The sequence below is a fragment of the Hydrococcus rivularis NIES-593 genome (assembly GCF_001904635.1).
Classification (GTDB): domain Bacteria; phylum Cyanobacteriota; class Cyanobacteriia; order Cyanobacteriales; family Microcystaceae; genus Hydrococcus; species Hydrococcus rivularis.
In genome coordinates, this window is record NZ_MRCB01000028.1 from 1 (window position 1) to 56,362 (window position 56,362).

A 56,362-nucleotide genomic window follows, 5' to 3' on the forward strand; every position below is an offset into this window, starting at 1 on the left:
GCAGACGCTACATCCCACCCTTAAAAAGGGGTGGGCTTCGCTTCCTTTCCTGTAAATCTTAAGAGGCTCCCTTAATTTCTTTGCGTCTTTGCGTGAGACTATCATCCCACGATCGTACAACACCTTATTTTTTCTTCTTTTTCTTATCTAATCTGCCATTTACTAATCCATTGAATCCATAGACTTCGCGACTTCCGGCAAGGCTGACTAATTCGACTTCTTTTTCATCTCCCGGTTCAAAACGGATTGCCGTCCCTGCGGGAATATTTAAACGCATTCCTTTAGTTCTTTCTCGGTCAAATTGCAAAGCTTCGTTCACTTCATAAAAGTGAAAATGAGAACCCACTTGAATCGGGCGATCGCCTGTATTCGCTACTTGGATTCGCACGGTTTCGCGTCCTGCATTTAATTCAATTTCCCCTTCAGCCGCAATTATTTCGCCTGGAATCATAATTGTTCAATTTTGAATTTTCGAGAATACGTCAACTTTCATTAATTGTTTTATCTTTAAATAATACAATTGCTGGTTACTATCGATGCGTTTCTACAGCGAGTTTAAAAGAATCATGAACATTGTAGTGCGATCGTCCCGCTCGCGCGAGCAAGATGCTCGCACTACTTACTACTTTTTACACATCAAATAGACTTGCTCTATAAACTCAAACAAAGTTTCATCATCTATTTGGTTAAAATCAGTCGTATCTATTTCCAAAACGCGATCGCTGGCTTCTAATGCTTCATAATCGCCTTGGCTTAAAGTCATTTCAAATTCCTGGTAGTTGCTGCGATCGACATGACCGGGATGTTTTTCTCCCGACTCGGAGCGAACTTTGAATCGTTGCAAAAGTACCTCGCGATCGCAAGAGCAATGAATTTGCAACAAATATAGATGATATTTTTTCTTGAATTCTAGAAACTTAAAATTATCAAAATCAAATCTTGGTTGAAAATTGCTTTCCACTATTAATGAATTACCCGCACAAACTTGAGATTCTATAAAGTAATAAAGCAATCCGTAGCTTGCAATTCCTAATTTTTTTGACCATTCTCTGTCTTTCTAACCTAGAGAATCAAACAACGATTCTTTGATATCATCTCTACATACTAAGGGCAATTGAAGCTTCTGGGCAATTTTTCTAGCTAGCGTTGTTTTTCCAGTACAAGGTAAACCCGATATTAAAATTAGAAGCATTTTCATTATTTGTATTTTATAGCAATCATAGATAAATTCTGAGAGTTTTAATGTAGTGTGGAGCTGCAAAGCTGCGCGAATTTTTTAAAAGTAAGCAAGACGCGAAGGAGCTTTCGCACTCACCAATCAGGCAGGATTGCTATATAATACCAATTTTCAGGTTTTCGCGAGCGACATCTTTTTCCCCTCTCCCAAACTAGGAGAGGGGTTGGGGGTGAGGGCAATCGACCATCTCTGTCATTAATGAATGAAAAATGGTATAACTTAACTTACTAATTACATAAAAGTCTGTTTTAGAGGCTCTTTCTATCCGTCTACTTAGAGAAACTGAATTTTTGGGAAAATGCCTCAAACATAGAATAAAAAATATTCTGCAATTAATTGCAGGGTTGAGTTTATCTAATTAGTTCTTTAAGCTTCTCGATAATTATAAGAATTTGTAAAATACTAAAGATTATTTGATATTTACATAGCCTATTTTTTGATAAAAAATATGAGCTTTTTTACGAAGAATATTGGAACGTAAAAGAACTGCATCGCAATTTTTTTGCCTCGCCCATTTTTCTATATATTCCATTAGCTGCTTGCCAATTCCACAGCGACGACAACTTTTATCGACAACTAACCCCAAAACGATCGCTTGTGGTGGCATAATTATTAATGCGATTATTAAATCGCATTGATGCACGTGAATCCAGCCTATAACTTCATCCGTTTTCAAAGTAGCGACATAGACGGCGTGGTGTTCGCTAGATTGTAATTTATCAAAGCGTTTCTGAATTTGCGATCGCGTTACATCATACCCTAATTGTTCGCATAAACAAGCCATTCGTTCTGCATCTCGATCGCAAGCCGAACGAATAATAATTTCATCATTTTTAGTCATTTTAATCGCCGCAAGATTGAATCAATCATTCTATCTCGCGACTGGTAAAGAATAAGCGATCGCACAAACAAAAATCCCTGCAATCGCTCTTGATTCTAGTGATGGTGATGATGATTATAGTCGTGATGGTGGTGATGGCTATGAGTTTGTGCCTGCACCACTGCCAAAGTAGGATTTACTGTCAAAGCTTCCTCCGACAAAAGCTCGGAAATATGCGAATCTGCCCAATTCGCCGCCATCTGACAAAACTCTGGATTATCGTTGACGCATGGCATCTGCACGTAAGTCACGCCAGAATATTTACGGCGAACATGCTCTATGATATGCTCTACATCTAGGAGGGTTTCGTGATTTTCCGTAGCAAAGCCAATTGGCATAAAAATAATAGCTTTTGCCCCCAACTCAATTAGGTTTTTTGCCGCTAATTCTGCATTCGGTTGCGTCCATTTAATCAAAGGCGTTTGATGGTTTAGCCAACCTACAGAAATTAACGGATAGCGATGGATCAGTTTCTCGCGAACTAACTCATAGAGTACCTGACTCTCATCAATCCCCGAAGTAAAACCCTTTGCTTCGTGAGGACAACCGTGATTCATCAAAACGATGCCTATCTGGGAAGGTAAATGAGAACTGGCTAAGTCTTGGGCAATTTTTTCTTCTACCAAACGCGCCATTAAATCGATGTAGGCAGGTTGATTATAAAACGATGGGATGTAACGCAATCCTTTTACCCAGTGTTCGCTATCGTTAGCCATTTGAGCGAGCGCTTTATTGACTTGCTCGACAGCGATGCCGCTCGTGAAGATAGAATCGACTACTAACAAGGGATAAATTAAAACTTTCTCAAATCCTTGCGTTTTAATATCTTCTAAAACCTGTGCGGGAAGAAAGGGTTTGCAGAAGTTAAATGCTTTAAAAACTCTCACGCGATCGCCCCATTTCGCTTGTAAGTTCTGTTCGATCGCCGATCGCTGACGTTCAAAAATCTCGTTGTGAGGAGAAATAAAGCGATTATGCCGATGTTTCCACTCGTGAAGGTCAAAAATTGCCAAAAGTTTCGCTAAAGAGGGATAAATCCATGTCGGTACGGGAGCGAATTTAGCCGTTAGCAGGTTCAACGCCTGTTCGTTGTAGTTGGCGAAATCGTCGTAACTCTCGACCTCTCCATAGCCCATGAGCAAGACGGCAACCTTGTCTGCTGGCGAAGTTGTTGCTCTTGCTTGTTGTTGTCGTTTTTCTGGAGTAGCAACCACTGTGTCTGCCTCAATGTTTAAAGTCGAGCCAAGAAAAGAAATTTTTCTAATTTAATGGGTTAATTTTCTTTTGCTCTTATATTAATACTTTAAGATACTATCCCCTGGGATGGGATAAGGTTAAGAGAATAATAAATTCTGGCATTAGATACCAAAAAGCGATAGGTACTATATCAATTACTTATTCTCTCTTTACTCTATGTGGATGCAAAGGCTCTCTGGTAAGGAGCGATGACTTTTTGCCAGATCCCATTCCAAAGGATTTCAGCTCAACGTGCGTGCGATGCTTAACATTTCTTAATGCTAAAATCGATTAGCGTACAAAACAGTAAGGAAATGACAGCAGTCGTGTTTGGGAGCCTACCATTTCCAGGACAAAGCGGAGATCGCGTCGTTAGCAAGGCAGTTAGTGCTGCCATTGCAGCCTTGTTCAAACGAACGGGCAAAATTGAAGCGAACTTGCGAGCCGAACCCCTTGCCAAGTTATTGCAAGGCAGTGTCGATGGCTTCGACTTTATTGGCAACGGCATGTTGATGTACAATGGCTTACGGATTGAAGCGATGGAGCTTTACGTACAAGCTGTTTCGCTTGACTTTAGCGCTATCTTTAGCGGTCAAGTAAAACTCCGACAGCCCACCCAAGCGAGCATGCGCGTCGTCCTTACCGAAGAAGACTTGACGACTTCCTTTAACACGCCGTTTGTAGTAGAAAAGCTGCAACAATTGCAGTATCAGGAACAGCCTCTTTATTTTCAAAATACCCAGATGATTCTCAACGAGGATAAATCACTGCGGATTAAAACTCAGATTCGGGTTGGGGAGGCGAGCGATCCGATAGAAATCGATGTAACATCGTATTTGCAGGTCGAGGAGCGACGCAAGCTACAATTTGTCAATGTCACCCATCAAGGAGATAAAGACGCGATCGCGTTAGGGCAAGCTTTAATCGATCACGTTAACAATCTTCTCGACCTCGATAAATTTGCCCTAGACGGCACTCAACTGCGGGTCGATCGCGTGCGCGTTCAAAACAAACAAATAATCTTCTACGGGATCGCTCAAATCGATCGTTTTCCCCAATCTAAGAGAAGATAAGGAAAGGGAAGAGTTAAGAGTGTGGGGAGTGTGGGGAGTGTGGGGATACAAATTACTAACCACTAACCACTAACAAATAACTAATGACTCATGACAACGGACCAATTCCCAACAACAAATGAATGCTATTGAAATATGCAATAGATTAAGAAGTCATCCGAAGAAGATAGAATTTGTATCCTAGAAAAATAAGAAGAGTCGCTCTTCGTTCGCAGATCGAACGAGATAAATTGGATGAACAAGGTAGACTATCTTCGCATCAGCCTAATCGATCGCTGTAATTTCCGGTGCCAGTACTGTATGCCTGAAGGCGCAGAACTCGAATATATTCTGCGACAAGAACTGCTCGCTAATGAGGAATTAATAGCACTATTGAAAGAAGTTTTCATTCCGGTTGGGTTTAGAAAATTTCGCCTGACGGGAGGCGAACCGCTGATCCGTCCTGGCGTAGTAGGTTTAGTGCGAGATATTGCCTCTTTTGCGCAAACCGAAGACCTCGCCATGACTACCAACGGCTTTTTACTCGCTGACATGGCACAAGACCTTTATGATGCTGGTTTGCGACGGATTAACATCAGTCTCGATTCGCTCGACCCACAGACCTTTGATAAAATTATCGGCAATCGCGGTCGCAGTCGTTGGGAGCAAACCTGGGCAGGCATTCAAGCAGCCCATCGAGTGGGATTCGATCCGCTGAAATTAAATGTAGTAGTCATCCCAGGAGTTAACGACAAAGAAGTAGAAGATTTAGCCGCGTTGACGATTGACCGCAACTGGCACGTGCGCTTTATTGAATTCATGCCGATTGGCAATGCCGCTTTATTTAGCGATCGCGCTTGGATTCCGTCCGAAGAACTCAGACAGCGCATCAGAAGCCAATGGGGATTAGTCGAATCCGACGTGCGAGGAAATGGACCAGCAGATGTATTCCAAATTCCAGGCGCTAAAGGGACTTTGGGATTTATTAGCCAGATGTCAGAATGTTTTTGCGATCGCTGTAACCGGATGCGCCTGTCTGCCGATGGGTGGTTGCGTCCCTGTCTGTTAAACGAAACGGGTCAAATTGACCTCAAAACTGCCCTTCGTCGCGGCATCGATCTCGCCGAATTACGCGACAAGGTTCGTTATCTTTTGCAAATCAAGCCAGAAATTAATTTCCAACAACGAGACTCCGGTACAAAAACTGGTGTTTATAGCCGTACCATGTCTCAGATTGGCGGGTAAACTGTCAATCCAATTCGCAATTGCGAATTGGCAATTGTTTTAACCGGTATTGCGCATTCCGGCGGCGATTCCATTAATAGTTAACAAGGCGCCGCGCAGTAACTCTTCCTTCGAGTAACGGAAATAGATGGCGTTTGATGAAGCGCGATCGCTGTACTGGCGAAGCCGTTTGAGTAAAGAAACTTGCAGGAAGCCTAATGGCACGATCGTACCATTGCGCAACTGCACCGATCGTTGCAGGCTGGGATCGCCGTCTAGAAGTCGATTGTGCTCTGTAATTGTCAGGATTAAATCGCAACTGAGGTGATATTCCTGAGCGATCTGCTCGAAAAGCCGCTCGAAACGTTCCCTATCTTCAGGTTTTGATAGTTCCTTAACATAATGATGCGCAATCTGCAAATCTACCTTAGCTAATGTCATTTCCGCTTTGGAAATGACCATTTTAAAGAAGGGCCATTTTAAGTAAAAATAACGCAGCAACTTGAGATTTTCCTCAGGCTCGCGAGCGAGAAATTCTTGTAAAGCCGTCCCAATACCGTACCAAGCGGGCAACAGGAAACGGCTTTGCGTCCAGCTAAAGACCCAAGGGATAGCCCTTAAAGTGCTGAGGTCTTTTTGACCGCTCTTGCGTCTGGCGGGACGAGAACTAATTTGTAGTTGGCTGATTTCTGGAATAGGAGTGACCGAGAGAAAGAAATCGATAAAATCTGGCTGTTCGTAAATCAGAGCGCGATAGGCTTTCCGCGCGCAGGTTGCCAATTCCTCCATAATTGCGTTCCATGGCTCGATATCATCGAATCCGCTTCCCAACACGCTCGATTGGATGACGGCAGTAGCTAGCGTCTCTAGATTATAGAGGGCTAGTTCGGGCAAGGAATACTTAGAGGCAAGGACTTCTCCTTGTTCGGTAATCTTGATTCGTCCGTTAATAGTCGAGGAGGGCTGTGCCAAGATAGCCGCATAAGCAGGTCCGCCACCACGACCGACCGACCCGCCGCGTCCGTGAAACAGTCTCAGTATGACTCCATATTTCTGAGCCACTTTCTGTAGAGCTTTCTGCGCTTTATGAATTTCCCAATTGCTACTGAGAAAACCCGAATCCTTATTGCTATCTGAGTAACCGACCATGACTTCTTGAAGATTAACAGGAAACCCTGGGATTTCAATTCCGTTGTGACCTCCTGTCAGAGCAGTTCGGTAGAGAGGGATCTCAAACAATTTTTCCATGATGGTCGGCGCTCGTCTGAGGTCGTCTACCGTTTCAAATAAAGGGCAAATTCGCAACGTCGTCTGACCAGTGGCGGGATCGTAGAGTCCGGCTTCTTTTGCCAGCAGCATTACTTCTAAAACATCGCTGGCATCGTTGGTCATGCTGATAATGTAAGTTTGGCAGATGTCTAAACCGAACTCCTGCTGTAACTGCCGCAAAATTCGCAGGGTTTCGATCGCCTCACAGGTTTTGGCTGAAAATGGCATGTCTTGGGGAATCAATGGGCGGCGCGTGCGCAACTCTTGCACCAGCCAGGCAATTTTCTCGGCTTCTGTGAGTTGGCTGTAGGGTTTGGGCAGAATTTGCAGATACTCGGCGATTTCTTCGATCGCCTCAGAATGCCGGGAAGACTCTTGACGAAAATCGAGTTGGGCGAGGTTAAAGCCATAGACTTCGACCTGACAGATCAGATTGTCTAGCTCCTGACAGGATAAGCTCGTTTCAGCCAGATTACGCTGAATTAACCGTAATTCTGCCAAAAAATCGTCTCCACAACGATAGACATTGTCGTGAAACCTTTGGAAGAGAATTTTGCGCTCTTCGGGAATGGCGAGGCGCTTGTTGCGATCGCGGGTATTTTCCAGCCGTTTTTGGATGTAGGAGAGCTTGAGTCGATAGGGTTCCTGACGGAAGCGGATGGCTAAGTGCTCGTAAATTTCGGGCAGTTGCATCTTATCCCGCTCCAGCGAATCGAGCAAGTCCTGGGACACGTTACTCCAATGCAGAGACGGACTCAAAACGGCGATTAGCTCCCGCACCGATTGCAGATATTTCTCGATGACGAGATTGCGTTGATAGCAAGCGGTTTTCCAACTCACTTCGGGAGTGACCAAGGGGTTGCCGTCGCGATCGCCGCCAACCCAAGAGCCAAAACGGCAGAAATTATTGGCTGGTGGGGTTAATCTGGGAAAGGCGCTTTTGAGAGCTTGTTTGAGACGTACCGACAGTTGCGGAATGACTTCAAATAAAACTTCTTCAAAGTAATGCAGAGCGTAATCGACTTCGTCTAAAACAGTGGGTTTGAACTGGCGCAGTTCGTCGGTTCGCCACCAGAGGCGAATTTCTTCCGTCAGTTGCGCTTTAGCCTCTTCGGCTTCCCAGGAAGTACTCAATCCTATGGCTCGAAATGCTTCTTCGGCGCGATCGAGCTGGCGCAGAATGCGAGCGATTCGCCGTTGTTTTTTGCGAATGGTGTGGCGCACGATTTCGGTAGGATGAGCGGTAAAGACAAGGCGAATGTCGAGTTGGTCGAGCAATCGCTGAATTAACTGGGGCGGTACGTTTAGTTGTTTGAGATAGGGAAAAAGCCATTGAAAGGTTCCTGCTTTGGGCAGGCTAGCATTTTCGTTGAAGAAACTTTTTTCTAAGAGGTTGACTCCCAGCGCTGCGGGAGGGGTATTAATATTGTCTAATTGGCTGCCATGTTGACTGAGGTCGATCGAGTCTTGAGAAGAAGCCAGCCTCTCAAGCTGTCGATCGCGTTGCTCGTAGTGTTGTTCGACAATATTGATCAGTTGAAAATAGAGGGCAAAGGCACGAGAGGCCAGAATGGCTTCGTTGAGTTCGAGCTGTTCGATCGTTTGCGCGATCGCGGAGGCAGGAATTTCTGTTACCTGTCCTTCTGGCGAACAAATCGAGTGCAATTTTTTAAGTAAATCGACGGCTTCTTGTCCATATTCGGAGCGCAGCACTGATTCCCACAAATCTTCGACTAATTTGAGACGATGGCGCAAAAGAAGTTCTGACGTGGAGAAGATGCTAGCGTCTGGTACGGACGGGCGAAGCAGCGAACTCATAGAAACCTCAATAGCTGATAATAACTGTTAATTATAGAGACACTTGGAACGCTGCAAAATACTATTGTCATGGCAATCTAACGAACCAGCAGCACCGAGCAAGGAGCGTGGTGGACGACGTAATTGCTAACGCTACCGAGCAGCAATTCGCTCAATCCAGAACGACCGCGATGCCCAATGACAATTAGATTCACCTGCCACTCGCGAGCCACTTGACAAATAGTACGAGCCGGACTGCCAGCAATTTGCTCGTACTGAACCCTGACTCCTGCTTTCGTTGCTTTTTGCGCGAGGGATTGCAAAACTTCCATGCCTTGCCTCTCAAATTCCTGCCATTGCTGCCGCCAAGTCTCCAAGGTCAGGTCATTGCCGGCTGCTGGATACATTTCTGTCAAATTAGGAGGAATGGGCAAAGGACTATTCTCTTCTTCTGGCGAGAGCGCGTGCAATAACATTAAACTGGCGTTATTTTTTTGAGCTAGAGATAGGGCGCGCTCAAAGACATTTTTGTGGATTTCTGAGATGTCTATTGCTACTAAGATTTTGTCGAAGCTCATCTCGCCTCCATCGCGATCGCGCAAACATCAAAATTTCTCGTTGAAACAGCTTTAATTAACAATCTTTAACTGCTCCTGTAAATATCTCGTCCATTGCGCTGCTAGGGGAATTTCTGTAAAGGGAATTTGAATTAGACTCTGTGGATCGTCGAAACTCAACTCGATCGCGGGTTTGCCTTGGGTTGGTAAAGATTCTAACGTTACGGGTTGCTTATCGACCAAAAGCCGAATATCTCGAACGCGATCGAGAGACAAACTCTGCAAATCGATCGGACCGGAACGGGTGGGCTTGCCCCAGATTAGCGTTTTTCCGGTTTGACCTAAAACCGCATAAATGTCGTATTTAGCGCGATCGAATGGTTCTGCCCAACGGCGATAAGCTTCGATTTTTTGGTATTCACTCCAACCCATCCATGCCAGCCAGAAAAAAATGACGAGCAAGGGCAACCATAAAAGACCTCTTTCCATGGTTCGATGTTCCGGATATAGTATTGGATTAACAGCGAAGTCCGAGCCAAGATTGTTACGATCCAAGATAAAGACAATTTTATCGAATTGAAATAGGCAGATTTTATGACGACATCCTATGTAACTTCTTCTGCAAGAGCTGAGATGAGCGAACTTCGGCGATTGAAAGGCTTGCTGCCGCCGGAGTTGCAAAGCTGGGTGATGGTGGAAGGCACGACAGAAGTCAATCCCCCTCTAATTCGGTGCGAAGAAATCAGTCGAGACGAAGTAGAGATCCAAATCGACTTAGCCAAATGGGAAAATCTGGCAATCGACCAGCGCAATCTTATATTTTGGCACGAAGTCGCTCGGATTCAAAACGATACGATTCCCAGAGAGGGATGGGAAATGGCAGCCTTAGCCATTGGTTTGGGCGGGGCGGTTGGAGAACTTTGGGTACAAGATGGATTATTGCTGATTTTAGCGCTGGGGTTGTGCGGCATTTCCGGCTATCGACTCTGGCAGAAAAATAACGGAGAACGGGTTTATAAGGAAGCGATCGAAGCCGATGAAAAAGCGATCGCGCTGGCAACTCGTTTTGGCTATACGCTTCCCAATGCCTACAAAAGTTTGGGCAGCGCCCTCAAAACGCTCATCGAGCAAACCCCCAATCGCCGTCAGCGCAAAAAATATGAATCTCGCTTGCAAGCACTCCGTCGAAGCGCTGCCAAAGCCAAAGCCAGCATGAAGCAAGAAACTCCATGAAATGAGAAATTAAAGAAGGCAAGGTCAAACAAAGGAGGTAAAATTCAACTCAGAAATCAAAAAATAATGACTTATAATTAACCTCTGCCTTCTCGCAACCGACGTTCCCTCTCTCACAGACTAATGACTAACCGCTAATGACCCTTCATACTCCAGAAACCGATTTTCCCGTCGTTTACTACAATAATCTCCCAGTTATCCAAATGCCTCAACGCTTGACCGTCTTGGAAGCCGTCGCTTTCAAGGAGTCCTGTCATCAGCTTCTGGCTAACAATCCGACATCTCAACAGATGATCTTCGATTTTAAAAATACCGAGTTTATTGACAGCAGCGGAGTTGGGGCATTAGTCCATAATTTTAAGGCGACTAGAGAAAGAGGGATAGAGTTAATTCTCTATAATGTTCGTCCTCCGGTCATGGCGGTTTTGTCAATGACGGAACTCGATCGCGTCTTCCAGATTACGTCTCCAATACAAGACGACGAACGACCTCACAATCTAAATGTCAGCGCGCAGATCCCAGAAACGCATCCGTCGGTTCGGAGTTGGGTCAAACGGTTAATCGATATCGTCGGCAGTTTGGTCGGATTGGGAATTACGGCGATCGTATTCATTCCGATTGCGATCGCCATCCAACTCGACGATCCCGGACCAATTTTCTTTTTCCAAACACGCTGCGGTTGGCTGGGAAAACAGTTTAAAATCATTAAATTTCGTTCCATGTGCGTCGGTGCGGAAGCCCTCAAAAACCAAATTCCCAATCAGGCGCAAGGCGCTATTTTCAAAAATCAAAATGACCCGAGAGTTACCAAAGTCGGTCGTTTTTTGCGACGTACCAGTTTGGATGAATTGCCCCAATTTTGGAATGTTTTAGTTGGAGATATGAGTTTAGTCGGCACCAGACCGCCTACGCCCGATGAGGTAGAACGATACGAAGTTCCAGAATGGCAGCGACTCGATGTCAAACCGGGCATGACAGGAGAATGGCAGGTCAACGGACGCTCCCAGATTACTAATTTTGAAGACGTGATCAAATTAGATTTGCGATATCAAAAAAATTGGAGCCTTAAATACGACTTGGAATTAATTTTAAAAACAATTTTAATCCTATTTCGTAAAAATAGTGGAGCTTTTTAGTAATAAAAAACAAAACTCAGACGAACAATTGCGCGAACAATTTCGGCTCCGAGTTAAAACTCATATAGAAGCTTTGACGATAGTCTTACAGTGGTTCGATCGCAATACAGAACCGATCTTGCCAGAAAAATGTCGATGGCAATGTAAATTAGCACTAGCAGAAGGATTTACAAATACAGTTCGCTACGCTCATCAACACCTGCCAACAACAACGCCAATCGATATAGAATTAAATATATTTGGCAATTATTTAGAAATCCGCATCTGGGATTGGGGATCTCCTTTCGACATCCATGCCAAACTGAAAGCTTTACGTCAAAATCCAACCGATCCCCTAGAAAAAGAAGGCGATCGCGGGCTATTCTTTATGCAAGAACTCACCGACGATCTCCAGTACCTTCGCGCCTCAGAAACCCGCAATTGTTTAGTGATGAAAAAGAAGATTTCTGGTTAATTGTTGGTAGTTAGTAATGATTCGATAACTACTACCTTCTAATTACTAACACCTCATCAAATTTCTGCAACGGCTCGCTCGATTAACCTTCTGGCTAAGGTCTGAATTCCCGTATGCTCGTAATAATTGGTCGTCATATCGAGAAAAGCAGCTAAATAGTCTAATTTATCCTCAGAAACTTCTACGAAACTTTGAATTTTGCTAGCAATTTTTTGAGGCGTTAAATCTCTCTCGGCAACGAAATTGCCCATCCATCCTTTGACAGAATCAAAGCTAGTCGCAATAAAATCTAATTGACGGCCAACGTTGTTGCCGGGAACCAGACTTTTAATCCGATTAAAGGTAGAATTGTTGTCTAGTTCTTGGGGAGAGAGATTGCCAAGAGTTGACTGTGCTTTGAGAATAAAATCCGGTCCGAGGGGAATCAAACCGTCTATGCAGACTAAAGCTGCCATCCGCATCAACGACTCGCCGCTATAGTCGGCTAAAGAGGCAACAAAATCGCCAATGCTATCGCCGGGAATGCCGTTAATTTGACAAAAAGCGACCAACTCGACCACTAATTTAATAGCAAGGTCGATTGCCTGCGCTTTTTCTGGATTGGGGGTAATGCGGTTTAAAAACCCAAGTAGAGAAATTTTCTCGCCTATTTTATTGGCTAAAGCCGCTGTTCCAAGGGCGCTATCGGTACTATCGACAGTCTGATACAGCCAGAGGGCGCGTTGGTATCCCTGAGACTTATCATTAAAAAGGCGAACCGCACGCTCGCCGATTTGTTGAATTATAGCTTCGTCGGTTTCTCCGGTCACCTTGCGAATTGTATTTTCAAAACCGACTACGTTTTCCCACTGTCCCGGTACGACGAAATCAAGCGATCGCAGCACCATAATCGTTATATTATTCGTCGGCAGTTCGTTGACCAGTTCGTAAATTGGCTTACTCACAATTTTCTCCTTTGTCCTTTATTATCGGTTGTCAGTTGTTTGTTATGGGAGAGGGAGGTGAAAGTTCTTCCTGCTCGTCAGTCAACGATTCCTACTTAGCCGTCGCAGTTGGCTGGCTGCTGATTTTCGCTAAGCCATCTAAGTCGAATTTTTCTAACCAAGCTCGGCGATCGCTTTCTGTAAAAGAAGCATCGCGAGACAGCACTTTGACTTGGAAGCGATTGTTGACTAAAACTGCCGTTGCATTATTTCCCTGTTTGACGGCTGGATAGCCGCCAATCTTTTCGGTACTCTGCTGAAATTTCTCGACGGCACCGGGATTGTTAAGCGTATCGGAAATTGCCATCACTGCTACGTCTTTGCCGTCTTTTTTCAACTTTGCCTCGGCAAATCCCGTTTTCTCCTGAGTGTAGACGCGATCGTAGCCATCTGTACCAGCCGGAAAAAACTTGTTAAAGCTGCTACCCGATAGCGACTCTTGGACGATAGCTTTTGCCCCTCTTTGGGTACTCTCTTGTTGTACCCTCTCAAAACGAGAAGGCGCTTGGGTGGCACAAGCAGATAGTAACAGCAAAGTAACCAGCAAGCATGCAGTTAAAACTTTTCGTAATCGCAGCATAAATATTTGTATCCGTACGTAAATCTTCAAAGGCTCTTTTCTATTTTGTCCTAATCTCTGGTTCTTAAGATATTCTTGTTACATCTTTCACAACGATGCTAAAACCGATGCCGATAAAGATTGGAACTCTGATTAATCAAGTTGCATCAGATCCGCATCATAACATTAGACATATTTCATCCTTTTTTAAACCTGTTAAAATTCCAGTTGACCTATAGGTTAGGATATGCGGATCCTGCTTTACTCATATAATTATTATCCCGAACCCATTGGCATCGCCCCACTGATGACCGAACTAGCTGAAGGATTGGTTGGACGAGGCCATCAGGTTCGCGTCATTACTGCCATGCCTTGGTATCCAGTGGGGGAAATTTCTCCAGAATATCGCGGGAAGCTATACCTGACCGAAGAACGTAACGGAGTTAAGATACAGCGCTCTTATGTTTGGATTCGCCGTCATCGAAGTCTAAGCAATCGAGTCTTCTTCGAGCTTAGTTTTATGATTCTAAGCTTTTTTCAGGCACTTTGGGGTTGGCGACCCGACGCAATTATCCTAACCATACCGGGACTGCCAGTGTGCCTTCCTGCTGCCTTACTCGGATGGTTTTACCGCGCGCCAATCGTTTTGAATCTTCAAGATATCTTACCAGATGCCGCCATTCACGTCGGACTGATCGAGAACGAAAAAGTTATTTGCCTGTTTCGCAAGTTAGAGCAATTTGCCTACCGAACTGCTACCAAAATTAGCGTCATTGCCGATGGGTTCACCAAAAACCTGCTCGAAAAAGGCGTTCCAGCTGATAAACTCATCGAGATTCCCAACTGGGTCGATGTTAACTTTATCAAGCCACTTTCAAAAGAAAATAACTATTTTCGGACTGAAAATCACTTAGAAGATAAATTCGTGGTGATGTATTCTGGTAACATTGCCCTCACCCAACCCCTAGAAATCTTAATCGATGCAGCCGCACGAGTGCAACATATTCCCGATCTAGCCTTTGTTATTGTCGGTAAAAAGGAAGCTCTCAGGCGGCTAGATCGTTACTGTCAAGAACGCGGAGTCAAAAATGTTTTATTGCGACCTTTTCAGCCCAGAGAACGGCTTCCACAGATGCTAGCAGCGGCAGATGTAGCAATGGTAATGCAAAAAGACAACGTTATCTGTTTTAATATGCCCTCGAAAATTCAGGTGTTGCTGGCAAGCGGTCGCGCCATTATTGCCTCGGTTCCAGCCAAGGGAACGGCTGCTAGGGCAATCAAAAAAAGCGGTGGCGGGATCGTCGTTCCCCCCGAAGATGCCGAGGCACTTGCCCAAGCCATTTTGGAACTCTACTCAAATCCAGAAAAAGTGAAAGCTTTGGGCAAAAAAGGAAGAGAATATGCAGAACAACATTATTCCTTTGAATTGGCTTTGGATAGTTACGAGCAATTGCTTGCTTCGGTTGGGAATTGTTGAGGGCTAAATGGCTATTTTTAGCTTGTATAAAATCTGTTCCATTAATCGGAATCTGTATGTAGTGCGATCGGGACGCTCGCGCTACTGGCTATTAATACGTAACAGTCAATCGAGCATTAAATGGCTTACAGCAAACCCTCTAACCTAGTTGAGTGACAAAACTCAAATCGCCCCAACCCCTCTCCCAGAGCGGGAGAGTAGCTCTCAACTTAAGACTTTGGACTGAAGTCCCTTCGCCCCTTGTGGGAGAAAGGATTTAGGGGTGAGCAGACAAAGATTTGTCAGTCAACCAGCCCTCTAACTATGAATTCTCGGTTCTGGATACAGAGAAGATAAGATTTGACTTTCAATTGCAGCTAATTCATCCAGACGCTGCCGGACTAGCTCTCGCTCGAAATAGCTATCTGCTAAAATCCAGTAAGTTCCGTAGTGACGTGCCTCAGATGCTGTCAAACTGCGATAAAATTTGGCCAGCTCCGGTTCGGGACAATATTCGCCCAGCAATCCCAATCGTTCGTGAGAGCGTGCTTCGATCAGAGCCGATACTAGCAAGGAATCAAGCAGGCGCTGGGGTTCGTCGCGACGGATTTGAGCCTTTAGTCGAGCGCCATAGGGAGGCGAGGCTAGGGGAGCTAGAGGGATTCCGCGCCGATCTAGCCATTGGTTGACTTGCTCGAAATGGTCTAGTTCTTCTTGCGCGATCGCAGTTAATTTTCGCACTAGAGGCGCGTAAGAAGGGTAGCGAAACATTAAATTCAAGGCGACTCCCGCAGCTTTTCGCTCGCAGTGAGAATGATCGAGTAGGATAATGTCTAAATTGGCGATCGCCTGTTCGATCCAAGCCGATTGAGTGGGCTGTTTGAGGATATTAATTTTTGTGAGTGCAGACAAAGACACGCGATTTGACAGACACTATAAGGCTATACTGTGCAGTTTAACAAACTTGCCCAACCTAGGAGAGGAAGAGTTGGGGACTCGGAGACTGGGGGACTCCGAGACAAGGAGACTGGAGGGACAATTAACAACTAACCACTAACAAATGACAAATGACCAATGACCAATCTGGAATCGGCTCGATAGGGAGTGTGTCACAATAGATGTCGAAAGATGAATTTTCCCGCCAAGTTTGGGAAGCCTTATACAAATACTCCGATTCCGATAGGAAGCAATGACCCATCGCCGAATTGTTATAGGTGACGTTCACGGACATTACAACGCGCTTATCTCCTTGCTAGACGCGATCGCTCCCGCAAGCGACGACCAGGTATACTTTTTAGGAGACTTGATCGACCGAGGACCTCACAGTGCCAAGGTAGTAGACTTGGTTCTCGCCAACAAATACAAGTGTTTGCTAGGAAACCACGAGCAATTGCTACTCGATGCGGTGGGGAACGGTCAGATTGTCAAGAATGTGTTCCAAGCTTGGCTCTATAGCGGCGGCTATGCTACCTTGGTCAGCTACGACAATAACATTCCCCAAGATCATCTCGATTGGATGAAAACCCTGCCCACCTATCTGGATTTAGGAGATATTTGGTTAGTTCATGCTGGAGTTCATCCCCAGATGCCGATTGAAACCCAAACAGCCGATCATTTTTGTTGGATTCGAGATGAATTTCACAGCATGACGCAGCCTTATTTTGCCGATAAGCTCATTATTACCGGGCATACTATTACCTTTACCTTTCCAGGCGTTAAACCCGGTCAACTGGTTTCCGGTGCGGGGTGGCTGGATATCGATACAGGAGCTTACCATCCAAACAGCGGTTGGTTAACTGGCTTAGATATCACCAACAACAAAGTTTATCAAGTCAATGCCAAAAAAGGTACTCGGCGCACGCTGCCCTTAGAAAAAGTCGCTGTCCAAGTCGAACCGTCTGTGGTGTTGTCGAAGCGAGCAAAAAGCCGTTTATAAATTCCAAACGCAAAATGCATCAATGCGGCGTACACCTAATTCGTACTCATTATCCCCATTGGGGAAAATACACGGGAATCAATAGGTTTGTTGAGTATATCGATCCAGAAAAATTTAAAATAGACGATCGCGTCGTGCCGATGGGAGAAAGTAATTTTCCCATCTCTAGCCCTAGAATAAAAAAGCGTCTCAGGCGTTGGATTAAGAAAAATGGAGTTCGAGAGTACGAACTCAACGATTTGATGGCAGAAACGGTTGCGCTAGGTCAGTGGCTGCGAGGTCGTGCCGACATAGTTCATTATCTCGATGGCGAACACTCTTTACAGTATTTACCATCTTTAACGCGTCAATTAAAATTTTTAAGAAAGAAAGCATCGATTGTCGCAACTTTTCACCAACCGCCCCAAGATTTAGAGTTTCTCTTAAATGTCGATATCGTTCGCCGTCTCGATCGCGTTATTGTCATTTCTCCAGACCAAACTGCTTACTTCGAGCAATATTTGCCAAAACATAAAATCTCACTCGTCTTACATGGCGTAGATGTAGATTATTTTCATCCCGCCACTGAATCGCAAAAAACGGACAAGTTTCGCTGTCTTAGCGTTGGTTCTTGGCTTCGGGATTACGATCGTGTTTTAGCTGTGGCAGATCGGTTACAAACTCATGCAGATATCGAATTTCACATTGTCTCCCCAAAAGTTTCTGCCTTGCCCGAACAGAAAAATATTTATATCTACAAAGATATCGACGATACCCATTTGCTGAGACTCTATCAGCAGTCTGACGTATTATTCCTACCGCTACTTGGCGCGACTGCTAACAATGCTATTTTAGAGGGTATGGCTTGTGGTTTGCCGATAATCTCTACAGATTTGACTTCAATTCGAGCTTACCTTCCCGGCAAAGAAGCAATTCTCATTTCGGATAATAATGTAGAACTGTGTGTAAAAACCATCTTAGACTTGTACAATAGCCCTAACATTTGTCAAGAGATGGCAAGAGCGGCTCGGCTCAGAGCAATCGAACTATCTTGGCAGAACGTGGCGCGACAGATGGAGTTAATTTATGCTTCATTAATATGCTGAAGGTTTTACATATTAACCAATCAGATCTTTCTGGGGGCGCTGCGATCGCGAACTATTCTCTTCATCGAGGCTTACTCGATCGCGGCATTGACTCGCGCCTGCTAGTGGGAAGAAGTCAAAGTAAAAGCGATCGCGTCGCGACAATCCCTCGCAAGCATCGCCTAGAAAATCCTATCGCCTCGATTACGCGGCCTCTCGGATTCAACTATGTTCAGTACGTTGGCGCTTTTGATATTCTCAAACACGAGTTTTATCAAAATGCCGATCTCCTCAACTTTCATAACCTTCACGGAGGAACGTTTAACTACTTAGCAATTCCCTTATTGACACAAAACAAGCCCGCTGTTTTTACTCTCCACGATATGTGGAGTTTTACGGGACATTGCAGCTACAGCTACGACTGCGATCGCTGGAAAATCGGCTGCGGTCGATGTCCTTATCCCCATATCTATCCAGCCATTAAAAAAGACAATACTCGCTTGGTGTGGAAGCTAAAAGACTGGGTTTATCGTCGCTCCGATCTGACCGTCGTAACCCCCAGTCGCTGGCTTGCCGGATTAGCCAAGCTGAGTATGCTCAATCGCTTCCCCATTCATCACATCCCCAACGGAATCGACGTAGATGCTTATCAGCCTCGCGATCCGGCAATCTGTAAAGAGCTTTTAGGCATCCCAACGGGCAAAAAAGTTTTGATGTTCGGGGCTGATAGTATCAAAGATCCCCGCAAAGGCAGCAATATTTTACTGCAAGCCCTTTCTAGCTTGCCAGCCTCTGTAAAAACCGAAACCATGTTGCTTACTATCGGCAACAGCAGTGAAGCGATTTCAGAAGTTGTTGGCATGGAAACCCTCAATCTCGGCTATGTCAGTCACGCTCGCTTCAAAGCGATCGCCTATTGTGCCGCCGACTTATTTATCTTCCCAACTCGCGCCGACAATCTCCCTCTGATGTTACAAGAAAGTATGAGTTGCGGAACTCCAATGGTTTCATTTAAAATAGGCGGCGTTCCCGACTTGGTTAGACCCGGGATTACGGGGTATCTAGCCGAACCTGGAAATGCCAGCGATCTCGGCAATGGAATTTTGCAACTTTTAGAGGATAATAGTTTACGCGATCGCATGAGTCGGGAATGTCGCGCGATCGCGCTGGCAGAATATTCCCTCGATCTACAAATCAGGCGCTATATCGACTTATACGAGCAGATTCTGTTGTCAAAAGCCAAAACGTTAGCTGCCCATGATTAGCATCATCACGCCCGTTTACAACGGCGAGCGATTCATCGAATCTTGTATTAAAGCGGTCATCGACCAAAATTGCCCGGATGTCGAGCATATCATTGTCGATGGCGGATCGAGCGATCGCACCGTTGAAATTATTCAAGAATATGCCCAAAAATATCCACACATCCGTTGGATTTCTGAAAAAGATAGAGGGCAGTCGGATGCAATGAATAAGGGGATTAATTTGGCAATGGGGGAGATCGTAGGATTTTTAAATGTTGATGATTTTTATGAGCCGAACGTTCTCAACCGAGTCTTGGAAATTTTTAAAACCTTGCCAGAACCCAGCTTTCTAGCTGGTAATTGTAAGGTGATAGGAGAATCAGGCGAGTTAATAGAATTTAATCAGCCAGCTAAATTGAGTTTGTATGACCTATTAATATACCCAGATAGAAACCCCTATCCCTACAATCCAGCCGCTTATTTTTATCATGCTTCGCTCCACCAGAGAGTTGGATATTATAACGTTGACGATCATTATTCAATGGATTTAGATTTTATTCTTAGAGCCGTTCGAGTTGCCAATCTTTGCTATGTCGATGAAACTTGGGGCAATCACAGAAGATTGGAAGGAACAAAGACTTTTGAGGATTTAAAAGCTGGCAAAACCAACCAACGAATTATCAAATTATATAGATATTATCGCCGATATCTACCTTTGTCTGCCCAACTCAAGTTGTTTTTACAAGAGAATTGGATCCGAATTGTATATGTCTTAAAATATCCGCATAAATTCCCACAAGTTATGCAAAGAAAACTTGCCGATATGTTGGACTAGAAGCGATCGCTGTGATAGTTTTGGCATGAAAAGTCTGGCGAGAAATTGTTATGGGAACTACAGTCAGTGTATTGATACGAACTAAAAATGAAGCCAGAGATATTTCAAAAGCTTTAGAATTAATCCGAAACCAATCTTGGCAGCCGATTGAAATTATTGTTGTCGATTCGGGTTCTACCGATAGAACGGTTGAAATTGTCAAGCAGCACAGCGATATTAATTTAATTCAGATAGCGCCCGAAGAATTTACCTTCGGTCGTTCGTTAAATATTGGCTTTCAAGCGGCTAGAGGAGAAGTCGTTGTTTCGCTGAGCGCTCATGCCTTTCCTTGCGATCGCTATTGGTTGGAAAATTTAGTCAAGCCCTTTGACGATCCGAAAGTCGCAGGCACCTATGGAAAACAAGTGCCACAACCCGATGCTTGGCCGCCAGTTCGACGAGATTATCTAGAATTTTATGGCGATCGCCTGCGCTTGCAAACAAGACTTGACAAATGGTACGAGCATGACTTTTCTAATGCCAACTCCGCCATTCGCTATCGGTGTTGGCAGGAGCGTCCATTTGATGAAACCTTGACTGGAAGCGAAGATCGAGAGTGGGCGCGAGCCATGTTAGGACTGGGTTACCAAATTGTTTACAAACCCGAAGCCGCCGTCTATCACTCCCACAACGAGCCACTTTTCAAAGTCTATCAAAGAACTTATCGAGAGGCTCTCGCCACTAATCGGCTTTATGGGAAAAAAATGACCTTGCGCGTTGCGATCGAGACCTGGTACGGGTCTGTTGTCAAAGATGCCCATTTTATCCTAAAAAATGGCAGGGAATGGCACTGGCTCGCGCGATCGCCTATCTATCGTCTTTTTTGGACTTTTGGCTATCTTCGCCCCAATCTACCTCATGCTCTCTGGGAGCCTCTCATCAATCGCTGGAAGCGAATTAGCCATCCCCAGATCCAAAAAGAGTAAATTTCTTAGTCAAAGGCTTGTCCGATAATTGGCATCGATCCAGCAACGCGGTAAGTTTTCGCCAGAAGGAAAAACCAATCTGTCTTTAGCGATCGCTTCGGGGGGCTGTTCTTCTTGGCCAGCTTGCAGGCTTCCTTGAATCTTAGTTTCAACCGGATTGACTAAAGCCTCGATATCGAGAATTTCTACCAACTCTCCGGTTTGCTTATCTTGCAGTAGCATAGCTCTCCTCCATACTTCAATCGCGATCGTAGCAACCTAGCTAGTTTGAAGAAATCACCCCAAGGATACAATCAAAGATTTTGGCAAGAGCGATTATGGCAATACCGTTAGTTAAGATAGAATCAACATCTTTTACAATGTAATCAGCTCGACCTTAAGCTTTTCTTAAGAAACCTTGCAAGTAGCATCCGCTCATCTTTTAGTATCTCACGGCAGTCGCGATCCTCGTTCTCAGATTGCCTTAAGGCAATTGGCTTCTCGGTTGCGTCAAAGGAAACCAGCGATCGCCCAGTCAAGGGATCTTAAGCTAGAAATAGAGGGATCTGCGGCAGTCTCGAACCAACCCGCACTATCGCTAATCGATACAGCTTGTTTGGAAGCAGCACCCGCTCCCTTACACGCAACGATCGAACGAGTTGCCCAAAAAGCACGAGAAGCAGGATTGAACCGACTAGAAATCTTGCCTCTTTTTTTACTAGCTGGGGTTCACGTCAAAGAAGATATTCCCAGAGAAGTTGCGATCGCCCAACGAGCGTTAGGAGAATCGGTACGGGTAGAATTACGCCCTTATTTAGGAAGCTATCCGAGGTTAGCCAACCTACTAACACAACAACTAGAACGACTACCCGCTCAAGCGAGAATTTTATTGTCCCATGGCAGTCGTCGTCCGGGAGGAAACCAACCCTGTCAGGAAATTGCCTCTCGACTGGGTGCCATTCCTGCCTATTGGTCGGTGTCGCCGACTTTAGCCGAACGAATCGAGACTTTAGCGCGATCGGGCGAGCAAAGCATCGCTATTTTACCTTACTTTCTATTTTCTGGAGGAATTACAGACGCGATCGCCCAACAAATCCAACAACTCAAGCAAGCTTTTCCTAAGCTCAAACTACTTTTGGGAGAACCGCTAGGAGCAACGGCAGAATTGGCAGATTTAATTATTGAAGAGATCGACGAATGGCGCGAGTAGAAACGCAACAGTATTTAGGAAAAGTGTATTTAGTAGGCGCGGGACCGGGAGATCCGGGGTTGATGACCCTTAAAGGCAAGCAACTCCTAGAACACGCCGATGTAGTTGTTTATGATGCTCTCGTCAGTCCTCCCATCCTGGCAATGATTGGCGATCGAGCAGAACGCATTGACGCGGGAAAACGGCGGGGTCGTCACTCCAAATTACAGTCGGAAACGACGCGGATTTTAATTGAAAAGGCACGAACCAATGCCGTCGTAGTTAGGCTTAAAGGTGGCGATCCGTTTGTCTTCGGTCGTGGCGGCGAAGAAATGGAAGACTTGGTAAAAGCGGGAGTCCCCGTAGAAGTCGTGCCTGGGATGACTTCTGGAATTGCTGCTCCCGCCTATGCAGGCATTCCCTTAACCCATCGCGGGCACAGTTCCTCGGTGACCTTTGTTACCGGACACGAAGCGGCGGGCAAATATCGCCCTCAAGTCAATTGGGGAGCGATCGCTCAAGGGTCTGAAACAATCGTTATTTACATGGGCATTCACAACCTCGCCAACATCGTACCCAGACTAATCGAGGGCGGGTTGCGTCCGGATACGCCGATTGCTCTAGTGCGCTGGGGAACCCTACCAGAACAAGAAGAATTGGTCGGCACTTTGACAACGATTGTCCGACAAGTCGAAGAAACTCGCTTTGAAGCTCCCGCGATCGCGGTTATCGGCAAGGTAGTCAACTTGTATGCCACGCTATCGAACTGTCGTCCATCCGTGTAAAGTTAAACATCGTACCTAGGGCTACTTGCATTTAAGATAGTGAAAGTTGGTCGATCGCCGGTAGACAGGCACTATCGACTATCGACTAATACCAATTTTCAGGTTTTCGCGATCGACATTCTTCTCCCCTCTCCCAAATAGGNAGAGGGGTTGGGGGTGAGGGCGATCGACTATCTGTGTCATTAATGAATGAAAAAAGGTATAACAACTCACTATCTGAGCGGATAGGATAATAATCGTTTGGTAAGCGCGAGGGAACAAATAATGCGACTATCTCAGATGCTTTTTGTCACGCTGCGAGAAGAACCAGCAGAAGCAGAAATTCCAAGTCATAAACTTCTAGTGCGGGCGGGGTATATTCGTCGCATTGGTAGTGGGATTTATGCCTACTTACCCCTGATGTGGCGAGTTTTGCAAAAAATCTCCCAAATCGTGCGAGAAGAAATGAACGCTACGGGCGCACAGGAATGCTTGCTGCCGCAACTGCAACCCTCGGATTTGTGGAGAGAATCGGGACGCTGGGATACTTATACCAAAGCAGAAGGGATCATGTTTGCCCTCACCGACAGACAAGAACGGGAATTAGGACTGGGACCGACCCATGAAGAGGTCATTACGACCATTGCCAAAGAAATGATTCGCTCTTACCGCCAACTGCCGCTCAATCTCTACCAAATTCAAACAAAGTTTAGAGATGAAATTCGTCCTCGTTTTGGATTGATGCGAGGACGGGAATTCATTATGAAAGATGCTTACTCCTTCAGTGCGGACGAGGAAAGCTTGAGAGCGATTTATCAGGACATGGATAGGGCTTACTGCAAGATTTTCCGTCGCTGCGGGCTTGCCTTTAGAGCCGTTGAAGCGGATTCTGGCGCGATCGGCGGTTCGGCTTCTCAAGAATTTATGGTGTTGGCAGATGCGGGCGAAGATGAAGTCCTCTACACCGAAGATGGCAAGTATTCGGCAAACGTAGAAAAAGCCATTTCTCTTCCCCCAGAAGTTGAACCTTCGCCGTTCAAAAAATATGAAAAGCTGGAAACGCCGGGAACGGAGACGATTGAAAAGCTGGCTAAGTTCCTTAAGTGTTCGACTACGGCAGTTGTCAAAAACGTACTTTATGAAGCGCTTTATGACAATGGTACGCTGGTGCTGGCGTTAGTCCACATCCGAGGCGACCAGGATGTCAATGAGGTGAAGCTACAGAATGAATTAGTCCGGTTAGCGCCTCGGTATCAAGCGAAAACATTGTTGGCGCTGAGAGTTCCGGATGAGTCGGCGCAACAAAAATGGGCGGCTAAACCTTTACCGTTAGGCTATATTGCTCCCGATCTGCCCGACGATTATATTAGTTCGGTTAAGGATGTTATCTCTGAATTTCTGCGTTTGGCAGATAAAACCGTCGTCGATCTCAAAAATTTCGTCACCGGTGCCAATGAATTTGGCTATCACGTCGTCGGGGCGAACTGGGGCAAGGAATTTCAGTTACCAGAGTTGATGGTAGATATCAGAAAAGCTCGTCCGGGCGATCGCGCCATTCACGATCCTTCTCAAATTCTTCAAAGTACGAGAGGAATCGAAGTCGGACATATCTTTCAGTTGGGAACAAAATATTCTCAAGCCATGGGCGCGACTTATACTAACGAACAGGGCGAGGAATTGCCTTTAGTGATGGGATGCTATGGGATCGGCGTTTCCCGCTTGGCACAAGCTGCCGTCGAGCAATCCTACGATAAAGATGGGATTATTTGGCCCGTTGCGATCGCACCCTATCACGCGATCGTCGTTATTCCCAATATCAACGATCGCGAGCAGGTGGAAGTCGCCGAGAAACTCTATAACGAGTTAAATCTCGCTGGCATAGAGACTCTCTTGGACGATCGCGACGAACGAGCGGGCGTTAAATTTAAAGATGCCGATTTGATTGGAATTCCCTATCGTATCGTCACCGGACGCGCCATTAAACAAGGCAAAGTCGAATTGGTAGAACGTGCTAACAAGCAATCCCAAGAAATTGCGATCGAGGAAGTCGTAACCAACCTTAGAGCGCGAATTGATGAGGCTTTGAAACTCTGAGACTTATACCAATTTTCATTAGTCATGATAGACATTTTTCTCCCCTCTCCCAAATAGTTAGAGGGGTTGGGGTGAGGGCGATTTGAGTTTTGTCACTCAACCAGGTGGGCGTGACAAAAACTATATTTTGTTTTTCACGGGGTTATCACCCCGTCAGTTTCCGCTCTCATCCTACTTCAACAAGCAGATATTTTCATAAACTCCTCAGATGTATGGATAGTTTTCCACCTGCATTGCCTACATTGAAACCCAAAAATTTTGTTTTTTTCGTATTCAATAGACCTCTTGCATCAATCAAAAATTTTATTCAAATGCTTCTTAAAAGGGAAAATTAATCCCTTCCCCTTTTCCCTTTCCTCCTTCCCCAAATAAAAGCAAGAAGTCTAATCTAGACTACCTCCGAGGAATAACAATTGGGACACAATTCCTTGAGGACTATACATTCTAAATTTTTTTGTTTTGTCAACTCGGACACGAAAAAAAATCAAATTCAGGTGGCTTATAAGAGCTTCTCTAGAAATATCAAAGTCTATCGCTAAAAGCTTCTTCCCGATAGACGAGAGAACTTGTGTATAGCTAGTAACAAGTTTACTTAATATCCCGGACAGAGCGATCGTATTTTCTCTTAGATTAGACCAATAATCCATGCGAGCTCGTACTTTTAATTTTTATTTCCAAAGACGGATAGGAAAAACATTTTTTTTGAAATAAGCTGCTTTTGGTTAGGGAACAACTAGCAGAAGAAAAGAAGGTATTGTTCTTGGCTAGACAATACCTTTTTTCCTATTGTTTTAGCCGTTGCTGGGTAGCTGCTAGCTGGCGTTGGTAAAAATTATGTGGTGCTTTGAGTCATAAGTAATTTTGCCCTGTTTTTTTAACTTGCCTAACACTCTAGTAATCGTTACTCTGGTAGTGCTGCAAGCATTAGCAAGTTCCTGATGGGTAAGACGAACGCTCAAGCGATCGCCTTGTGGTACTTTTTGACCAAAATGCTGTTTCAACCACAACAGAAAATGGTAAACGCGCTCTTCAACTTGTCGCACTCCAGAAATAGCTAAAAGAGATTCTGTCAGACGCAATCGCTGGGCAATTTGAGAGAAAATAATTTCTTTGAGACGAGGAGAATTGTCTATCTCGCTTAGGGAAATAGCCACTAACTGAACTTCCTCTGAGAGGGCTATTGCTTGATAAGTAGATAGAGAGGTCATACTAGAGCCAAAAGACATATCCCGTCCTGCCAGTCCGACAATGACTTCATCGCCGCTTTCACAGGTTGTACTCAGCTTTACCCATCCCTGGCAGACTAACCAAAGCTTAGTGGGTTCTAGGGGAATAATTTCTCCTCGCTGATAAACGTGCTTGGGGCGGGACTGGCTTAAATCTTGGCTAATACCTAATTGTGGCTCGATCCCCGCATGTTTTTTGGCGATCTCGCACAAGTTCCAGTTGAGTGCGATTAGCTTGCCAGAAGCATCGCGGCTGGGAGCGACAGTCAGAGACACTGGCATGGTTTCGCCATTACGAGGCTGCAAGTCAACTCTCCATTTTTGAGCGCGATCGCATTGGCGTACCTGGCTTAGTTTAGCAGGAAATGTCTGCCGCTCTTGTGGGGTAAAGAAGATGTCTAGCGGTTTGCCTAGCAAAAACCGTAACTCAGCCTTCAGTAGATCTGCCGCTGCCTGGTTAGCTTGCAAAATCTTGCCACGGGGATCGGTTACTAAGTGAGCTTCGGACAAGAAGTCGAACAAGTTTTTGTGGTTTTGACGTTCTGTTTCCAACTGCATTTGTATCGCTGCTAACTTCTCAGTTTGTGCGATTAGTTCATCTACAGCTACCTGTAGGGCTTCCGAGGCTGTACCGAGTTCTTTGTAAACGGCTGGTAGCAATCGATCGGGTTGTTTTTGTACTGGGGCTTTGCTCTCTTGATACAGTTCGTATAAGTTCTTCTGAAAGTGTTTTAGTCTCTGAACTAGCGTGTTTACTTCCACTGCAAACCTCTAAAAAACCAACCTAAACTTTGATGGTTAGGAAACCTCTCAGTCGCTATCGTTTATAGAATGGGTACGGGCATCGCTTAGTTCGTTTCTCTACTGGTATAGAAGATAACAAACCAACTTAAGATTTGCTCATACGGCAGACAGAAGTCATAGCGAAAGCGAAAGAGTATGCTGATAAGAGCAATAAACGGAGGGCATCAACGATCGAGCGAGATTTTTTGTCTTTCTACTCGTGCTACCGAAGCGAGATCGAACCAAAACACCTGATTTTTAACGCTAACTGTGGGGAATTTTCGCAGGGGGTTGGCTATATCTGTAACCTAGAAACAGTCGGAAAAATCGCTGCCGAACAAGGCTATCAAAACATTAACATTCTTTGGAAACAATTGAGCGCTCTAAAAACCAAGTTGGAATTGGAGGGATTTGCGCACAATAAGAATTTTTTCTAAGGCGCTCTGTTGACGAGAGAAAGAGAGAAAATGTTTTTTGTCTCAAATTCAGATTGTTTTAATTTTTTTTAAAAAAGGTTTTCATTATGAACAATTTTGACAAAAAAATCAGTTTTTCTAGCAAAAATTCAGTTTTTCGGGTCAAAAGAAATTGTTCGCAGCCGAAAACTCTAAATTCAATCGATCCTCTCGATCGCGAGTTTAATTTCGAGCTTTGGGCTAGCTTAGTGCGATCGCAAATGCAAGCTGCTCTCCGTCGTTAGAAAGACAAATAGAGAGTGTGGGGAGTGTGGAGTGTGAGGAGACAGGAAGAGGAGGAGACGGGGGAACTGGGAGAGAATTAACTACTAACTACTAACAATCCTCAATCCAAAATCCGCCCTTCTCCTTGAAGAGGTTCAAGAAGCGTGCGGCGGCTTCGCCAAAATCCTTTCATCGAATGACAAATGACAAAGGACAACCGACCAATCCCCAATCTTCGTAAAACCGATCGAGCATAAACTGATAAAGATAAATTAACTGGGTCGCGATTGATTGTGCTCAAACGATTAGCTGTTATTACCTCAGTATTTGTCTGTAGCTTGACTCCAACACAAGCTATTTCTATGCCTTATCTGAGCGAAGAGTTGTATAAACAAGAAAACGCAATTTTCAGCAATTTGAGCCACGATATTTATGGGATTACTAAATCTATCTGGAGAAAGCTAGGAATAGACTCCGAAATTGACGATGGGAGTGAAAGTATATTTAGAGAATATGGAGTCTTTTTCTTACTTTTCGGCGGTCTTTTTGGCTGGATGGTCTATATGAGTTTAAGCGACCTCAAACGCTAGAACTACCAGCGATCGACGATCGCTTGTGGTTTATAAATACCCGATCGCTTTGTAAGTGCGCAAGCTCCTTCGCCCTTCACTCTTTGGGGCGCTTTGTATTTTGCTAGCTCATAGGCAGAAGCGAGCAAGATGCTCGCACTACATCAAAATCCTCATTAAACGATTGACGAGTTTTTGTACTTCTGTAAATTTTAAGAAATCCAATTTTTATGTTTTCGCGATCGACATTCTTCTCCCCTCTCCCAATTCGGGAGAGGGGTTGGGGGTGAGGGCAATCGACCATCTCTGTCATTAATGAATGAAAAATGATATATACAGCTAAAAAATAGCCTCAAAAGTGAGTATGATAAGAGGCTAAATCTTTTGATTGTTTTAATCCTTATTTTACTGAAATGTGTCTTTTGTAACAGATATAAAGAACTTAGATGGCTCGAACATAACTTCAGTTGCGATCGCTTGTGCCCGATCTATCTGAGCGTAGGAAAATATCCAAGGTAATTCTGGCGGGAGTTGAGAACGAAACCACTCCAAAATATAAGGACTGCCGTAAATAATTAGTCCTTGAATCGAACCGCCCTGGAGCAATTGCTCATAAAAACCCCTTGCTTGAGGCGTTAATCCGGCAATTCCTCGGAAGGGATTAGCGCGAATAAAGACTTGTAGCAGCGTTTTTCTAGGATCGTCGCCAACCAAATTTAGAGAGGTTTGGTCTAGTAATTGCAACTCGTAACCGAGTTGTTTGGGGATGGTAACTGCTGGCGTATGGCGATCTAAAAAATCGCAATTGAGCAGATCGTCAACTACGATTAAATTTCTTCCCTTCTCCTCGCTAGAAGGTTTTAGCGGCAGGGAACCGCCCATTTGCATCGACTCTCGTAGAATGCGATCGACTGTTTGAATTGCCGCAGGTTGTTCTAATTGTGAAATAAAGAATAAAGCCTCTTTTTCTGTCTTATTGCGTAGAATTTTCCGTTTCGCTTGCCAAATCCTTTCGATAGATTCGTGAATTCTTGCTTCGCTCAAACGTCTCGATCGCACTGCGCGATCGACGGCTTCAATTGCAACTTCAGGATCTCCAGGCATTAACAGAATATCTGCCCCCGCTTCGACTGCCATCACGGCAACGTCTTCTGGCGAGGCATAGTTAGCAACGCCGCCCATAATCAAGGCATCGGTGACGATTAATCCGGCAAACCCTAGCTGTTGCCGCAATTGACCTGTAAGAATGGGTTGAGAAAGGGTTGCCGGGCGATCTGAGTCCCAAGCAGGGATGAGTAAGTGAGCGCTCATAATGCTATCTACCCCTGCCGCGATCGCGCTTTGAAAGGGGAGTAACTCCACTTCTGCCAGTCGGGAAGCAGCATGAGGCAGGACGGGTAAATCCAGATGGGAATCGGTGGCAGTGTCCCCATGTCCTGGAAAATGTTTAGCAGTGGTGAGGACGGGATAGGATTTTGCGCCTTCGATAAAAGCTGTTATAAGTTGAGCAACTACTTCAGGCGTATCCCCAAAGGAACGCACATTGATGACTGGATTATCGGGATTATTATTGACATCGGCAACGGGAGCATAGATCCAATTAATGCCGATCGCTAACGCTTCTTGAGCGGTAATTGCGCCCATTTGGGTAGCATAATATTTGGCGCGATCGCGATCGCGATCGGCAATCGCTCCGATTGCCATCGGCGGCGGAAACCATGTCGCACCTGCAAAGCGCTGTCCGACGCCTTCTTCGATATCCGCGCCGATGAATAAAGGAATCGTCGCCCAACTTTGTAGCTGTTGCGATCGCTGGGCAATTTCGACAGCACTACCTCCTAATAATATGACCCCGCCCAGGTTTAACGTCTGCAACCAATGGCGTAACTTAGCAGCAGGCGGTTCCCAAGCGGGATAGCGAATTTGTCGGTCGAACAAATAGCCAGAGGCACGTACCACTACCATTTGTCCGATCTGTTCCTTGAGAGAGAGTTGCGTCCAATCGGGTAAACAGTCAGGCATAATAGTTCAAAGTTTAGAGTTCAAAATTCAAAATTACCTCAAACTTTGAACTTTGAATTTTTCACGTTTTAGTCGCGCGCGTTACCCTAAATCCTCTTGCTCAAGATTATCTATCTCCTCGTCCTCTTCTCGATGAGTGTCGCGAATTTGGTTTAACAGATGTAAGGTGCGATCGCCTCGCTCTAGAGAACGATCTTCGACAAACACGACTTCTGGCGTTCGGCGCAGTCTAATCCGCTGACCGAGTTCGCGGCGCACAAAAGCAGTAGAAGATTTCAATCCTGCCATCGTCTCGGCTTTTGCCGCTTCTGTGCCGTAAATACTGACGTATATTTTGGCATGTTGCAGGTCGCCAGAGACATCGACATCTGTAACGCTGACCATACCAGCACCCACGCGATCGTCTTTGATCTCGTTGAGCAACATCTGGCTAACTTCGCGTTTGATTAGAGAAGAAACGCGCGAAACCCGACGATTATCAGCCATAATTTTCGCCCCCTTTTTTTGACTATGGGCAATTTTAGGTATTATCCCTTGTCTATTGTCGGTTATTTTTCGGTTTTCGTTTCGGAAAACCAACGATCTTTCAGGTTGCGATTGGCTAAGCTGCGGATAACCCTAGCATAGCTCTGAGCGTGAAGGCGATAAAGGCAAATCCGCCTACTAATATCCCTATGATTGCAATTGCCGTTACAGGATTTTTGAACCAGGGTTTTAAGCTGTCAAAAAAAGCAATAAAAATTCCCAGAATCAGACTCAGAAGATAGGTCGGGTAACGGGAAACATTGATAAAAAAGTCTTTCATCGCTCAGCACGGCATTCTACATTACATCTTTATGGTGTAGCACTTGTTCGGGTACTTAGACAACCGTTCGGGGTTGGATTTGTGAGTGCAAGCCGGAATGAAAAGCGCGTGTTTAAGAATCGCAAGCAAGACGATCGCACTACCTAAATTACAATTTCCATTAGGCGGGAACTTCAACGATATCTTTTCCTGCTAGTCCAAAAGCTTCGTGAACGGCTTGTAAGGCTTTAATGCCATCTTCTTTGGTTACTACGCAACTGATTTTAATTTCAGAGGTAGTAATCATTTGAATGTTGACGTTCTGCTGGGCTAAAGATTCAAAAAATCGAGCCGCAACCCCTGGCTGTCCTGCCATTCCAGATCCGACAATGCTAACTTTAGCCACATTAGTATCTACCTTAACTTCGCCGCAACCCGTACTGGCAGCTAGGGCTTCTAGGGCTATCCGTGCGGCTTCTGCATCTGCCTGGGCGACGGTAAAAGCGATGTCGCGGGCGGGGGTGCCGTTAATGATGCGACAACGCTGGGATTGAATAATCGTGTCTACGCTGATATTTTTCTCGGCAAGCGCCCCAAAGATTTGCGCCGCCATGCCGGGACGGTTTGGCACGTAACGAATCGCAATTTGTGCTTGATTGGTATCTAAGGCGACTCCGCGCACGGGTGGAGAGTCGGCAGATTCGGTAACGACGGTTGGTGGGAGGAGGGGAGAATCTTCTACCTCAAAGGCCTCGCACAAGGCTTTAATAGCGCGATCGCACTCGTCTTCAGCAATGACGCAACTCACTTTTACCTCGGAAGTCGAAATCATCTCAATATTGACGTTTGCCTCGGCTAAGGCTTTGAACATCTGGGCGGCAATCCCCGGACGGCCGATCATGCCTGCCCCCGCGATGGAAATTTTGGCAATGCGTTTTTCTACCATGACTTCGGCTTCTTCAGAATTTGTCAGATGGGAGCGCAAAGCGGGGGCGATCGCTTCTGCTACGGCTTCGGCTTTGACGAGCATGTCTTTGACGACGGTAAAGGCAATGTCGTTGCTATTGCCTTCGTGAATTGACTGGATGATGAGATCGACATCGACGTTTTGACGGGCAATTTCGCCAAATAACCGCGCTGCGATGCCGGGGCGATCGGGCACTCGCAGGAGCGCGACTTTTGCCTGATCTGCGTCGAATCCAACTGCATCGACTGTCTTGGTAATTTCTAATCCGACTAAGGGGCGAGGTTTTGGTATGGGCGAGATAACTTTCGTTCCCGGTTCGTCACTCCAACTCGAACGGACGACTAGGGGCACGCCGTAATTTTTTGCTATCTCAACTGCCCTCGGATGGAGAACTTTTGCGCCCAAGCTGGCTAACTCCAGCATTTCGTCGCAGGTAATTTCGTCCATTAACTTCGCCTGCGGTACGATGCGAGGATCGGTGGTGAGAATGCCGGGAACGTCGGTATATATTTCACACAGATTGGCTTTTAACGCGGCAGCCAAAGCAACGGCTGACGTGTCCGATCCTCCGCGTCCCAAGGTCGTGATTTCTAGGTCGTCAATGCTGCTAATGCCCTGAAAACCAGCTACGACGACGACTTTTCCCTGTTCGAGATGGTGCTGAAGACGTTTTGTCTTGATTTCTAAGATTCTGGCACGACTGTATTCGGCTTCGGTGACGATGCCAACTTGGGCACCCGTTAGCGAAATGGCAGGCTGTCCCAATTCCTGCAATGCCATACTCATCAGCGCGATGGATACCTGTTCCCCAGTCGAGAGAAGCATGTCCATCTCCCGGCGACAGGGATTGGGGGAAATTTGCTTGGCTAAGTTGACCAAACCATCGGTGGTTTTTCCCATTGCAGAAACGACAACGACAACCGCGTTGCCGCCTTGGACGGTTTGCTGTACCCGTCGGGCTACTGCTTGAATGCGATCGACCGAACCAACGGAAGTTCCACCGTATTTTTGGACAATGAGTGCCATGCTTTTTCCTTTTTAGACCAGGGAAGTCTATCCTATCAATTCTCTAAGTTATCAAACTTGTGGAAACAAGTAGAAAAAGACGAAATAAGAAATCAAGCGATCGCCCGACTCAATTATTATTATTCCAACTTTTCTCTCCTGTTAGCTATTTACGTCTACTAACCGAGAAGTCTTGAAGCGATTCATCCATCCTTCTAGATAAGCCCGATTGGCTTTTTTCTTTTCTGGATCGGTAGTATCTAATGGATAGGGTGCCAATCCTTTAATGGCTGCTGTCGTTACGCAAAACATAGCCTTTTGGAAACTTTGACAAATTTGCACCAATAAGTCATCTTCTTTGCGGAAACTCTGGCGGTAGATTTCATGGAGATATTCCGGTAGAAAATGACGCATATCCTGCATTAGCAGGGTTGGTGGGATGCCTGCACCTCCGGTTGGCAAAGGATCGGCATACAGTGCCCCGTAAGCAAACATCTCTTGGTCGTAGGGAATTTGATAAGCTTGAGCATTGTAAGAAATCGTGCCGGGGAAGGGCGTTCCCCTAAAGAATACTGATTCTACATAAGGAACTGCCGTATCGGGAAGAAATGTTAAGCCCGCCGATTTGGGAATCAGATCGTAAATCTGACCTTTAAGTTGAATTTGATAAGTAATCGGTTTATTGGCAGCGGCAACTAAACCATCCAAGATGTGTTGGACTACTTGCGAGATAGATTGAATTTCGCCGCGATCGTAGCGATCTGATAGATTGAGGAAAATATCAGCCATCACTCGCCAAAATTGCCCCAATCCGCTATAATAAGCCATCTGTCGCATTTGTTCGGGCAAAAACTCCGGGAAGATTTTGTGTAGTCCTAGCATCGCTACATTGCCCTTGAATTTAGCTTGGATGACTTTTTCTGCGGCTTTCCTAAAGGCTGGCGTATCGCAATAGGCATCTAATCCGCCGCCGCCGTGCCAGAACATTACTTTCATGCAGTATTCGGCATACTCGAAGTTAATGCGATCGTGCCACCAATGACGCAGTAACTTCGCAAACGTGATTTCTCCGTTGAAGTATTTGAAAAAAGGAAATAATACCAAAAACTGATTTTCGGCAATATAGATTAAATTGCGCGAATAGGCATCTAGCACGACCCCGTAACTTTTGAGAATGCCGACCACTTCGGTGACGTTTTCAGGAGAGTCTTTCAATAGGGCTTCTCCTGACTCTAGGCGATAGATATATTTGGCTAGGGGATGTTTGGATGGCTCTAGTTGAGTGCTAACCATGACAAGCTCTTATTTTAGGAATGGGAATCGGATTTTGTTATCAATTACTGTTATTATTGCCGATTATCTGAGTGGCGATCGCGTCTTCAGTACCAGTCAGCAAGATCCCTGCCTGGGGTTCGCTCCAACGCACCATCCAATTTGGCTGAACGCCTAAAATAACGATAAATAAGGCGAGAACGATCGCAGGCATCCGTTCCGACCACAAAACTTGCGGTAATTGAGATAATTCTGGGGTAAGACGACCAAAAAAGACGCGGTTAACCATTAGCAAGAAATAAACTGCCGTCAAACCGCTACCAATCAGACAGAGCAGAGTTTGCAGGGGAAAAATGGGGAAACTGCCTCTAAAAACCAGAAATTCCGCAATAAATCCCGCCATTCCCGGAATTCCCGCACTTGCCATCACGCCCAAAATCATTAGACTTCCAGCGATGGGCAAACCTCGTTCGGGGTTGAGCAACCCTTTTAAGAAATAAACATCGCGGCTTCCAGTTTTTTTATACACTAGCCCTACCAACAAAAACAGCAAGGCAGAAATCAAACCGTGACTGACCATTTGGAAGATTGCGGCGGTGATGCTGAGGCGAGTAGTAGCTGCCGCTGCTAAGAGAATATACGCCATGTGAGCAATGGAGGAGTAGGCAACCACTTTTTTCATATCTTGTTGAGCGATCGCGCAAGAAGCCCCATATAATGCACTAATCACAGCTAAAGTTGCCATGGCGGGCGCTAAAACCACCCAAGCATCTAAAAATAACCCCATGCCAAACCTCAGCAAGCCATAGGTTCCCAGCTTCAACAACACCCCAGCTAACAGCACGGAAACCGGAGTAGAAGCCTCCACGTGAGCATCTGGCAGCCAAGTATGGAACGGGAAAATCGGAATCTTGATCGCTAAACCAACCAGAAGTGGGGCGAGTAAGAGGAGTTGCGTTCCTACGGGTAAAGTATGCGATCGCAACGGCGCATAATCAAAACTAGAAGCTCCCGTCAGCCATACCAGTCCTAAGAAAGAGACTAGCACCAAAAAACCCGAAATCGCCGTATACAAAAGAAATTTCATCGCTGCATAGCCTCGGCGTTCTCCTCCCCAAATGGCAATTAAGAAGTATAAGGGAATAATTTCTAGTTCGTAGAACAGGAAAAATAGCAGTAAATCCTGTGCCAAGAAAGCGCCAGCAACGCCGCTACTGAGGAGAAGTAATAGAGAATAGTAAAATCGGGGTCGATGGATGGACTGACTCGTGCTGTAGATAGCAATTAAGCTCAGCAGGCTATTCAAGAAAATCAAAGGAAATGACAGCCCATCAATTCCCAAATGGTAGCTCAAACCGAGCCAGCTAATCCAAGGAAGATATTCGGATAGTTGAATGTCGGGGTTGGTTGGATCGAACCTAAATCCCAAAACTAGATTCAGAAATAATACGCTACTGGCAATCGCCAAAGCTAGCGTCCGGGTATGAAAAGCCTCTAGTTTGCCCGGATAAAATGCAATTAGTACTGCTCCTAACAACGGCACCCAGATTAAGGCACTGAGCATTGTCTTTTAACTTATCTCCTTATAAAAATGATGGTTTGATTGGTTGTTAGTCGTTAGTAGTTAATCGATCCTTGACCTACTAACTACTATCCACTAACCGCTAACTATTGACTGAGAAGCGACGACCAATAATTTGTTACGATCGTCCACTGACCGCTAAGCACCGACCATAGCAAGAAACTTACACCTAGCACAATAGTCAGCAGATAAAACTGAGACTGACCGGAAACATTATATTTAAGGGCATTGCCGCCAAAAATGGTAGCCAGACTGACAAAATTAACGACTCCGTCGATAACGTAGCGATCGAACCAAGATGTTAATTTCGATAGTGAAGCTACTAGCCAAACTACGGTGAAATTGTAAATTTTATCGATGTAAAAGTCGTAAGCAAACAAATCTTGGAAAAACCGCAGGTAAAGTTGCGTCGGTCTAGCCCAAGACCGACGCAGCTCTAGAGTAGCTCCCATCATACAGCCAAATAAACTCGATGCCACCAATAAGGGGATTGCGTATTGAAAAATAGCGCGATCGCTATTGGCTAGGGGAGTTGTCGGACTCAACCACAACGGCCATCGAATCGGAGCTAAGGGAGTCAGTAGGACAATAACCGTCAAAACGACCATTGGCAATGCCATCGGCCAAGGCACTTCCGGCGATCTGCGGGTTTTGCTTTGCGCTTGAGAGAGAAACACCAAACGAAAGACGCGAGTCAAATTCACTGCACTCAGGAAATTAACGAATAACAGTACCCCTAACAACCACCAATCAACGTTCCAAGAGCCATTCAACCAACGCTGCCACGTCCAAAACATTCCCATCGGCATCAGCGCGATTAAACCAGAAGATCCCACGACGAAAGCAGAGGTTGTAGCAGGCATCCGCGACCACAGACCGCCAAGTTCTGTAATATTTTGGTTGCTGGTAGTCATAATAATCGACCCCGCACTCATAAATAAGAGGGCTTTAGCAACCCCATGGGTCAACAGAAGTAAAAAGGCAATGTCTACGTGCCCCAACCCTACCGCAATAAAGACTAACCCCAAATAAGCACTCGTAGAATGGCAGAGCGTTCGCTTGATATCGATTTGTGCGAGAGCAATTAGCGACGTGCCAATCGCCGTGATTGCACCGATCGCGATTAAGACATCTGAGGCAATGGGCGATAAAGTAAATACAGGCTGGAGTTTAATCAATACATACGCTCCAGCAGATACGACAATCGAATTTCGCATAATCCCTGCGGGGTTCGGTCCCTCCATTGCCTCATCCAGCCAAAGATTGAGGGGAAATTGAGCGCATTTCCCCGTCGGTCCTGCAATCAGAGATAGTCCTACCAAAGTTGCTGTCAGTGGCGCTAACGGCGAAGTAGCCGCCCAATTTTCGAGTTGGGAGAAAGAAAGCCCAGCACCGTAACTAGAAAGGGCCACTAATCCCATCAACAAAATAATGTCTCCGACTCTTTTGGTTAAAAAGGCATCTCTGGCGGCAGTGACGACTAAAGGTTGCGCGTACCAGAAGCCCACTAATAAGTATGTAGACAAGGTTAGCATTTCCAGGAGAGCATAACTGAGAAAGAGAGAGTCGCTTAAAGCAATGCCCCCTAGTGCCGCTTCAAAGAAGCCCATCAGACTATAGAATCTAGCCAACGACCAGTCTTTTTCCATATAGCCGAGAGCATAGATTTGCGCTAGCAAGCCGATCCCCGTGACTACTTCTAATGCTCCCAGGCTGACGGGAGACAGCTCTATCGACAAGGTCAGATCTAAGTCCGCAACTTGAAGCCAGTGAAAAACTAATTGTTCTGTCTGTCGTTGCCAAATGAAATAAAAGGCTATTGAGCCGTGTATAAAGCCGATAGTTGTCATTAATAAATTGAAGTAGGCTGCTGGTCGCGGTCCCGTCCGACGCACGATTCTCATCGACCACGGCAGCGTTAAAAAAGAGCCTATCAAGCTGTAAAAAGGAATAAACCAACAATGTTCGAGAAGGAAATCGCTCATTAAAATTGCCCTTGGACTCAAAGCGAGAAAAACACCCGCCTAAGCGGTTTTTTGATTCGATCTATATTGCCGTTCTAAAAAGTTTTATGTCAATTGAGTTGCTTAAATTAGCCTAACCTTAGAGATTAAGCCATAAACTTTTTAACTCAATAGATAATCTTATGAGAATGGTAATTTTTTCTAATCAGACCGAATCAGTTCGGTATGATTACCTAGCAAATCTGGAGAAACTCTCTTTGGGATAGAAGAATCGTCTCTCTAGATAACTTTTGTGAAAACAGACTTATTGCTTCGCTCGATCGAGATAATAGTCAAATCTTTATCCTGCATTATTTTGACCGATCTACATCTAGTTTTCTAAATCGATTAGTATAAAAAGATTATAAAACAGTCTTAACCCCTCAAGGAGTTTTCTGCTTGCGATGGCTTGATAGAGTGCAATCAATCTTTAGGATTAACTTTTATTAACTATAATATTAAAAAATATCATCGCGATTTATATTGTCAAAGGGAACAAGGTTTCCTATGCTTGATTTTAAAGGCTGATAAGTTAGCCAATCCCGTCAAGTTTTTCAACCAGCTAAGTGGAGTGGGATAGTTCAGACGTAAGGCACATCAGCGATCGGAGCTAGTAGCGGCTCGGTCTGTCGCAGCCCTAAAAGAAGCCGGAGTCGATCGTTGTCCTTCCCAAGTTGGAAAAAAAGCAAGGTAGGAATTTGTTTTTGCTTACTTAGTTCAGTTTGTAAATCGGTTTAATTTGGCTTGATAAGCGAGGAAATCAAAAATGCCAATTGCAGTAGGAATGATTGAAACTTTAGGTTTTCCAGCCGTTGTAGAAGCAGCCGACGCGATGGTTAAAGCTGCCCGCGTCACCTTAGTCGGTTATGAAAAAATTGGTAGCGGTCGCGTGACGGTTATCGTTAGGGGAGATGTTTCTGAGGTACAAGCTTCAGTCTCCGCAGGAATCGACGCAGCTAATCGCGTTAATGGCGGTCAAGTTCTCTCTACTCACATTATCGCTCGTCCCCACGAAAACCTAGAGTACGTGTTGCCAATTCGCTATACAGAAGAAGTGGAGCAGTTCCGAACGTATTAGATTTAGTCATTAGTCATTAATTATTGGTCATTCGTCCCTAGTCAAAGGATAAATGACAAACAACAAAGATTCTGGAGTAAAGATTTATGTCAATTGCAGTTGGAATGGTGGAAACCTTGGGTTTCCCAGCCGTCGTAGAAGCAGCCGACGCGATGGTTAAAGCTGCCCGCGTCACCTTAGTCGGTTACGAGAAAATCGGCAGCGGACGGGTTACAGTGATTGTTCGAGGCGATGTTTCTGAAGTGCAGGCTTCTGTATCCGCAGGCATCCAAAATGCTAAGCGAGTCAAGGGCGGAGAAGTTCTGTCTCACCATATCATTGCTCGTCCTCATGAAAACTTGGAATACGTGCTGCCAATTCGCTATACCGAGGCAGTAGAGCAGTTTCGTGAGAGTGTTAATCCCCAACCGCTCAGAAGAGTATAGAGCGACTGAACCAGGAATGCAAATTGCTAAAGTTCGGGGCACGGTTGTTAGCACCCAAAAAACCCGCACTCTGACGGGAATGAAGCTCCTGTTATTGCAGTTTATCGATGCCGACGGACAACTTCTCCCTAAATATGAGGTCGCCGGAGATACGGTAGGCGCAGGGATTGATGAGTGGGTGCTAGTTTCCAGAGGCGGCGCAGCCCGCATTGAGAGTGGATGCGAAATTCGTCCGCTAGATGCAATGGTGGTTGGAATTATCGACACGATAACGGTAGAAAATCGCCTACTTTACAGCAAAAAAGACGAATATAGAAGACCGGCACTCGGCGCTCAGTGACCAATACAAGCTTGGAGTTATCGTTTTTAATTGGGAACTCCAAATCCTAACAACTGGTAATTGACAATGGGCAACTAATGTACAGACACGGACGCGATAAGAGTGCGTCTTTACCACTGATAACTGACATTGGGAGGAATGAGTAAAAATGGTAGTCCGCACTAAGGCGGCTCCCCCGACTCCTTGGTCGAAAAGTTTAGCTGAACCGCAAATAGATGAAAGCGCCTACGTACATTCCTTCTCGAATTTGATCGGGGATGTCAAGGTCAATGCCAACGTGTTAATCGCTCCCGGAACGTCCATTCGCGCCGATGAAGGAACGCCATTTTATATCGGCGAAGGCACAAATATTCAAGATGGTGTCGTCATTCACGGTTTAGAAAAAGGACGGGTTGTCGGGGATGATGGGAAAGAGTATTCGGTCTGGATTGGCAAACAGGCATGTATTACTCACATGGCATTGATTCACGGACCAGCTTACGTCGGCGATCGCTGTTTTATCGGCTTTCGCTCGACAGTGTTTAATGCCAGGGTGGGGGAAGGCTGTATCGTTATGATGCACGCCTTGATTCAAGATGTGGAAATTCCGCCGGGAAAATACATTCCATCGGGGGCGACGATTGTTAACCAGCAACAAGCAGATCGACTGCCGGACGTGCAGGAGAGCGATCGCGCTTTTGTCTATCACGTAGTAGAAGTTAACGACGCTCTGAGAGAAGGTTATCAATGTGCACAAAACGCTGCTTGTATTGCTCCCATTCGGCAACAGCTAAAGCGATCTGAACAAGACACTAATGAAACTAACTATATAAATTCGATGGAGAGTATGGGTTTAAGTTCGGATATCAGAGCACAGGTACGTTCCTTGTTGTCTCAAGGCTACACCATCGGTGCGGAACACGCAGACAAGCGCCGCTTCAAGACTAGCTCTTGGCTCACCTGCGGCACGATTTCAGGTAAGCGCGAAGACCAAGTTATGCAAGAGTTGAATGCTTACCTAAACGAGTATGAAGGCGAGTACGTGCGCTTGATCGGTATCGATCCCAAAGCCAAGCGGCGCGTATTAGAGATGATTATTCAACGCCCTGGAGATGCGCCCGCTCCCGTTGCTAGCGCTAAAACAACCAGTTACAAGGCGGCAACTAACGGAACGACCGTCAGATCGGGAGATGGCAACGGAAGCATCAGCGGCGATATAGCGTCTCACGTGCGATCGCTACTTAACCAAGGCTACAAAATCGGCACCGAATTTGCCGACCAACGTCGTTTTAAAACTGGATCTTGGCTGACGGGTTCCACCATCGATGCCAGACAGGAATCGGAGGCTATCCGTGCCTTACAAGCAACGATAAGCGAGCACGAAGGAGAATACGTGCGTCTAGTAGGAATCGACCCCAATGCTAAACGGCGCGTTTTAGAATTAATTATTCAAAGACCCGGCGAAACAGCAAGCATCAGCTCAAATGGATCGTCAGTCAGGGGAGCTAGTAACGGCACTAAAGCTGGTGTTGCCACCAGTAACGGTGGCTTGAGTGCCGAAACCATCTCCCAAGTGCGCTCCCTTTTGATGCAAGGCTATAAAATCGGCACCGAACACGCCGATAAACGCCGCTTCAGAACCAGTTCTTGGCAGAGTTGCGCTCCCATCGAGAGCAATCGCGAATCTGAGGTCGTTGCTGCGCTGGAAGCTTGCCTGAGCGAACACCAAGGCGAATACGTCCGCTTGTTGGGCATCGATCCAAAGGCAAAACGGCGCGTACTGGAAACTATCATTCAACGCCCAGGAGATAGCGCCCAAAACGGTTACAGCTCTACAACAACAGCTTCAACTTCTAGCGACTCCAGCTACAGCACATCAAATAGTGCGAGCGCAAAAGTGAGCAGCAGCTTAGATGCCGAAACCATCTCCCAAGTGCGCTCCCTTTTGATGCAAGGCTATAAAATCGGCACCGAACACGCCGATAAACGCCGCTTCAGAACCAGTTCTTGGCAGAGTTGCGCTCCCATCGAGAGCAATCGCGAATCTGAGGTCGTTGCTGCGCTGGAAGCTTGCCTGAGCGAACACCAAGGCGAATACGTCCGCTTAATTGGCATCGACCCCAAAGCTAAGCGGCGCGTACTGGAAACCGTTATTCAACGCCCATGACAAAGTAAAAGGGCAAAAGGAAAAAGGCAAAAGCGTTTCTTTTTTCCTTTTTCCTTATTCCTTTTTCCTTTACCAAGTATGCATTTACCGCCCGTACAACCTGTCAGTTATTCAGAATTTTATGTAAGTGGAGATGTCACTATTCACGAGAGTGCGGTAGTTGCTCCAGGCGTTATCCTCAACGCCGCTCCCAATAGTCGGATTGTCATTGGAGCCGGAGTCTGCGTTGGTATGGGCACTGTTCTTAATGCTTGCCATGGCGAGATCGAAGTGGGAGAGGGTGCCGTCTTGGGAGCGGGAGTGTTGACGATCGGTCGAGTTAAAATTGGCAGCAACGCCTGTATTGGTTCGGCGACAACTATCTTTAATGCCTCTGTGGACAAGATGGCTGTGATTCCAGCTGGATCGTTGATTGGAGATCCTTCTCGTCAGGTCGCTATTGTTGTAGAAGCCCAGACAGATAACTCGAAAGCGTCGGTAGCTGATAATAACTCCTCTACTTCAGTACAGGAATCCAAGAAATCTCCCCTCAAACCGAAAAGGAAATTGGAGAGCGAGGAACGTCCAGAAAAAACTAAATCGCCTTCTGAAGTAGAAAGTAGTAAGTCCGCTGTAGAATCAACCGTTGAAGTCGATACTCACCAGACTAAACCCGAATCGTCTTCCCAGACCTCAAAGCCTCCCGTTATCGGTCAAGTATATATCAACCAGCTATTGGTATCGCTTTTTCCAGAACGCAACTCTTTTAAGCGCTCTCAACCAGATAAAGATTAGAGAGATTTATAGCCATTTTCGCAAAAATTCTGGAGCTATTCCAAGAACTTCTCTAAAGCTAGATTTTGAGAGACAATTAGCGTTATTTTTAGTTAACTTTACCCATAAAGATACTTAAAGAATAAAAAAGTTTTTCTTCAAAAAATCAACAAAGTTAAAGAGCGAGAAAATTAGCAAAACCGTGAGTGAGTAATTAAACTAAAGGAAACAATTGAATAAAGATTTTCGCGCTCTGAGCAGTAGCCTGAGAGCCATCGGGCTTTTATTGTCGATCGGTTTTTAGACAAAAATCTTAATGCTCAAGTATTGATAAATAACGTTTTATTAATTTTTTTAACAAAGAAAAATTGGCGATTAGCTGAATTAATAGACCTGAAAAAATTTTCTAATCAGAAATTTAAAAAAATCAGAAAAAATTTTGTCTGAATAATCTAAAATTTATGTTAAGATGAGAACTCGAAAAACAGATAGTCAAACTGGATGGTTGGCTTCGGAATTTTCTAGAAGCTTAAGAGTTTACTATAAAGAATTTCTCAAAGAGACCGTGGAGATCGCGCCCCGGCGCTCGATCTTAAAGTAGTGAGAAATACAAATGACATTTATGGAGGAATGACCTAATGGTACAAGCCAAATCACAAGGATTCCAGGCTGGTGTAAAAGATTACCGCCTGACTTACTATACTCCCGACTACACCCCTAAAGATACTGATGTTCTCGCCTGTTTCCGCGTAACGCCCCAACCTGGCGTTCCTCCTGAAGAAGCAGGAGCGGCAGTAGCGGCAGAATCTTCCACCGGAACTTGGACGACGGTTTGGACGGACAACTTGACCGACCTCGATCGCTATAAAGGTCGTTGCTATGACATCGAGCCAGTTCCCAACGAAGATAATCAGTATTTTTGCTTTGTCGCCTATCCTTTAGATCTATTTGAAGAAGGGTCAGTCACCAACATGCTGACCTCTATCGTTGGTAACGTTTTCGGATTCAAAGCGCTACGTGCCTTACGCCTAGAAGACCTGCGCATTCCCGTTGCCTATCTGAAAACCTTCCAAGGTCCTCCTCATGGTATTACTGTAGAGCGAGATAAGTTGAACAAATACGGTCGCCCGCTACTCGGATGTACCATTAAACCCAAGCTGGGTCTATCGGCTAAAAACTACGGTCGCGCCGTTTACGAAGCTCTGCGCGGCGGCTTAGACTTCACTAAAGACGACGAAAATATCAACTCTCAACCCTTCATGCGCTGGCGCGATCGCTTCCTCTTCGTACAAGAGGCGATCGAAAAAGCCCAAGCCGAAACTAACGAAATCAAGGGTCACTACCTCAACGTAACGGCTCCTACAGTCGAAGAAATGCTCAAGCGGGCGCAATTCGCCAAGGAAATCGGCACGCCCATTATCATGCACGACTATCTCACGGGTGGTTTCACCGCTAATACTACCCTAGCGAAGTTCTGCCGCGATAACGGTTTGCTGCTCCACATCCACCGTGCGATGCACGCGGTTATCGACCGTCAGAAAAACCACGGCATTCACTTCCGCGTATTGGCGAAGTGCTTGCGCATGTCTGGTGGCGACCACCTGCACTCTGGTACTGTCGTCGGTAAACTCGAAGGCGAACGCGGCATCACGATGGGCTTCGTCGATCTAATGCGCGAAGACTACATAGAAGAAGATCGTTCTCGCGGGATCTTCTTCACCCAAGACTGGGCTTCTATGCCTGGAGTAATGCCCGTCGCTTCCGGCGGTATCCACGTATGGCACATGCCCGCGCTGGTAGAAATCTTCGGCGACGATGCTTGCTTGCAATTCGGCGGCGGTACGCTCGGACACCCTTGGGGGAACGCACCCGGTGCAACGGCTAACCGCGTGGCTTTGGAAGCTTGTATCCAAGCTCGTAACGAAGGTCGTTCGCTGGCTCGCGAAGGCAACGAAGTGATCCGCGAAGCTGCTCGCTGGTCTCCCGAACTCGCTGCTGCTTGCGAACTGTGGAAGGAAATCAAGTTCGAGTTTGAGGCGATGGATACACTCTAATCCTTAGATGATTGTTAGTTTTGAAGGAATAACAAATCTTTCATAACTAACAACACAGCCCCGTTGGGACAGGTAGGCATTAATGTATCCTAAAAAAATTGCTCGCGATACGGCAAAAGTTTTACAGAGTTACCTGACTTACCAAGCAGTTCGTACCATCATCGATCAGTTATCGGAAACGAATCCGACTCAGGCGATTTGGCTCTCGCAGTATTCCTCTACTAATAACATTCAGGATAGCGAGGCTTACCTGGAAGGCTTGATGGCAGAAAACAAGGAATTAGTCTTGCGGATCATGACGGTAAGAGAACACCTTGCTGAAACCGTATTAGACTTCCTGCCAGAAATGGTACGTACGGGTATTAGTCAGGCGAATATGGAACGCCGTCGCCAGTTATTGGAACGCCTTACTCAGACCCAATCTACCATTTCAAGGCCTCACTCAGAATCCCCCGATTCGGAACCAAACGAATCTTCAGACTCACAACCATAGATTTTAGATTGATAGGAAGACAGAACCCATGAAAACATTACCCAAAGAGCGCCGTTACGAAACTCTCTCCTATTTGCCTCCCATGACGGATCAGCAAATTGCCAAGCAGATCCAGTACATGTTAGACCAGGGATATATTCCTGCGGTTGAGTTTGAAGAAAATCCCCAACCTAGCGATCACCACTGGACTTTGTGGAAGTTGCCGCTATTTAGTGCGACTTCTCCCCAAGAAGTTCTTAATGAAGTGCGCGAATGCCGTGCTGAGTATTCCAACTGCTACATTCGCGTCATTGGCTTTGACAACATTAAGCAGTGCCAAACGATGAGCTTTATCGTTCACAAGCCTAATTCCAGCCGTTACTAAAACGAAAAAGCTTAAAGTGTAAGTGCGATCGAGGTGATGCGTTTCTGCGTCACCTCTTTTTATTTGGTAGGTGATGTAATCTTAGCGGATATGCAACTCGACTACGCTATCTCTAATCGTTACATCGTGACCGCCAAAGAAATTTTGTCCCAGAAGTCCTATGGGAAGATGGGGAGAAACTAGGACATCTAAGTCTTTAATAACCATTCCGCCAGCTTGAACTGAAGCAACGCGTCCTATGCCCGCTTGAACGACTCCACCAGCAGTTGCTACGGGGATTTCTCTATCTATGTTAATGCCAAGTGCTTTAGCCATTTCGGGACTAATTGTCGTCGCGCTTGCCCCGGTATCTAAGAGCATCTCAAAGCGTTGTTTTCCATTAAATGTCACGTCAATAACGGGAATTCCAGCATCTCGGCGTTTAATTGGGACGCGAAACGTTCCCGATGCAGAGGTTTGAGGTTGAACGGTAGTGTCTGCGCAGACATATCCGAGGTCAACTAACTGACCATTGGAACCGCGCATGAAACAGCCTGCATGTTCTTGAGGACGGACGGCTAGGGGAGTCAGAACAACCCCCGATACAACAACTAAGGCGCTTAGAATCGTCTTCATTGGAGTAGCTATCGATCGATAAGGGAGTTTAATGTTACACTTATAGATTTCCCGAAAAAGCTCGTCAAGTTAACATCTTCTGTCCGATGCCTTTCTCAACCGGGAGGCCATTTCATCTGGCGATCGCCTAAAATATGTAAGTGAAGATGAGAGACGGTTTGACCGCCGTCATGGCCATTGTTAATGACCACTCGATAGCCATTGCCCAGTCCTACTTGCTCTGCAACTTTTTTAACAGTTAGCAGTAAATGACCGAGTAAATCTCGATCCTCTAAAGTAGCGGCATCTAACTGAGGAATCGGCTTTTTAGGAATAACCAGGATATGTGTTGGGGCTTGAGGGTTTATATCTCGGATAGCCAAGGATAATTCATCCTCGTAGACAATATCTGCTGGAAGTTCTCTTCTAATAATCTTACCGAAGACCGTATCGCTCATAGCTTACATTAAAGATCTGCTCGATTCTATTATCATCGATCGACAAATATTCACAAGTTTTTAATGAGTACAAGGTACTCCGTCAATCGGTCTATGTAATAGACGATACAAATTAAAGTATTATTGCTCGGCTTGCGATCGTCGTCTGCGACAACGTTCCGAACAATATTTAACATCATCCCAACATTTTGCCCACTTTTTGCGCCAAGTGAAAGATAGCCCGCAGACGGGGCAAATCTTTGTGGGAAGATCGGATTTGGAGCGCTGACGTGCCATCTTTGAGCGGCGATCGGTTAATAGGAGCTAAAATTTACTAATATTATTGCTATGCTGGATCGACTTGTCTGACTCTATCTTAGTAACAATTGCTCAAACGCAAGAAAAGCTGCGCCAACTAACACAGATTGACGTACAGACTAGTTGGCGCTATTCTAGCGAAGATTTATCGGTTGAGGCGATCGATCCCTCCGATTGGCAACTCGCTCAGCCTAACGAAAAAGGATACCTCTGCTGGTCGTCGGGTCGTCAAGTACAATGGTTAGCGCAGCAATTTATTGTTCCCCAAGACCTACAAGGCTATCCGCTAGAAGGAATGGTATTGCGGCTAGTTTTGACTTGGTGGGCAGAACAAGCGCAAATTTTCGTTAACGGCAAATTAGTACAAGAAGGCGATTTATTCGATTCCTCTGTACGGCTTCTCCTTACCCCTTCAGCCAAACCTGGAGAAATCATTACCGTTGCCTTGCGCTTAGTTAGCCCCGGACACGACATTGGGGCATTAATGCGATCGCGGTTAATCTATGAAAAAACCCACAATCCCATCGAACCCGGTTTTGTTGCCGACGAATTGACGGTACTGCATCAATATTTAGAAACATTTGAACCTGAAAAATTAAACGCTCTTGCAACGGCCACACAACAGATTGACTGGAATGTTGTCTGTGATGCAGAAAAATTCGATCGCTGTTTGTCAAATCTGCGTCAAACTCTACAACCCCTTGCCGCATCGATAAAAGAACGCTGCTTCCATCTACTCGGTCATGCCCATCTTGACATGGCTTGGCTGTGGACGACTAGCGAAACCTGGGAAGTTGCCCAACGCACCTTTGAATCGGTTCTCCATTTACAACAAGATTTTCCCGAACTCACGTTTTGCCACACTAGCCCCGCTCTTTATGCCTGGATAGAAAAACATCGTCCAGACCTCTTTAAAGCGATTCAAGAGGCTGTTAAAGCTAAATCCTGGGAAGTTTTAGGAGGGATGTGGGTCGAACCGGAAGTCACCATAACCTCTGGAGAATCTATCGTTCGCCAACTTCTGTACGGTCAACGCTACATTAGAGAAAAATTTGGGGAAATTACTCAAGTTGCATGGTTGCCAGATAGTTTTGGTTTTTCTTGGCAACTTCCGCAAATCTTTAAGCAAAGCGGGATTGAATATTTTGTCACTGGAAAATTGCACTGGAATGATACGACTAAGTTTCCCCATGGCGTTTTTTGGTGGCAATCTCCCGACGGAACTCAGTTATTAACGCTGATGTCTCCTCCGAACGTGATGGGGGTGATGGATACCAATCCGATTGTAATGGCGAACTATGCCATTGATTGGGAACGTCAAACAGGATTAAAAGATACTTTTTGGCTTCCTGGCGTAGGCGATCGCGGCGGAGGTCCCAGTCGAGATATGTTAGAAGTGCAGCGACGCTGGCGGCAATCTCCTTTTTTCCCTCAGATAAAGTTTGCAACAGCGGATGAGTATTTGTTCGTGGTAAGTGGTCAGTCGTTAGTAGAAAACCGACAACCAACTACTAACGACAAACCAGTAACATTCCCCATTTGGAACGACGAACTATATCTAGAATTTCATCGAGGTTGTTATACGACCCATGCCGACCAAAAATCCTACAATCGCCGTTGCGAGGGATTATTATATCAAGCAGAACTTTGGGCTTCTTTAGCAACAATTATTCTGGGTCAAGCTTATCCCAAAACCGAACTAGAAGACGCTTGGAAAAAAGTACTTTTTAATCAATTTCACGATATTCTACCCGGAACGTCTATTCCAGAAGTATTTGTCGAAGCGAATGAAACTTGGCAAGAAGTAGAAAGAGTCGGGCAGAAAGTATTAAATAAATCATTGAGTGCGATCGCCTCCCAGATTACCTTACCTCCACCGCCTCACCCAAACGCTCGACCTATTATTATCTTTAACTCTCTCAATTGGCAACGATCTGAAGTTGTTGTTTGTTCCATTCCTTCAGGTAACTGGGAAATCTACGATTTAGCAGGACAAAAACTTCTATCCCAGTTATCGGCAGACGGTCAACTTCTCTTCCTAGCCAAAAATATTCCCTCAGTTGGTTATCGTCTCTTCTGGCTATGTCCGTGCCAACAACCAACCACTAACCATCAACCACTAACCTCGCATCAAAACTTTATTTTAGAAAACGAAAAGCTTAGAGTAATTATCAACCCCGAAACCGGAGACCTAAACAGCATCTTCGATCGCATCGATCGACGGGAAATTCTCAAAGGGGCAGGAAATCAACTACAAGCGTTTGAAGACAAAGGTCAATATTGGGATGCTTGGAATATCGACCCCAACTATGCTCAACATCCTTTACCGCCCGCACGATTAAAATCCATACGATATTTAGAATGCGGCCCCTTGCAATGGCGAGTACGGATCGTCAAACAACTCAATAACTCAGAATTTTGTCAGGATTATGTTCTTCATGCCAACTCACCCATTCTAAAAATCGCCACAATGGTAAACTGGCAAGAAACCCACGTCCTGGTAAAAGTAGCTTTTCCTTTAAACGTAGAAAGTGACTTCGCAACCTATGAAATTCCCTGCGGGGCTATCAAACGTCCCACCAATCCTCAAACCCCTGCCGAAAAAGCCAAATGGGAAGTTTATGCCCTGCGCTGGGCAGATTTAGGCGATCGCGAATACGGTGTTAGTCTTCTCAACGATTGTAAATACGGCTACGATAGCCAACCGACTCAGTTACGCCTCACCTTACTTCGCAGCCCTCAATGGCCCGATCCTGGGGCAGATAAAGGCACTCATCAATTTACTTACGCTATTTATCCTCACCAGGGAAGTTGGCAAGCAGCAAAGACAGTTCGTTACGGATATGAGTTGAATGTTCCGCTAACAGTTCTCTCAGGCGAACTAGATAACAGGGAAAAGACTCATTCTTTGCCTGCTACAAGTCAGTTATTAGATTTAGATTCAGAAAATCTGATTTTAATGGCATTCAAACAGTCTGAAGACGATCCAAATGCTTGGATTTTACGCTGTTACGAATGTCATGGAGGAACGGTGAAACATTCTCTCAAGGGCGATCTGCAATGGGCAAGTGAGACTCCCGTCGATTTATTAGAACAGCCATTAAAGGAAATATCTGAGATTAATCCTTGGAAGATTGTCAGCTTCAAGCTGAGACAACCTGAAACTTAACATCTACTCTGATAGTTGCTTTCTCAACGCTTCTAGGGACGCCCAGCGAGTATCTATGCCAGGTTCATTTTGAGAATAGGTAGGGGCGGCTGGCTGACAGTCTTGAGTGCATAATCGTCGCAGTGGCAGCAGCAGAGATAGCTGTTCGTACAACCAGGTATCCGGTTCAAAGTAACCATCAAACGGCAGTGTTTCTGACAAATCTTCCATCGAAATTTCCCGTTCCAAGGGGATAGCTTTATCCTGGTCGGCATTTTTATCAAGCCAGATAATTTCGGAAGTATCGAGAGACAGGCGATGGTTGTACTGCTTCAAACAGCGATCGCAAGTCAACGTCACAATCGTCTCTGCCTTAGCAAAAACTTCTAGAAAATTTCCTCGATGGTTGACTGTCATGCTTCCCCGCACGGGCGTTAAAGTCTCTAAACCGGGAATAAATTCCTGGATCTGTAGCGTCTCTTTTCTCTCTAGTGCTTTGAGGAGTTGCGGAATATAAATAGCTTCCATGGCAAATGAAGGGCAACTATATTCCTATCATAGAAATTTTTCCACCATTATGATAAGTCTTGCTCGATTACTAATAACCAAACGCAGACAAATTCATCCTGATGTTACAGGTTATCCCAAAAGTATAGAATGTCATTTCGTTACCTTCTCCTGCACTGGGAGTGACAAAATAAACTTTTAGGATGTCCTCTTAGCCGCGCTTGCGCACTAGCGTTAATCCATCGGCAATAGGAACTAGACTCATCGTAACGCGATCGTCTTGATGGATCTTTTGATTTAACCGTCGAATCACTTGGGTTCGATTATCTGTCGCGTCGGGATCGGCTACTTTTCCTCCCCAGAAAACATTATCGATCGCGATTAGCCCTCCCGGACGCACTAATTGCAAAGCTTGTTCGTAATAGTTATCATAATTGCTTTTATCTGCATCAATAAAAGCAAAATCAAAAGTATTAACTTGTCCTTGAGCGATTAATTGCTCTAAAGTTTCTATCGCGGGAGCAATACGAAGATCGATTTTATGAATTACGCCTGCTTTTTCCCAATAGCGGCGAGCGATCGCCGTGTATTCTTCGCTGATATCGCAGGCAACGATCGTTCCCTCTGGTGGCAGTGCCAAGGCAATTGCTAAAGTACTGTAGCCCGTAAATACGCCAATTTCTAAAGTTTTTTTCGCTCCCATCAATTGGACGAGCAATGTCATAAATTGACCTTGTTCGGGAGCGATTTGCATGTTCGCCATTGGATGTTTGGCGGTTTCTTGGCGAAGCTGAGTTAAAATCTCTGGCTCTCGCAAAGCAATCGATTGGAAATATTCATAAAGATTGCGTTCCATTCCAAAAGTTTTATTAGCCATTTTTCATTTCCCAATCGACAAGTAATAGAATCAAAGTCCGATCTCGGTCAATCTAATTTGCAATTCCCAATTATCAATTCACAAAGTTAGAGGAGGCTTTGCCGTCTCACGGCGGAGTATCTCTAACTCAATTCACAATTACCATCAGTTTAATATGAGATCGATGCTCTGACGGTGGAACGACTTCACAGAAAACGGAATAAAAACGAGCGATCGACTTAGTTGAGAACACCGAAGTCACATACAAACAAAGTTATTTTGGCTTGGTTTGGGCAGCCGAATTTTTTTGGATTAGAGTCTCGTTCGGGGTTTTAGAGAAAGTCTCAGCATAAACACTGAGATCGTAAAGTTACATTCTCAAGATTTCAGTGAAATGCCGATAGTACCAAAGGGGTCAGATGCGGACAATAAGGATTAGTTAAATAAATCAATTGCTGCATCTCAAACACTAGGACTCATGACCACTCAGTCTTCTACTATTCGTAACATTGAACTTTTGAGCGCCTACTCCCGCAACCCTTCCTTAAAACTTCGCAACAAACTGGTAGAGTTAAATGCCGGACTGGTACGCCAAGTTGCCCACCGTCTCAGCAAGCAATGCACCGAATCTTACGAAGATTTAGTCCAAATTGGTTTTATCGGCCTCATTCGCGCTATCGAACGGTTTAATCCCCAACAAGGTTGCGCGTTTAGTTCTTTTGCCATTCCTTATATCAGAGGCGAAATTCTTCACTATCTGCGGGATAAAGGTCATATCATGCGCATTCCCCGCCGCTGGCAAGAGCTATATGCTAAAGGAAAAACCTTGCGCAAGGAATTGACCCTTTCTCTGGGACGCTCGCCTAGAGAAAGCGAAGTAGCCAAAGCTCTCGGTATTTCTCTCCAAGAGTGGCATGAGTGTCAACTGGCCCAACAAAATCGCTTGCTGGTTAGTTTAGATGCTACTATCGGTCAATCGGCAGATTCCCAAATTACCTTCGGCGATACTTTACCCGATCCTCGCTGTCAAGCTGAGGCAGCGATCGCAGAAGAACGCCTGCAACTGCAAAGAGCCATGAATCAGCTTGAGGACAAAACTAAAGCAGCAATCGAATGCGTGTTTTTACGGGATTTACCTCGCAAAGAAGCAGCCAAGCAAATTGGGATCAGTCCCATGACGGTAACACGCCACCTACAAAAAGGAATCGATCGGTTGGGAGTCCTATTACAACCTCAAGCAGCATAGATCGATCCTCTAGAGACGATAATCTATAAGCAGCAATATTTCGGGCGAGCAAAGACCAAAGATTTTGCTTGCCTTTTATTATTTGTATAAAAGTACCAATTTAGGAAGAAGTTTTTAATCGAACCGGAGAATATCTATGTCTGGAAAACGAATCCTTATGGTCGTCGGCGATTTTGTCGAAGACTACGAAGTCATGGTTCCCTTCCAAGCCCTACAAATGGTCGGTCATACCGTCCATGCCATTTGTCCTGACAAGAAAGCTGGCGAAAAAGTTCGCACCGCCGTCCATGACTTTGAAGGCGATCAAACCTATTCTGAAAAACCCGGTCATCACTTTACCCTCAATGCCACCTTTGATGAGGTGCGAGCCGAAGATTACGATGCACTGGTCATTCCCGGCGGACGAGCGCCAGAATACATTCGCTTGAATGCAACGGTTATCGAAATGGTGCAACATTTTGCTCGCGCTAATAAACCGATTGCCGCGATTTGTCATGGCGCTCAACTTCTCGCGGCAGCTGACGTACTGCAAGGAAAGCGATGCTCTGCTTATCCCGCTTGCAGTCCAGATGTCGTCCGCGCGGGGGGACAATACGTAAATATCCCAGTCGATGAAGCCATTGTCGATGGTAACTTGGTTACGGCTCCAGCTTGGCCCGCTCATCCTCGCTGGTTGGCAGAATTTCTCAAGCTATTGGGAACGAAAATCGAGCATTTAGCTATGGCTGGCGTTTAAAGGAGTCAATCATCTAATCGATCGCCTCGCTCGAAAACCCTCTGTTTTTGTAGGGAGAGTTCGCGAACTCTTCCTACAGCGTTAGAATTAAGGTGGTATTGGCGATCGCCGTTTGTTGATTTAGTTTTGTAAATAAAAATCCCGATCCAGATACAATTTTAAGCTTTATTCCAGAGTGTCGTAGGATACACCTGACTCTTGTTAAGATGAAGAATCTATCAATATAGCTCTTGAAGTTGTTATGAATCAATCAGTTGTTGCTGTTATTGACGGTACTAAAGCGCGTTTCTTCATCCTAGAACAAGCAGAAGTACCAGAATATCAGTCGGGTCCCAACTTGGTAGAAAAAGATAGCCTTGCCAATACAGCTAACGAATTGCATGGGAAAGACCTCTGGTCAACGACTAAGACGGGACGCAATCGCGGTGCTGCCGGACAAGCTCACGGCTACGACGACCACCGTCAAAATCATTTGAATGAGTTCGAGCGCAGCTTTGCTAAGGAGATTGTGAATAAGATAGTCGAATTGACGCAAGCCTATCACGCTCAACAGCTTCTTTTGGTTGCCGAGCCTCAAATTTTAGGACTGTTACGAGAAGCCATTGCGCCGCACCTCCCCAAACACCTCAAGATTCAAGAATTGGCGAAAGATTTGTGCAAATTGAAACCCTTAGAACTTCACCAATATCTGGCAGATAAAGAATTGCTCCCAGCTCGCAAAATTGTGTCCCGATAATTAAATCTTAGGAGTCAGAATTCAGAAAAAATTGCTTTTATCTTCTCTTCAGATTTTCTGGCTCCCGTAATCTGGGGAAAAACCAAGACAAACATTGCCAAAATAGTTTTTAGCGTCGGCGATCGCTCGCCCAAACTAAAGAAGGGATAGGTTAGCTTATCCGACGATCCCGATTAAGTGATAATCTAAAAGATGGCAAATTTCACATTTCGTAAAACTCTTGCCCATAGCCTAAATTATAAGCTAACCACCAAGTAGACATAAGCATGGTAGCCACAACAGAAAAAACCGTAGGCAAAATCACCCAAATTATCGGTCCGGTCATTGATGCCGAGTTTCCTAGCGGCAAGCTTCCCCGGATTTACAATGCTTTAAAAGTTCAAGGGAAAAACTCAGCAGGACAAGACGTTTCCGTCACTTGCGAAGTCCAGCAATTATTGGGCGATAATCAAGTTCGAGCCGTTGCCATGAGCAGCACTGACGGCTTAGTGCGAGGTATGGACATTAGCGATACGGGCGCTCCCATTAGCGTTCCAGTCGGAAAAGCTACTCTGGGTCGGATTTTCAACGTTTTAGGCGAACCCGTCGATGAAAAGGGTCCCGTTGAAGTTACCGAAACTTTCCCCATCCATCGACCCGCTCCCAAATTAGTCGATCTGGAGACTAAGCCCAAAGTTTTCGAGACTGGGATCAAGGTGATCGACTTGCTCACTCCCTATCGTCAGGGTGGCAAAATCGGTCTGTTTGGCGGTGCTGGCGTAGGTAAAACCGTCATCATGATGGAGTTGATCAACAACATCGCCATTCAACACGGCGGCGTATCCGTGTTCGGCGGGGTAGGCGAGCGCACCCGCGAGGGAAATGACCTATACAACGAAATGATCGAATCTAAGGTCATCAACCCCGACAACCCTAGCGAGTCCAAAATTGCACTGGTGTACGGTCAGATGAACGAGCCGCCAGGAGCAAGAATGCGCGTTGGTCTATCAGCGCTGACCATGGCGGAATATTTCCGCGATGTCAACAAGCAAGACGTATTGCTTTTCATTGACAATATTTTCCGTTTCGTCCAAGCTGGTTCCGAGGTATCGGCGCTGTTGGGTCGTATGCCTTCTGCCGTAGGATATCAGCCTACCCTAGGAACCGACGTAGGAGATCTGCAAGAGCGCATTACTTCTACCAAGGAAGGTTCGATCACTTCGATCCAAGCCGTTTACGTGCCGGCTGACGACTTGACGGACCCCGCTCCGGCAACCACTTTTGCTCACTTGGACGGAACGACGGTATTGTCTCGCGGTCTAGCGGCTAAGGGAATCTATCCCGCTGTCGATCCCCTCGATTCTACTAGCACGATGTTACAGCCCGGTATTGTCGGCGAAGATCACTATAATACTGCTCGCGCCGTACAAGCCACCCTACAGCGTTACAAAGAGCTACAGGATATTATTGCGATCCTCGGTTTAGACGAACTGTCTGAAGACGATCGCTTGACGGTAGACCGCGCCCGCAAGATCGAGCGTTTTCTGTCTCAGCCCTTCTTCGTGGCAGAAGTATTCACTGGTTCCCCAGGAAAGTACGTCACTTTGGCAGATACTATCAAAGGATTCAAGATGATTCTGGCTGGAGAACTCGACGAGTTGCCAGAGCAAGCTTTTTACATGGTAGGCAACATCGAAGAGGCGATCGCCAAAGGCGAAAAACTCAAGAAAGGCTAATTGCAGTTAGTTGGTAGTTAGTGGTTGTTGGTTAGCGGATAATATTCTTCCCTAACGACTACCGACTAACTACTAACGACCTAATGACTAACGACTAACCTTAATAAAAATATGACCTTAACAGTACGAGTAATTACCCCAGACAAAATTGTTTGGGACGATGCAGCTCAAGAAATTATTTTGCCTAGCACGACGGGGCAATTGGGAATTCTCACGGGACACGCTCCGCTGTTGACGGCTTTGGACATTGGCGTGATGCGAGTTCGTCCCGGTAAAGATTGGCGAGCGATCGCACTGATGGGGGGATTTGCTGAAGTCGAAAACAACGAGGTCAAAGTTCTTGTCAATGCTGCCGAACTGGGCGACAAAATCGATCGCGA

The 56,362-nt window shown here is 45.6% G+C and carries 57 protein-coding genes (1 of these 57 cut by a window edge); 31 read left to right on the forward strand and 26 right to left on the reverse strand.

Translation table 11 applies throughout. From position 1 onward, the window contains the following. Nucleotides 1-124 precede the first annotated feature (124 nt). From NIES593_RS18040 to NIES593_RS18060, 5 genes are all read right to left on the reverse strand, one after another. Nucleotides 125-451 carry an urease subunit beta gene (locus NIES593_RS18040; RefSeq protein ID WP_073600900.1) on the reverse strand — a complete coding sequence of 109 codons (327 nt, stop codon included), beginning with the start codon at nucleotides 449-451 and terminating at the stop codon, nucleotides 125-127. Between the two features lie 171 nt (nucleotides 452-622). Then, a complete protein-coding gene (locus NIES593_RS18045; protein WP_139253740.1) occupies nucleotides 623-844 on the reverse strand; it encodes a hypothetical protein in 222 nt (73 codons plus the stop codon). A gap of 213 nt (nucleotides 845-1,057) precedes the next feature. Then, nucleotides 1,058-1,198, reverse strand: coding sequence for a P-loop nucleotide/nucleoside kinase family protein (locus tag NIES593_RS25815; protein WP_425432548.1), 141 nt, complete (start codon nucleotides 1,196-1,198; stop codon nucleotides 1,058-1,060). Nucleotides 1,199-1,646: 448 nt separating this feature from the next. Then, nucleotides 1,647-2,078 carry a GNAT family N-acetyltransferase gene (locus tag NIES593_RS18055; protein ID WP_073600902.1) on the reverse strand — a complete coding sequence of 144 codons (432 nt, stop codon included), beginning with the start codon at nucleotides 2,076-2,078 and terminating at the stop codon, nucleotides 1,647-1,649. 95 nt (nucleotides 2,079-2,173) lie between these two features. Then, nucleotides 2,174-3,331 (reverse strand): ferrochelatase, encoded by a 1,158-nt coding sequence (locus NIES593_RS18060; RefSeq protein ID WP_073600903.1) that lies wholly within the window; start codon nucleotides 3,329-3,331, stop codon nucleotides 2,174-2,176. Nucleotides 3,332-3,667: 336 nt separating this feature from the next. Here NIES593_RS18060 and NIES593_RS18065 point away from each other — a divergent pair, with 336 nt between their 5' ends. Together NIES593_RS18065 and moaA are read left to right on the forward strand one after the other, a co-directional pair. Further along, nucleotides 3,668-4,426 carry an LmeA family phospholipid-binding protein gene (locus NIES593_RS18065; protein ID WP_073600904.1) on the forward strand — a complete coding sequence of 253 codons (759 nt, stop codon included), beginning with the start codon at nucleotides 3,668-3,670 and terminating at the stop codon, nucleotides 4,424-4,426. Nucleotides 4,427-4,660: 234 nt separating this feature from the next. Next, entirely contained in the window at nucleotides 4,661-5,650 is a 990-nt protein-coding gene (moaA, locus tag NIES593_RS18070; protein WP_073600905.1) for a GTP 3',8-cyclase MoaA, read from the forward strand. Nucleotides 5,651-5,689: 39 nt separating this feature from the next. Here moaA and ppc read toward each other — a convergent pair whose 3' ends face one another. From ppc to NIES593_RS18085, 3 genes are all read right to left on the reverse strand, one after another. Next, a complete protein-coding gene (gene ppc, locus NIES593_RS18075) occupies nucleotides 5,690-8,716 on the reverse strand; it encodes a phosphoenolpyruvate carboxylase (protein ID WP_073600906.1) in 3,027 nt (1,008 codons plus the stop codon). 77 nt (nucleotides 8,717-8,793) lie between these two features. Next, nucleotides 8,794-9,273: a universal stress protein gene (locus tag NIES593_RS18080; protein WP_073600954.1), complete on the reverse strand. Its 480-nt coding sequence runs from the start codon at nucleotides 9,271-9,273 to the stop codon at nucleotides 8,794-8,796. A 51-nt stretch (nucleotides 9,274-9,324) separates the two neighbouring features. Further along, complete coding sequence (locus tag NIES593_RS18085) at nucleotides 9,325-9,741, reverse strand: hypothetical protein (RefSeq protein WP_073600907.1); 417 nt, start codon at nucleotides 9,739-9,741, stop codon at nucleotides 9,325-9,327. Between the two features lie 105 nt (nucleotides 9,742-9,846). Between NIES593_RS18085 and NIES593_RS18090 the strand changes: the two genes are divergently transcribed. The 3 genes from NIES593_RS18090 to NIES593_RS18100 all read left to right on the forward strand — a co-directional run bounded on the left by NIES593_RS18090 (nucleotide 9,847) and on the right by NIES593_RS18100 (nucleotide 12,075). Continuing rightward, complete coding sequence (locus NIES593_RS18090) at nucleotides 9,847-10,485, forward strand: DUF3318 domain-containing protein (RefSeq protein ID WP_073600908.1); 639 nt, start codon at nucleotides 9,847-9,849, stop codon at nucleotides 10,483-10,485. Nucleotides 10,486-10,622: 137 nt separating this feature from the next. Further along, nucleotides 10,623-11,621, forward strand: coding sequence for an anti-sigma factor antagonist (locus NIES593_RS18095; RefSeq protein WP_073600909.1), 999 nt, complete (start codon nucleotides 10,623-10,625; stop codon nucleotides 11,619-11,621). Next, nucleotides 11,608-12,075, forward strand: coding sequence for an ATP-binding protein (locus NIES593_RS18100; RefSeq protein WP_073600910.1), 468 nt, complete (start codon nucleotides 11,608-11,610; stop codon nucleotides 12,073-12,075). Before NIES593_RS18095 ends, NIES593_RS18100 begins: the two co-directional genes overlap by 14 nt. A gap of 56 nt (nucleotides 12,076-12,131) precedes the next feature. Here the strand turns inward: NIES593_RS18100 and NIES593_RS18105 are convergent, their stop codons facing one another. Together NIES593_RS18105 and NIES593_RS18110 are read right to left on the reverse strand one after the other, a co-directional pair. Beyond that, nucleotides 12,132-13,019 carry a hypothetical protein gene (locus NIES593_RS18105; protein WP_073600911.1) on the reverse strand — a complete coding sequence of 296 codons (888 nt, stop codon included), beginning with the start codon at nucleotides 13,017-13,019 and terminating at the stop codon, nucleotides 12,132-12,134. Nucleotides 13,020-13,110: 91 nt separating this feature from the next. Beyond that, complete coding sequence (locus NIES593_RS18110; RefSeq protein WP_073600912.1) at nucleotides 13,111-13,638, reverse strand: hypothetical protein; 528 nt, start codon at nucleotides 13,636-13,638, stop codon at nucleotides 13,111-13,113. Between the two features lie 226 nt (nucleotides 13,639-13,864). Between NIES593_RS18110 and NIES593_RS18115 the strand changes: the two genes are divergently transcribed. Next, nucleotides 13,865-15,094 (forward strand): glycosyltransferase family 4 protein, encoded by a 1,230-nt coding sequence (locus tag NIES593_RS18115; protein WP_073600913.1) that lies wholly within the window; start codon nucleotides 13,865-13,867, stop codon nucleotides 15,092-15,094. A 297-nt stretch (nucleotides 15,095-15,391) separates the two neighbouring features. On the opposite strand, the gene NIES593_RS18120 is transcribed toward NIES593_RS18115, so the two are convergent. After that, a complete protein-coding gene (locus tag NIES593_RS18120) occupies nucleotides 15,392-15,991 on the reverse strand; it encodes a MiaE family protein (protein WP_073600914.1) in 600 nt (199 codons plus the stop codon). Between the two features lie 271 nt (nucleotides 15,992-16,262). Here NIES593_RS18120 and NIES593_RS18125 point away from each other — a divergent pair, with 271 nt between their 5' ends. From NIES593_RS18125 to NIES593_RS18145, 5 genes are read left to right on the forward strand one after another with little or no spacing between them, the layout of a single operon-like run. Further along, nucleotides 16,263-17,009: a metallophosphoesterase family protein gene (locus tag NIES593_RS18125; protein ID WP_073600915.1), complete on the forward strand. Its 747-nt coding sequence runs from the start codon at nucleotides 16,263-16,265 to the stop codon at nucleotides 17,007-17,009. A gap of 14 nt (nucleotides 17,010-17,023) precedes the next feature. Next, nucleotides 17,024-18,094, forward strand: coding sequence for a glycosyltransferase family 4 protein (locus NIES593_RS18130; protein WP_073600916.1), 1,071 nt, complete (start codon nucleotides 17,024-17,026; stop codon nucleotides 18,092-18,094). Beyond that, nucleotides 18,091-19,338, forward strand: a complete 1,248-nt coding sequence (locus tag NIES593_RS18135; protein ID WP_073600955.1) for a glycosyltransferase family 4 protein — start codon at nucleotides 18,091-18,093, stop codon at nucleotides 19,336-19,338. Before NIES593_RS18130 ends, NIES593_RS18135 begins: the two co-directional genes overlap by 4 nt. After that, nucleotides 19,331-20,152: a glycosyltransferase family 2 protein gene (locus NIES593_RS18140; RefSeq protein ID WP_073600917.1), complete on the forward strand. Its 822-nt coding sequence runs from the start codon at nucleotides 19,331-19,333 to the stop codon at nucleotides 20,150-20,152. Before NIES593_RS18135 ends, NIES593_RS18140 begins: the two co-directional genes overlap by 8 nt. A gap of 50 nt (nucleotides 20,153-20,202) precedes the next feature. Beyond that, on the forward strand, nucleotides 20,203-21,117 hold the full coding sequence (locus NIES593_RS18145; RefSeq protein ID WP_073600918.1) for a glycosyltransferase family 2 protein: 915 nt from the start codon (nucleotides 20,203-20,205) through the stop codon (nucleotides 21,115-21,117). Nucleotides 21,118-21,126: 9 nt separating this feature from the next. Here the strand turns inward: NIES593_RS18145 and NIES593_RS18150 are convergent, their stop codons facing one another. Continuing rightward, nucleotides 21,127-21,339, reverse strand: coding sequence for an acetyltransferase (locus tag NIES593_RS18150; RefSeq protein ID WP_073600919.1), 213 nt, complete (start codon nucleotides 21,337-21,339; stop codon nucleotides 21,127-21,129). Nucleotides 21,340-21,514: 175 nt separating this feature from the next. Here NIES593_RS18150 and NIES593_RS18155 point away from each other — a divergent pair, with 175 nt between their 5' ends. The 3 genes from NIES593_RS18155 to proS all read left to right on the forward strand — a co-directional run bounded on the left by NIES593_RS18155 (nucleotide 21,515) and on the right by proS (nucleotide 25,143). Continuing rightward, nucleotides 21,515-22,306, forward strand: a complete 792-nt coding sequence (locus NIES593_RS18155) for a sirohydrochlorin chelatase (protein ID WP_073600920.1) — start codon at nucleotides 21,515-21,517, stop codon at nucleotides 22,304-22,306. Then, nucleotides 22,294-23,070 carry a uroporphyrinogen-III C-methyltransferase gene (gene cobA / locus NIES593_RS18160; RefSeq protein WP_073600921.1) on the forward strand — a complete coding sequence of 259 codons (777 nt, stop codon included), beginning with the start codon at nucleotides 22,294-22,296 and terminating at the stop codon, nucleotides 23,068-23,070. The genes NIES593_RS18155 and cobA overlap by 13 nt, the downstream gene beginning before the upstream one ends. 264 nt (nucleotides 23,071-23,334) lie before the next feature. Next, a complete protein-coding gene (gene proS / locus NIES593_RS18165) occupies nucleotides 23,335-25,143 on the forward strand; it encodes a proline--tRNA ligase (protein WP_073600922.1) in 1,809 nt (602 codons plus the stop codon). A gap of 812 nt (nucleotides 25,144-25,955) precedes the next feature. Here proS and NIES593_RS18175 read toward each other — a convergent pair. Beyond that, nucleotides 25,956-27,131 (reverse strand): helix-turn-helix domain-containing protein, encoded by a 1,176-nt coding sequence (locus tag NIES593_RS18175; RefSeq protein ID WP_073600924.1) that lies wholly within the window; start codon nucleotides 27,129-27,131, stop codon nucleotides 25,956-25,958. A 227-nt stretch (nucleotides 27,132-27,358) separates the two neighbouring features. On the opposite strand from NIES593_RS18175, the gene NIES593_RS25820 reads away from it, so the two are divergent. From NIES593_RS25820 to NIES593_RS18185, 3 genes are all read left to right on the forward strand, one after another. Then, a complete protein-coding gene (locus tag NIES593_RS25820) occupies nucleotides 27,359-27,589 on the forward strand; it encodes a DUF7219 family protein (RefSeq protein WP_425432549.1) in 231 nt (76 codons plus the stop codon). Between the two features lie 86 nt (nucleotides 27,590-27,675). After that, nucleotides 27,676-27,852, forward strand: a complete 177-nt coding sequence (locus NIES593_RS24305; RefSeq protein WP_175561172.1) for a hypothetical protein — start codon at nucleotides 27,676-27,678, stop codon at nucleotides 27,850-27,852. A 273-nt stretch (nucleotides 27,853-28,125) separates the two neighbouring features. Continuing rightward, the gene (locus NIES593_RS18185) at nucleotides 28,126-28,422 is read left to right on the forward strand and encodes a hypothetical protein (protein ID WP_217651965.1); all 297 of its coding nucleotides are present in this window, start codon (nucleotides 28,126-28,128) and stop codon (nucleotides 28,420-28,422) included. Between the two features lie 103 nt (nucleotides 28,423-28,525). On the opposite strand, the gene NIES593_RS23695 is transcribed toward NIES593_RS18185, so the two are convergent. The 8 genes from NIES593_RS23695 to NIES593_RS18220 all read right to left on the reverse strand — a co-directional run bounded on the left by NIES593_RS23695 (nucleotide 28,526) and on the right by NIES593_RS18220 (nucleotide 38,018). Next, nucleotides 28,526-28,714, reverse strand: coding sequence for a hypothetical protein (locus tag NIES593_RS23695; RefSeq protein WP_139253742.1), 189 nt, complete (start codon nucleotides 28,712-28,714; stop codon nucleotides 28,526-28,528). A 92-nt stretch (nucleotides 28,715-28,806) separates the two neighbouring features. Next, nucleotides 28,807-30,423 carry a glycoside hydrolase family 3 protein gene (locus NIES593_RS18190; protein WP_073600925.1) on the reverse strand — a complete coding sequence of 539 codons (1,617 nt, stop codon included), beginning with the start codon at nucleotides 30,421-30,423 and terminating at the stop codon, nucleotides 28,807-28,809. A gap of 81 nt (nucleotides 30,424-30,504) precedes the next feature. Further along, nucleotides 30,505-30,909: a 30S ribosome-binding factor RbfA gene (gene rbfA / locus NIES593_RS18195; protein ID WP_015142074.1), complete on the reverse strand. Its 405-nt coding sequence runs from the start codon at nucleotides 30,907-30,909 to the stop codon at nucleotides 30,505-30,507. Between the two features lie 115 nt (nucleotides 30,910-31,024). Then, a complete protein-coding gene (locus NIES593_RS18200) occupies nucleotides 31,025-31,228 on the reverse strand; it encodes a DUF751 family protein (RefSeq protein ID WP_073600926.1) in 204 nt (67 codons plus the stop codon). A gap of 160 nt (nucleotides 31,229-31,388) precedes the next feature. Beyond that, a complete protein-coding gene (locus NIES593_RS18205) occupies nucleotides 31,389-33,200 on the reverse strand; it encodes an aspartate kinase (protein ID WP_073600927.1) in 1,812 nt (603 codons plus the stop codon). A gap of 141 nt (nucleotides 33,201-33,341) precedes the next feature. After that, a complete protein-coding gene (locus tag NIES593_RS18210; RefSeq protein ID WP_073600928.1) occupies nucleotides 33,342-34,472 on the reverse strand; it encodes a CO2 hydration protein in 1,131 nt (376 codons plus the stop codon). Between the two features lie 40 nt (nucleotides 34,473-34,512). Continuing rightward, a complete protein-coding gene (locus NIES593_RS18215) occupies nucleotides 34,513-36,015 on the reverse strand; it encodes an NADH-quinone oxidoreductase subunit M (RefSeq protein WP_073600929.1) in 1,503 nt (500 codons plus the stop codon). A 104-nt stretch (nucleotides 36,016-36,119) separates the two neighbouring features. Beyond that, complete coding sequence (locus tag NIES593_RS18220) at nucleotides 36,120-38,018, reverse strand: NAD(P)H-quinone oxidoreductase subunit F (RefSeq protein WP_073600930.1); 1,899 nt, start codon at nucleotides 38,016-38,018, stop codon at nucleotides 36,120-36,122. Nucleotides 38,019-38,802: 784 nt separating this feature from the next. Between NIES593_RS18220 and NIES593_RS18225 the strand changes: the two genes are divergently transcribed. The 8 genes from NIES593_RS18225 to NIES593_RS18260 all read left to right on the forward strand — a co-directional run bounded on the left by NIES593_RS18225 (nucleotide 38,803) and on the right by NIES593_RS18260 (nucleotide 45,689). Then, nucleotides 38,803-39,114, forward strand: coding sequence for a carbon dioxide-concentrating mechanism protein CcmK (locus NIES593_RS18225; RefSeq protein ID WP_015142080.1), 312 nt, complete (start codon nucleotides 38,803-38,805; stop codon nucleotides 39,112-39,114). Nucleotides 39,115-39,200: 86 nt separating this feature from the next. Continuing rightward, nucleotides 39,201-39,539, forward strand: a complete 339-nt coding sequence (locus tag NIES593_RS18230; RefSeq protein WP_073600931.1) for a carbon dioxide-concentrating mechanism protein CcmK — start codon at nucleotides 39,201-39,203, stop codon at nucleotides 39,537-39,539. 16 nt (nucleotides 39,540-39,555) lie between these two features. Beyond that, a complete protein-coding gene (ccmL, locus tag NIES593_RS18235; RefSeq protein ID WP_073600932.1) occupies nucleotides 39,556-39,879 on the forward strand; it encodes a beta-carboxysome shell vertex protein CcmL in 324 nt (107 codons plus the stop codon). A gap of 148 nt (nucleotides 39,880-40,027) precedes the next feature. Beyond that, nucleotides 40,028-42,025, forward strand: a complete 1,998-nt coding sequence (gene ccmM / locus NIES593_RS18240; protein ID WP_073600933.1) for a beta-carboxysome scaffolding protein CcmM — start codon at nucleotides 40,028-40,030, stop codon at nucleotides 42,023-42,025. Between the two features lie 78 nt (nucleotides 42,026-42,103). Continuing rightward, entirely contained in the window at nucleotides 42,104-42,799 is a 696-nt protein-coding gene (gene ccmN / locus NIES593_RS18245; protein WP_073600934.1) for a beta-carboxysome scaffolding protein CcmN, read from the forward strand. A gap of 617 nt (nucleotides 42,800-43,416) precedes the next feature. After that, complete coding sequence (locus NIES593_RS18250) at nucleotides 43,417-44,832, forward strand: form I ribulose bisphosphate carboxylase large subunit (protein WP_073600935.1); 1,416 nt, start codon at nucleotides 43,417-43,419, stop codon at nucleotides 44,830-44,832. A gap of 82 nt (nucleotides 44,833-44,914) precedes the next feature. Further along, nucleotides 44,915-45,325, forward strand: a complete 411-nt coding sequence (gene rcbX, locus NIES593_RS18255) for a RuBisCO chaperone RbcX (protein ID WP_073600936.1) — start codon at nucleotides 44,915-44,917, stop codon at nucleotides 45,323-45,325. Between the two features lie 28 nt (nucleotides 45,326-45,353). Further along, nucleotides 45,354-45,689, forward strand: a complete 336-nt coding sequence (locus NIES593_RS18260; protein ID WP_015142087.1) for a ribulose bisphosphate carboxylase small subunit — start codon at nucleotides 45,354-45,356, stop codon at nucleotides 45,687-45,689. A gap of 81 nt (nucleotides 45,690-45,770) precedes the next feature. Here NIES593_RS18260 and NIES593_RS18265 read toward each other — a convergent pair whose 3' ends face one another. From NIES593_RS18265 to NIES593_RS18275, 3 genes are all read right to left on the reverse strand, one after another. Further along, nucleotides 45,771-46,304 carry a retropepsin-like aspartic protease family protein gene (locus NIES593_RS18265; RefSeq protein WP_073600937.1) on the reverse strand — a complete coding sequence of 178 codons (534 nt, stop codon included), beginning with the start codon at nucleotides 46,302-46,304 and terminating at the stop codon, nucleotides 45,771-45,773. A gap of 95 nt (nucleotides 46,305-46,399) precedes the next feature. Beyond that, entirely contained in the window at nucleotides 46,400-46,741 is a 342-nt protein-coding gene (locus tag NIES593_RS18270; protein ID WP_073600938.1) for a histidine triad nucleotide-binding protein, read from the reverse strand. A 120-nt stretch (nucleotides 46,742-46,861) separates the two neighbouring features. After that, nucleotides 46,862-47,017: a DUF2256 domain-containing protein gene (locus tag NIES593_RS18275; RefSeq protein WP_073600939.1), complete on the reverse strand. Its 156-nt coding sequence runs from the start codon at nucleotides 47,015-47,017 to the stop codon at nucleotides 46,862-46,864. A gap of 64 nt (nucleotides 47,018-47,081) precedes the next feature. Here NIES593_RS18275 and NIES593_RS18280 point away from each other — a divergent pair, with 64 nt between their 5' ends. Further along, nucleotides 47,082-50,207, forward strand: coding sequence for a glycoside hydrolase family 38 N-terminal domain-containing protein (locus tag NIES593_RS18280; protein WP_083602485.1), 3,126 nt, complete (start codon nucleotides 47,082-47,084; stop codon nucleotides 50,205-50,207). 3 nt (nucleotides 50,208-50,210) lie between these two features. On the opposite strand, the gene NIES593_RS18285 is transcribed toward NIES593_RS18280, so the two are convergent. Both NIES593_RS18285 and NIES593_RS18290 read right to left on the reverse strand, forming a co-directional pair. Continuing rightward, nucleotides 50,211-50,714, reverse strand: a complete 504-nt coding sequence (locus NIES593_RS18285; RefSeq protein ID WP_073600940.1) for a YceD family protein — start codon at nucleotides 50,712-50,714, stop codon at nucleotides 50,211-50,213. Nucleotides 50,715-50,904: 190 nt separating this feature from the next. Continuing rightward, entirely contained in the window at nucleotides 50,905-51,570 is a 666-nt protein-coding gene (locus NIES593_RS18290; protein ID WP_073600941.1) for a class I SAM-dependent methyltransferase, read from the reverse strand. 457 nt (nucleotides 51,571-52,027) lie between these two features. Between NIES593_RS18290 and NIES593_RS18295 the strand changes: the two genes are divergently transcribed. The 5 genes from NIES593_RS18295 to atpC all read left to right on the forward strand — a co-directional run. Further along, nucleotides 52,028-52,795 (forward strand): RNA polymerase sigma factor SigF, encoded by a 768-nt coding sequence (locus NIES593_RS18295; RefSeq protein WP_073600942.1) that lies wholly within the window; start codon nucleotides 52,028-52,030, stop codon nucleotides 52,793-52,795. A 136-nt stretch (nucleotides 52,796-52,931) separates the two neighbouring features. Continuing rightward, on the forward strand, nucleotides 52,932-53,531 hold the full coding sequence (locus tag NIES593_RS18300; protein WP_073600943.1) for a DJ-1/PfpI family protein: 600 nt from the start codon (nucleotides 52,932-52,934) through the stop codon (nucleotides 53,529-53,531). Nucleotides 53,532-53,772: 241 nt separating this feature from the next. Further along, nucleotides 53,773-54,267 (forward strand): host attachment protein, encoded by a 495-nt coding sequence (locus NIES593_RS18305; RefSeq protein WP_073600944.1) that lies wholly within the window; start codon nucleotides 53,773-53,775, stop codon nucleotides 54,265-54,267. 266 nt (nucleotides 54,268-54,533) lie between these two features. Beyond that, nucleotides 54,534-55,982, forward strand: a complete 1,449-nt coding sequence (gene atpD, locus NIES593_RS18310; RefSeq protein ID WP_015142097.1) for a F0F1 ATP synthase subunit beta — start codon at nucleotides 54,534-54,536, stop codon at nucleotides 55,980-55,982. A gap of 111 nt (nucleotides 55,983-56,093) precedes the next feature. Continuing rightward, nucleotides 56,094-56,362, forward strand: partial view of an ATP synthase F1 subunit epsilon gene (gene atpC, locus NIES593_RS18315; protein WP_073600945.1) — the 5' portion only. 148 nt of this gene lie beyond the right edge of the window; only the first 269 of its 417 coding nucleotides appear in the window; the start codon lies at nucleotides 56,094-56,096; the stop codon falls past the right edge of the window.

What these genes read in the sequence shown, in the direction of transcription:
- NIES593_RS18275 (WP_073600939.1), bottom strand. Translation starts at nt 47,017, where the DNA reads ATGGCACGTCAGCGCTCCAAATCCGATCTTCCCACAAAGATTTGCCCC.
- NIES593_RS18130 (WP_073600916.1), top strand. Translation starts at nt 17,024, where the DNA reads ATGCATCAATGCGGCGTACACCTAATTCGTACTCATTATCCCCATTGG.
- ccmM (WP_073600933.1), top strand. Translation starts at nt 40,028, where the DNA reads ATGGTAGTCCGCACTAAGGCGGCTCCCCCGACTCCTTGGTCGAAAAGT.
- NIES593_RS18140 (WP_073600917.1), top strand. Translation starts at nt 19,331, where the DNA reads ATGATTAGCATCATCACGCCCGTTTACAACGGCGAGCGATTCATCGAA.
- NIES593_RS18095 (WP_073600909.1), top strand. Translation starts at nt 10,623, where the DNA reads ATGACCCTTCATACTCCAGAAACCGATTTTCCCGTCGTTTACTACAAT.
- NIES593_RS25815 (WP_425432548.1), bottom strand. Translation starts at nt 1,198, where the DNA reads ATGAAAATGCTTCTAATTTTAATATCGGGTTTACCTTGTACTGGAAAA.
- NIES593_RS18220 (WP_073600930.1), bottom strand. Translation starts at nt 38,018, where the DNA reads ATGAGCGATTTCCTTCTCGAACATTGTTGGTTTATTCCTTTTTACAGC.
- NIES593_RS18295 (WP_073600942.1), top strand. Translation starts at nt 52,028, where the DNA reads ATGACCACTCAGTCTTCTACTATTCGTAACATTGAACTTTTGAGCGCC.
- proS (WP_073600922.1), top strand. Translation starts at nt 23,335, where the DNA reads ATGCGACTATCTCAGATGCTTTTTGTCACGCTGCGAGAAGAACCAGCA.
- NIES593_RS18305 (WP_073600944.1), top strand. Translation starts at nt 53,773, where the DNA reads ATGAATCAATCAGTTGTTGCTGTTATTGACGGTACTAAAGCGCGTTTC.
- NIES593_RS18080 (WP_073600954.1), bottom strand. Translation starts at nt 9,273, where the DNA reads ATGAGCTTCGACAAAATCTTAGTAGCAATAGACATCTCAGAAATCCAC.
- rbfA (WP_015142074.1), bottom strand. Translation starts at nt 30,909, where the DNA reads ATGGCTGATAATCGTCGGGTTTCGCGCGTTTCTTCTCTAATCAAACGC.
- NIES593_RS18300 (WP_073600943.1), top strand. Translation starts at nt 52,932, where the DNA reads ATGTCTGGAAAACGAATCCTTATGGTCGTCGGCGATTTTGTCGAAGAC.
- NIES593_RS18200 (WP_073600926.1), bottom strand. Translation starts at nt 31,228, where the DNA reads ATGAAAGACTTTTTTATCAATGTTTCCCGTTACCCGACCTATCTTCTG.
- NIES593_RS18090 (WP_073600908.1), top strand. Translation starts at nt 9,847, where the DNA reads ATGACGACATCCTATGTAACTTCTTCTGCAAGAGCTGAGATGAGCGAA.
- NIES593_RS18265 (WP_073600937.1), bottom strand. Translation starts at nt 46,304, where the DNA reads ATGAAGACGATTCTAAGCGCCTTAGTTGTTGTATCGGGGGTTGTTCTG.
- NIES593_RS18225 (WP_015142080.1), top strand. Translation starts at nt 38,803, where the DNA reads ATGCCAATTGCAGTAGGAATGATTGAAACTTTAGGTTTTCCAGCCGTT.
- NIES593_RS18205 (WP_073600927.1), bottom strand. Translation starts at nt 33,200, where the DNA reads ATGGCACTCATTGTCCAAAAATACGGTGGAACTTCCGTTGGTTCGGTC.
- NIES593_RS18150 (WP_073600919.1), bottom strand. Translation starts at nt 21,339, where the DNA reads ATGCTACTGCAAGATAAGCAAACCGGAGAGTTGGTAGAAATTCTCGAT.
- NIES593_RS18190 (WP_073600925.1), bottom strand. Translation starts at nt 30,423, where the DNA reads ATGCCTGACTGTTTACCCGATTGGACGCAACTCTCTCTCAAGGAACAG.
- NIES593_RS18290 (WP_073600941.1), bottom strand. Translation starts at nt 51,570, where the DNA reads ATGGCTAATAAAACTTTTGGAATGGAACGCAATCTTTATGAATATTTC.
- NIES593_RS18040 (WP_073600900.1), bottom strand. Translation starts at nt 451, where the DNA reads ATGATTCCAGGCGAAATAATTGCGGCTGAAGGGGAAATTGAATTAAAT.
- NIES593_RS18085 (WP_073600907.1), bottom strand. Translation starts at nt 9,741, where the DNA reads ATGGAAAGAGGTCTTTTATGGTTGCCCTTGCTCGTCATTTTTTTCTGG.
- NIES593_RS18125 (WP_073600915.1), top strand. Translation starts at nt 16,263, where the DNA reads ATGACCCATCGCCGAATTGTTATAGGTGACGTTCACGGACATTACAAC.
- rcbX (WP_073600936.1), top strand. Translation starts at nt 44,915, where the DNA reads ATGTATCCTAAAAAAATTGCTCGCGATACGGCAAAAGTTTTACAGAGT.
- NIES593_RS23695 (WP_139253742.1), bottom strand. Translation starts at nt 28,714, where the DNA reads ATGACAGAGATGGTCGATTGCCCTCACCCCCAACCCCTCTCCCGAATT.
- NIES593_RS18230 (WP_073600931.1), top strand. Translation starts at nt 39,201, where the DNA reads ATGTCAATTGCAGTTGGAATGGTGGAAACCTTGGGTTTCCCAGCCGTC.
- moaA (WP_073600905.1), top strand. Translation starts at nt 4,661, where the DNA reads ATGAACAAGGTAGACTATCTTCGCATCAGCCTAATCGATCGCTGTAAT.
- atpD (WP_015142097.1), top strand. Translation starts at nt 54,534, where the DNA reads ATGGTAGCCACAACAGAAAAAACCGTAGGCAAAATCACCCAAATTATC.
- NIES593_RS18285 (WP_073600940.1), bottom strand. Translation starts at nt 50,714, where the DNA reads ATGGAAGCTATTTATATTCCGCAACTCCTCAAAGCACTAGAGAGAAAA.
- NIES593_RS18260 (WP_015142087.1), top strand. Translation starts at nt 45,354, where the DNA reads ATGAAAACATTACCCAAAGAGCGCCGTTACGAAACTCTCTCCTATTTG.
- ccmN (WP_073600934.1), top strand. Translation starts at nt 42,104, where the DNA reads ATGCATTTACCGCCCGTACAACCTGTCAGTTATTCAGAATTTTATGTA.
- ccmL (WP_073600932.1), top strand. Translation starts at nt 39,556, where the DNA reads ATGCAAATTGCTAAAGTTCGGGGCACGGTTGTTAGCACCCAAAAAACC.
- cobA (WP_073600921.1), top strand. Translation starts at nt 22,294, where the DNA reads ATGGCGCGAGTAGAAACGCAACAGTATTTAGGAAAAGTGTATTTAGTA.
- NIES593_RS18055 (WP_073600902.1), bottom strand. Translation starts at nt 2,078, where the DNA reads ATGACTAAAAATGATGAAATTATTATTCGTTCGGCTTGCGATCGAGAT.
- NIES593_RS18270 (WP_073600938.1), bottom strand. Translation starts at nt 46,741, where the DNA reads ATGAGCGATACGGTCTTCGGTAAGATTATTAGAAGAGAACTTCCAGCA.
- NIES593_RS18115 (WP_073600913.1), top strand. Translation starts at nt 13,865, where the DNA reads ATGCGGATCCTGCTTTACTCATATAATTATTATCCCGAACCCATTGGC.
- NIES593_RS18145 (WP_073600918.1), top strand. Translation starts at nt 20,203, where the DNA reads ATGGGAACTACAGTCAGTGTATTGATACGAACTAAAAATGAAGCCAGA.
- NIES593_RS18215 (WP_073600929.1), bottom strand. Translation starts at nt 36,015, where the DNA reads ATGCTCAGTGCCTTAATCTGGGTGCCGTTGTTAGGAGCAGTACTAATT.
- NIES593_RS18210 (WP_073600928.1), bottom strand. Translation starts at nt 34,472, where the DNA reads ATGGTTAGCACTCAACTAGAGCCATCCAAACATCCCCTAGCCAAATAT.
- NIES593_RS18110 (WP_073600912.1), bottom strand. Translation starts at nt 13,638, where the DNA reads ATGCTGCGATTACGAAAAGTTTTAACTGCATGCTTGCTGGTTACTTTG.
- NIES593_RS18065 (WP_073600904.1), top strand. Translation starts at nt 3,668, where the DNA reads ATGACAGCAGTCGTGTTTGGGAGCCTACCATTTCCAGGACAAAGCGGA.
- NIES593_RS24305 (WP_175561172.1), top strand. Translation starts at nt 27,676, where the DNA reads ATGAACAATTTTGACAAAAAAATCAGTTTTTCTAGCAAAAATTCAGTT.
- NIES593_RS18250 (WP_073600935.1), top strand. Translation starts at nt 43,417, where the DNA reads ATGGTACAAGCCAAATCACAAGGATTCCAGGCTGGTGTAAAAGATTAC.
- ppc (WP_073600906.1), bottom strand. Translation starts at nt 8,716, where the DNA reads ATGAGTTCGCTGCTTCGCCCGTCCGTACCAGACGCTAGCATCTTCTCC.